The sequence below is a fragment of the Pseudoduganella ginsengisoli genome, from assembly GCF_009720865.1.
Lineage (GTDB): Bacteria > Pseudomonadota > Gammaproteobacteria > Burkholderiales > Burkholderiaceae_D > Rugamonas > Rugamonas ginsengisoli.
In genome coordinates, this window is sequence record NZ_WNLA01000005.1 from 228203 (window position 1) to 285873 (window position 57671).

Sequence of the window (57671 nt, forward strand, 5' to 3'; positions counted from 1 at the left end):
CATTGCTGCTGGCGCCTGGGCGCGCCATGCTGTGGATCCGGCTGCAATATGGCGATGAACTGGCCGTGCGCTTCGCCAAGCGCTGCTACCACGCGTATTTTGCCGAACGCGCACCGCTGGCCGATGCCGCTACCGTGTGCCGGCTGGCGGCGGAACTTGGCGTGGTGGAAGAGGCGCTGGCTGCTGCGCTGCTGTCGGACCAGGTGAAAGCGCTGTTCAAGGAGGAAACGCAGCAGGCGCTGGAACGGGGCGTGTTTGGCGTGCCGTTCGTCATTGCCGATGGCGAACCATTCTGGGGCTTTGACCGTTTCGGCCAATTGGAGGCGTGGCTGGCGGGGCGGGGCGCTTCGTGGCGCTACTGGGCGCGCAAGGCCCGTGGTCCCGTCGGCGCGAAGTGGAAAGCCGCCAAGCCGGACGTGGCGCTCGATGCCGCGGGCTGATGCCGCCTGTCGCGTGTATCTGCAGTTCGTGCCTTTGTTTTAACACTCCATCCGATTGTGCGCGCGCCAGGCCGCGTTGCCCGATACAGTGCAAGCTCCACCACTTTTTACTTGAGGCTTGCATGACTATCCCCCGCCGCCTTGGCGCCGCCAGCGCACTGCTGTTTTCATTGATGCTGGGCGCTGCCCATGCCGACGCCCCCGACCTGGAGAGCCGCCGCGCCGCCCTCAATGCACTGCTCAAGGAACAGTGGGACCACACGATGCGCGGCAGCCCGGAATGGGCGTCGCTGCTGGGAGACAAGCGCTTCAACGACCGCTGGCAAGACTTTTCGCAAGCGGCCATTGACGCGGATAATCAGGCGACGCTGGATTTCCTCAAGCGATTTGAAGCCATCGATACCACAGGTTTTCCCCTGCAGGAAAAGCTGAACCGCGATTTGATGGTGCGCGAATTGCGCAACAATGTGGAAAGCATGCCGTTCCGCGACTGGGAAATGCCGCTGGCGCAAAATTCCGGCGTGCACCTGGACATCCCGCAAATTGTGTCGGCGCTGCCGTTTGAAACCGTCAAGGATTACGAAGACTATATCGTCCGCCTGCACAAGTTGCCCAAGCTGTTCGCGGAAACCCGCATCCAGATGGACAAAGGCGTGAAGGATGGCTTGATGCCGCCTAAATTCCTGATTCCGAAAATCGCCAAGCAGTGTGAAGATGTGGCGGCCATGAAACCGTCCGCCTCGCCATTTGCCGAACCACTGAAAAAATTCCCCAATGATTTCTCTGCGGCGGATAAAGCGCGCCTGACGAAGGAAATCCTGGCCGCCGTGCAAAAAGATGTGGTCCCCGCATACAAGCAACTGGGTGCGTACGTCAAGACGCAATACCTGCCGCACGGCCGCAAGGATGTGGGCATGTGGTCGCTGCCGAATGGCGAAGCGCGCTACAGCATCAAGGCGAAGCATGCCACCACCACGGACATGAGCCCGGAAGAAATCCACCAGCTGGGCTTGTCCGAAGTGGCCCGCATTGAAGGACAAATGCTGCAAGTGGCGCAAAAGCTGGGCTACAAGGATTTGAAGTCGTTCAACAAGGCAGTGGAAGCCAACCCTGCGCTGCACCCGAAATCGCGCCAGGAAATCATCGACCTGTACCAGAAATATACGGACCAGATGTATGCGCAATTGCCGCAGCAATTCGGCATCTTGCCGAAGGCGAAAGTGGAAATCAAACGGGTCGAGGAATTCCGCGAAAAAGGCGCTTCAGGCGCCGCGTATATGGGCGGCTCGCCGGATGGCAAGCGTCCGGGCCGCGTGATGGTCAATACCGGCGACTTTGCCAAGCGTTCCACCGTCAGCATTGAAACCACGGCCTTGCATGAAGGCGTGCCGGGCCACCACATGCAGATTTCCATCGCGCAGGAAATCGACGGCTTGCCGATGTTCCGCCAGCAGGGCAATTACACGGCGTATGCGGAAGGCTGGGCGCTGTATTCCGAACGCCTGGGTGAGGAACTGGGCTTCTTCAAGGATCCTTATAGCTACTACGGCCATTTGCAGGATGAAATGCTGCGCGCGATCCGTTTGGTGGTGGATACGGGCTTGCACTACAAGAAGTGGACACGCCAGCAAGTGGTAGATTTCTTCCACGACCATTCCGGCATTGAAGAAGTCGAAGTGCAGAGCGAGACGGACCGCTACATCGTGTGGCCTGGCCAGGCGCTGGGCTACAAGATCGGCCAGCTGAAAATCCTGTCGCTGCGCGACTATGCGAAGCAGGAACTGGGTCCGCGCTTTGACATCCGCAAGTTCCACGACCAGGTGCTGGGCGCGGGCGCGTTGCCGATGGATGTGCTGGAAGCGCAGATCAAGGGCTGGGTGGCGGCCGAGAAGGGCAACGCCACGGCGCAGCAATAAAAAAAATGCCGCCGTCCGGGGAGGGCGGCGGCATCGGCCATTACGCTTTTTTCTTCTTCGGCGCCAGCGCCGGCAGCAGCGGCACCAGATACCTGCCCGTCACGCTGTCCGGGTTGCCCGCCACCTCTTCCGGCGAGCCGGTGGCAATAATCTGTCCGCCACCGGCGCCCCCTTCCGGCCCCAGGTCGACTATCCAGTCCGCCGTCTTGATCACATCGAGGTTGTGCTCGATGATGGCCAGCGTATTGCCCTGGTCGCGCAGGCGGTGGATGACTTTCAACAGCAAGTCGATATCGTGGAAGTGCAGGCCCGTGGTCGGTTCATCGAGGATGTACAAGGTGCGGCCCGTATCGCGCTTCGACAGTTCCAGCGACAGTTTCACGCGCTGCGCCTCACCACCTGATAACGTGGTCGCGCTTTGCCCCAGCTTGATGTAGCCCAGGCCCACGTCCAGCAGGGTTTGCAATTTGCGGGCAATCAGCGGCACGGGCTTGAAGAATTCGTGCGCATCTTCCACCGTCATGTCCAGCACTTCCGTGATGTTTTTGCCCTTGTATTGCACTTCCAGCGTTTCACGGTTGTAGCGCTTGCCGTGGCACACGTCGCACGGCACATAGACGTCCGGCAAGAAGTGCATTTCCACCTTGATCACGCCGTCGCCCTGGCACGCTTCGCAGCGGCCGCCTTTGACGTTGAACGAGAAACGCCCGGCGCTGTAGCCGCGCTCTTTCGCGGTCGGCACGGTGGCGAACAAATCACGGATCGGCGTGAACAGGCCGGTATAAGTCGCCGGGTTCGAGCGTGGCGTACGGCCGATCGGCGCCTGGTCGACCGAGATGACTTTGTCGAAGTGTTCCAGGCCGCTGATGGATTCATGTGGCGACGGTTCCGTCTGCGAACCATACAGGTGGCGCGACAGGGCCGGATACAGCGTATCGTTGATCAGCGATGATTTGCCGGAACCGGACACGCCGGTGATACACGTCATCAAGCCGACCGGCAATTGCAAGGTCACGTTTTTCAGGTTGTTGCCGGTCGCGCCCGTGATCACCAGCTGGCGCTCTTCATCGAACTGGTGGCGCTTCTTCGGCACTTCGATTTTCTTCGCGCCGGACAGGTATTGCGACGTCAGCGAATCCTTGTTCTTCAAGATGTCTTTCAGCGGACCGGCGGCAATCACGTCGCCGCCATGCACGCCCGCGCCTTTGCCCATGTCGACAATGTAGTCGGCCGTGCGGATCGCATCTTCATCGTGTTCCACCACCAGCACGGAATTGCCGATGTCGCGCAAGTGTTTCAAGGTATCGATCAGGCGGTCGTTGTCGCGCTGGTGCAAGCCGATCGATGGTTCATCGAGCACATACATCACGCCAGTCAGGCCGGAACCGATTTGCGACGCCAGGCGGATACGCTGCGCTTCGCCTCCGGATAAGGTATCGGCGCTGCGGTCCAGCGACAAATAATCGAGGCCGACGTTATTCAGGAACGTCAACCGCGACACGATTTCCTTGATGACGCGGTCGGCGATTTCCTTCTTCGCGCCAGACAGTTCCAAGCCTTCAAAATAATCGAGGCAATCGCGCAGCGGCTTGCGGGCAATTTCATAAATCGCGCGCTCATGGTCGCCCATGCCGACTTTGACGAAACGCGCTTCCACGCGCAGGCGCGCACCGGCGCACGACGGGCATTCTTTTTCGTTGATGAACTTGGCCAATTCTTCCTTGACGGCCATGGAATCCGTTTCACGGTAGCGGCGCGACAGGTTGTTGACCACGCCTTCAAACGTATGTTCCTTGACCACGGCGCGGCCGCGTTCATTGATATAAGTGAATGGAATCGATTGTTTGCCGGAGCCTTGCAAGATCACGTCGCGCGCAGTTTTCGGCAATTGCTCGAAGGGCGTATCGAGGTCGAATTCGTAATACGCAGCCAGCGCCGTCAACATCTGGAAATAAAACTGGTTGCGGCGGTCCCAGCCTTTGATGGCGCCGGACGCCAGCGACAAGTTCGGGAACGCGACTATGCGTTTCGGGTCAAAGAATTCAATGTGGCCCAGGCCGTCGCACTCGGGGCACGCGCCCATCGGGTTGTTGAACGAGAACAAACGCGGTTCCAGTTCTTGCAGCGAATAGCCGCACACGTTGCACGCGAATTTGTTCGAGTACACGTGTTCCTTGGCCGTATCCATTTCATACGCGACGGCGCGGCCATCGGCCAGGCGCAGCGCCGTCTCAAAGCTTTCCGCCAGGCGCTGCTTGATGTCGGCATTGACTTTGACGCGGTCAATGACGACGTCGATCGTGTGCTTTTCCGTCTTCTTCAGCTTTGGCAAATCATCGGCGTCATAAATCTTCGCGTCATGCGTGCCGCTCTGGATGCGGAAGCGCACGAAACCCTGCGCCTGCATTTGCTCGAACAAGTCCACATGTTCGCCCTTGCGGTTGGCCACCACAGGCGCGAGGATCATCAGCTTGGTCCCTTCCGGCATGGCCAGCACGGCATCGACCATTTGCGACACGGATTGCGCGGCCAGCGCATTTTCCGGGTGGTCCGGGCAATACGGCGTACCGACGCGCGCATACAGCAGGCGCAGGTAATCGTGGATTTCCGTCACGGTGCCGACCGTGGAACGGGGATTGTGCGACGTGGCCTTTTGTTCAATGGAAATCGCCGGCGACAAGCCTTCGATCAAGTCCACGTCCGGTTTTTCCATCAATTGCAGGAATTGGCGCGCATAAGCCGACAGCGATTCCACGTAGCGTCGCTGGCCTTCCGCATACAGCGTGTCGAACGCCAGCGACGATTTGCCGGAACCGGACAAACCGGTGATCACGATCAGCTTGTTGCGGGGCAGGTCGAGGTTGATGTTTTTCAGGTTGTGCGTGCGAGCGCCGCGGACGCGGATGTATTCCATGGGGATGTATGCCTTTCGGGTCAGCCCGATACTATAGCTGGATATAAAGACTTGCGCCGGGCATGAGATGAATCAAACCCGGCGCTTGGCACTGTACATAATACCAGTATTTGGCGGCGCAGTTCCAGCAAATTCAATGAGTTGATGCTGGCCGGTAACTCAGGTAACCCATCACCGCATCAATGATGGCCACTTCGATATCGGATGTGGCAAAGGGCGGCGCGTCGATCACAGCCGCGTGCACCATGGATTGCATGATGCGCAAGATCACCCACGTGGCCAGGTCCAGGTCGCGCGGCACGATGTCGGCGCGCCAGTCGTCCAGCAGCGTGCGCACGCGTTTGAAAATGCTGAGGTCGGTTTCGTTTTCCGACTGCGGCGCGTCGAAATACGGGAATTGCTGTTCCAGCATCTTGTGCAGCGCCGGTTCCAGTAAATGGGCAGCCAGCAGCGCGCGCACCATGGCGCCGATATGTCCCGCCAACGTCGGCTCAACGGGTTGGGCCAGCACGGTTTCGATGGCCTGCTGCACTTGCTCGGCGTGGCGCTGGTGCAGGGCGGCAATCAGCGCATCCTTGTGCGGGAAGTATTGATACAGCGAACCGACGCTGATGCCGGCTTTTTCCGCGATCAAATTCGTGTTGGTGCCGGCATAGCCATGCTGGGCAAAAACGCGAGCCGTGGCTTCCAGAATCACGTCAACCGTGTTGCGCGAACGCGCTTGCTGCGGGGCTTTGCGGGGGCGGGGGATGTCGGTCATGGCGGTTTCGGAATGCGAGTTTTCGAAGGGGGATGGCGATTTTACAATTTAATTGTGAGCAATTGCTCGCTTTTGAACTGCCAACTTTGAAAGAATTCCCATGAATGCTCCCCGAGACTTCGCTACATCGGCGCCGCCACAGGCCATCAATGTAGTGCAAACATTATTTCCCATCGTGCTGGCCGTGTTTGCCAGTTTTCTTGCCATCGGCATGGCATTGCCGGTGTTGCCGCTGCACGTGCATGGCCAGCTAGGGTTCAGCACGTTCGTGGTTGGCGTGATTGCCGGCGCCCAATTTGTCGCCGCGCTGCTGAGCCGGGCTTGGGCTGGCGGCTTGGCTGATACGCGCGGCGCCAAACGCGCCGTGGTGACTGGTTGCGTCATGGCGATCGCGTCGGCGCTGGTGTATCTGGCGTCGCTGCCGCTCGCCGGCCAACCGCAGGCGTCCGTGGCCGTGCTGCTGTTGGGGCGGGTCTTGCTGGGCTGCGCGGAAAGTTTGATTGCCACTGGCGCGCTGAGCTGGGGTGTCGGCCTGGCCGGACCGCACAATGCGGGCAAAGTCATGGCGTGGGTAGGCATTGCCATGTATGGCGCGTACGGCGCCGGTGCACCGGCCGGGATGGCGTTGTACCAACAGTATGGTTTCCAGGGTGTCGCATGGGCCGCCATGCTGGCGCCGGTTTGCGCGCTGCTGTTGCTGGCCCGTTGCCAGGGCGTGCCGCCAGCCGCCATGCGCCGCATGCCGTTCTATAAAGTATTGGGTGCAGTGTGGTGGCCGGGGCTGGGGCTGGCGTTTTCCAGCGTGGGATTTGGCGTCATCACAGCCTTTATTTCCCTGCTGTTTGCCGCGAAAGACTGGGGCAGCCCGTCGCTGGTGTTTCCGGCGTTTGGTGCGGCGTTTATTGGTGCGCGCCTGCTGTTCGGGCATTTACCGGACCGGATTGGCGGCGCGCAAGTCGCGCTGGTGTGCGTGCTGGTCGAAGTGGTGGGGCTGCTGTGCATTTGGCAAGCGCCGGCGCCACAGCTGGTGTATGTGGGCGCGGCGTTGACCGGCTTTGGCTATTCGCTGGCTTTTCCCGGTTTTGGCGTGGAAGCTGTCAAACGGGCGCCGCCGCAAAGCCGTGGCTCGGCCATGGGCGCCTACGTGGCTTTCCTGGATATGTCGCTGGGCCTGACCAGCCCGCTGGCCGGTGCGCTGGCTGCCCAGCGGGGCATCGATGCGGTGTATCTGGCAGGCTGTATTGCCGTTGCCTGTGCCGTGGTGATTGCGCTGCGTTTGCTGCAAGCGGCGCGTGCCTGATGCATGATGATTAACAAGGCGTGGTTGTTCTAAGGGCAGGCAAATTCAGTTAAACTCTTGGGTTTTGGGGCACCCCAGACCAACATCCAGGAGTTTATAAATGGCATCAGTCAACAAAGTCATCATCGTCGGCAATCTGGGCCGTGATCCGGAAATCCGCTACATGCCCAGCGGTGATGCGATTGCCAACATCGCCGTGGCGACGTCGTACAAGTCGAAAGACCGCAACACCGGCGAGCAAAAAGAGCAGACCGAATGGCACCGCATTTCGTTCTTCGGCCGCCTGGCTGAAATCGTCGGCCAATACCTGAAAAAGGGTTCGTCGGTGTACGTGGAAGGCCGCCTGCAAACCCGTAAATACACGGACAAAGATGGCGTAGAGAAATACGCAACTGACATCATCGCTGAAAACATGCAAATGCTGGGCGGCCGTTCCGGCGGCATGGGCGGTGGCGATTCGATGGATGACGGCGGCTATGATGCGCCGGTATCCCGTCCGGCGCCACGTCCACAGCCACAGCAGGCAGCACCGGCGCCGCGTCCGGCAGCCCGTCCGGCGCCGAACTTCTCGGATATGGATGACGATATTCCGTTCTAAGCTGTTGTGGCTTAACCAGAAACCCGCCTTTTCTCTCAGAAAGGCGGGTTTTTTGTTGTATGTCCATTGATGCAAATGAAAACGGCCCACCGAAGTGGGCCGTCTTGTAACATCATTTGTCTTATGGGGGAGGCTCACGCCCGCAAGTCCACAAGCTCACGAGCAAAGTATAGCACGTGATTGATCAAACTCGATTAAGCAAGGGGCGGCGACGCATGGCAAGTGGGCTGACGACCGCACAAATTAGTGCGATAACAACGACGTTATCCGTCACGCGCATAGCGACTTTCGAGGCAGCGGCGGGATTCTCGGCGGGAGCCGATGTACTGGAGAAATACAGTTGGCATGCGCTGACGTCCGCAGCTTTTTTTGCATCCCTTCACATTTGCGAAGTTGCTATACGCAATGGCGTAGCTTCCGCTCTTGAGGCGACATACGGCCCTGACTGGCCATGGAATCCTACATTTGAGCATAGTCTTCCTAATCCCCATGGTCCGAACTTCAAGCCTAAGGATGAGCTGCTGAGGGCGCGTGCCAAAATGGCACCAGGAGCAACCGGGAAGGTTATCGCGGAACTTAAGTTTGCGTTCTGGTGCCACATGTTCACCAGCCGTCATCAAGTCCGTGTGTGGGATGCCAATATTCACAACATGTTTCCCAATCTGCCTACCGCTTATACGCCATCGCAAGCCCGGCAGGCGATTCACAACGAGTTGGACTCGTTGAGAAAATTTCGAAACAGGATTGCTCATCATGAGCCGATTCTTGCCGATCCGCTGCCGCAGAGACAAAAGAGCATACAGATGCTAGTGAGTTGGCGTTGTGCTGAAGTTTCTGCCTGGCACTCTAAATGGGAAATCGTTACGCCGACTATGGCTGCCAAGCCATAAGCGATTTGTGCGCTGCAAACCAGCCAATAAAACCCCTGAAAGCCCCGTGCTTCAGGGGTTTTGTGTTTTTAGAGGCGATCCTCTAATCGCAGTGCAACATCTTTAATTTATATCAATTTGTGCCACAATGAATTCACGATCTTGCTGAAGAGCATTAATAATAATCGTGTTTGACTCTGTGTCCTCCGCGCTTCAAGCGCACCTTCTGCCCCGCCAGGCTGCCCACGCGACTGGCTTGCGCAAACCGGCTGATGCCATCCCCCATGCACCGAATTTGCCTGTCACGGCGCCACCAGGCCGCTGACGACGCTCATCCCCGCGCGCCCATGGGCGCCGCCGTGACGCATCCATTTTTCCAGTCTTTCCCACAACCGAAAGGTATGTATGTCTAGCCCGCTTGCAGGTCTTGTCGTGATTGCTGCTGTGTTGTTGGCTGTATTGCTGTTGTTGCTGGTCTCTGGTGTCGTCAAGTACATTCCCAACGACCGTATCGGCGTCGTTGAAAAACTGTGGAGCTCGTCAGGCTCCGTGCAAAGTGGCTTGCTAGCCTTACATGGCGAAGCGGGCCTGCAACCTGAACTCCGCCGTGGCGGTTTCCACTTCTTTGCGCCGTTCCAATACCGCGTCCATATCCATCCCATGGTGTCCGTCACGCAAGGCACCATCGGCTACGTGTTTGCGCGCGACGGCATCGATTTGCCCGCCGGACAAACGCTGGCTGATAACTCCCGCATTGCCGATTTCCGTGACGTGCGCGCTTTCCTCAGCAACGGCGGCCAGAAAGGCCCGCAGCGGATGATTTTGCGCGAAGGTACGCACATCATTAATCCCGCGCTGTTTGTCGTGATGACGGAAGAAGCAACGTATTCGATGTCGCTCGATGCGAAGGAAAAAGTCTATTACGAACAAATGCGCGGGCTGCTCGATGAGCGTGGCGGTTTCACGCCGGTCGTGATCAAGGAAACCACGGGCTCGCATGATTCCGACCAACTGGCGGTCGTGACGGTGCAAGATGGTCCCGGCCTCGTCAAAGATGAATTGCTGGCGCCGGATGTGGGCGATACGCACAACGCATTCCAGGAACCTGAAAAATTCCTCGCGGCGGGTGGCCGCCGTGGCCGCCAGGAACGCGTGCTGGTGGAAGGCACGTATTTCATCAACCGCTTGTTTGCGACAGTGGAATTCATCAAGAAGACCGTGATTCCGGTCGGCTACGTGGGTGTGGTCGTGTCGTACACGGGCCATAAAGGCACGGACTTGTCCGGCACGGAATATACGCATGGCGAACTGGTGGAAAGCGGTTGCCGTGGCGTGTGGCGCGACCCGCTGATGCCAGGCAAATACGCCTTCAACACGTATGCGGGCAAGATCGAGCTGGTGCCGACGACGAACTTTGTCTTGATGTGGAAGTCGGGTGAAAGCGGCTCGAACTTCGACAAGAACTTGCGCGAAATTACCTTGATCACCAAGGATGCGTTTGAACCGCAATTGCCGCTGTCAGTCGTCGTGCACATTGATTACCGCAAGGCGCCCATGGTGGTGCAGCGCTTCGGCAATGTCGCGCAACTGGTGGAACAGACCTTGGACCCCATGGTGTCGTCGTACTTCAAGAACGTGTCGCAAACCAAGACGTTCATTGAACTGATCCAGTCGCGCAGTGAATTGCAGGCCAATGCGTCGGATGACATGCGCCAGCGTTTCCAGGCGTATTCGCTGGAATTCCAGGAAGTCTTGATAGGCACGCCAAAGCCGCAGGAAGGCGACAACAAGATTGAAAACATCATGGCCCAGTTGCGCGACCGCCAGATCGCACGGGAACAGGTGGAAACATTTGCGCAAAAGCAGATTGCCGCCGACAAGGAACGCGAACTGAATGAAGCCGAACAGCGCGCCGCCAAACAAAAGGAATTGACGGGGTCGCTGGTGGATATCTCCATCAAGGAAAACCAGGGCGCGGCCAGTGTCAAGGCGGCAGAGAAACGCCGCCAGGAAATCGAAGCGCTGGCGCAGGCGGAACGCTTCAAGCAAGAGATGGAAGGTTCTGGCCGCGCTTCAGCCATCCGTTCCGTCGGTGAAGCGGAAGCGGCGGCGATCCAGGCCAAATCGGAAGCCATGCAAGGCGAGGGCGCGGACAAGCAATTGATGCAAACCGTGATGCTGCGCCTGGCGGAGGCGTTCGAAGCAGCCAAAGTGCCGCTGGTGCCGCAAGTGCAGATGGGTGGCGCCGACAACAATGCCTTCAGCACCTTGCTGGGCTTGATGAGCGCGATCAAGGCGCGCGAGTTGACGGCCGTGGTGGAGACGGAGCCGCATGGCTGATGGTGGAGCGGGCTGGTGCACAAGCGCCAGCCCTGCTATGGCGTCACGCCGCCGCCGCCAGCTTCAGCGTCTGCCGCTCGCCATCGCGGGCCAGCGCTGCGCTGGCGTTGAAAATCAAGACGTCCGCTGTGGCGCCTTCCTCCGGGTGGATCGCACTGCCGGCGCGGATCGGCAAGATGACTTTGTTGCCGGCGCCGGTGGCGTGGCCTTCATCGGCGATGGCCTGGCAAATGCGCAAGATCTGGCTGTCGACCACGGACTGGCGTACAGCCATGCCGAGTATGATGGCGAATTCATCTGCTCCCATGCGGCCGATAAAGTCGCCTTCGCGGCACTCGCCTTCAATGCGGCGTGTAATGCGCTTGAGGACGCCGTCGAAATTTTCCATGATGTTCGCGTCGCGCAAGCCCTCGACGCGGATCATGGCAATCGCCAGCTTGCCCCGGCTGCGCTCGGCTGCCGCGATTTTCAACCGCAACTGTTCATAGAAATACGAGCGGTTGGCCGCACCGGTCGTCGTGTCTTGCGTCAGGCGCCGCTGCAGCACATCGGCGCCTTCGCGGGCCGACTGCTGCATCAGGACCGCTGCCATGCCGGCCAGCGCCGTCACGATTTCCAGTTCCGCATGGATAAATGTACGGGGTTCGCGCCACAGCAGCTTCATGACGGCGATGGCGGCGCCATTGGCCATCAGCGGCACGATAATCATGGAGCGCAAGCCGACCCGGCGGCATGCTTCGCGGTTGACGCGCTCGTCCACTTCACTGTCGGTGCACAGCGCGGCGCAGCGGTTGGTCAGGCAATAGCCGGACAAGCTGTTGGCAACCGGCATGCGCAAACCCAGCTGGGCCACGGCAATGCCGGACGCGGAGCGGTAGACGATTTCATCGCCTTCCAATAATTCGACGACAGCGCCATCCGCGTCCGCCAATTGCGCGGCAACGCCGGACGCTTCATCCATCACGGCGCTGAGGTTGTGGGCCAGGCTGGCCAGCCGGACTTGTGCGCGGATGATTTCAACCAGTTTTGACGATGGAATGTTTTCCATGCTTTGTATTTCCCCGTATTGCAACTCGTTATTCGAGATTGTATTTCGCCAGTATCTTTTTGCTGACGCCTTCGGCTGCCATCGCATCGGCTGCCCGTTTAAATAGGAGCGCATCATCGGCCGTGAAATCCAGCGAACCGGCCAGCCACGCCGTCGTCGTGCGCACGGGCGCGCTGGTGTCGAATGCCGTCTCCGCACCACGGCTTTGCAGCGATGCGCGGATGATATTGCGTTCGCCAAATGATGCATCAGCCATGCCGCCCACCAGGAAGCGGTGCACTTCGTCGATGGATTTGGCTTCGACAAAGTGGTGGTAGCCCAGTTCGCGCAGCATCAAGATTTGTGCGGCGCCGCGCAGCATGGCGATCCGCCTGTCTTTCATTTTGTCCGGCTGGCTGATATCGAAGCGCTTGCCGCGCGGCGCGACAAAAACATAGTGCTCGTCATACAGGGGCGCCAGCCAGCGGAACTGGGATTCCCGTTCCGGCACGCGGGTCAACGGATAAATTGCCGTGGCCGGCATGGTGGTGGCTAAAAACAGGGCGCGCCGCCAGGGGACGTAGGCCGTGTCCGGCGCCAGGCCCGCCCGTTTGCAAATTTCCGCCACCAGTTCTTGCAGCGCCCCCGGCCGCTCGGTGTGGTTTTCCTGCACCAGTGGCGGCAAGTGCGTGGTGACAAGCCGCATGGCGGCCAGCGGGGCCGCGCCCGCTTTCGCCAAGACCGCGCTGAGGGCGGCATAGGTCAATAAGTTTCTACGCTTCATGTGTGGCGAGCGTAGCACTTTCCGCTACCGGATGCTTGTTCGATGCAACCCGTTGCATTAAGTTATTGCTATATAGAACACAGGGAGGCACGGGTGGCGCGCTTGTTCATCTGGTTTGCTGTGGCGCTGGCGTGCCAGGCTGCCGTGGCGGCTGACCTGACCGTAGGTTTCAATACCGACCGGCCTCCGTACGTGTACCTGGACGCCGCCGGCAATGTGGCCGGCATCGAAGTGGACATGGCGCGCGCCCTACTGGCCCGTCTTGGCTATGGCATGAAAAGCGAAGTGATGTCGAAATCGCGCATGCTGCCCGCCTTGAAGGGCGGCCAGGCCGACATCGTCATGTCCGTGCATGGCACAGACGAGCCCGGCGTGTATTACTCGGACGGTGTCGTCGAGTATGTGAATATTGCCGTCAGCCGCAAGGCGGACCGGATCCGGCTGGCCACCGATACCGATCTCGACCAGTACCGTTTCATCATCTGGCAAAACGGCTGGGCTGACTTGGGGCCGGCGTTTGCAGCGCGATACCGGCCCGATGCGCAGGGCCGTTTCCGCGACAATTATTTCCAGAGCAGCACCCAGGACGCCCAAGCCCGCGTATTCTGGGCGCGCCGGGTCGACGTCATCGTGGTGGACCGCTACGTGTTCAATTGGTACCGGCGCCAGCTGGCCGCCACCATGAAAACCGACGACGAAGTCGAATATCACGACATTTTCCCGAACACCACGGTGTTTGCCGCCGCCTTTGCCGACCGCGACGTGCGCGACCGTTTTAATGCGGCGCTCAAAGCCATGCGGGCCGACGGCGGCTACCAGGACATCGTCAACCGCTACCGGTGACCTGGTCCGCGCATGCCCGATAAACCCTGAATAAGGGCGGAAAGGGCAGTCTGCTTGTCATCTCGCCGTGATATTTCCTACTTAAAATTAGTGATGGCTGTCTGTCTAGTCACTTAGAAAATGACAGCTTGTCACTTGCATGTTTACCTAGTTGCAAGCCCGAGACAAAGCACGCAGATTCCATAAAAAGGTTCTCCTGAGCAAAATTTCCCAGGGGGACCTAAGTTATACTCGTAATTGCGTCCCGTAAACTTTATTCGCCGAAAAGTTTACTTAACGAAAGGGCTTAGGCGGTCGCTTTGTACTTGGCGCACCGTCGAAACGTGGGCGGGAACCGTGAATGTGTATATAAAAACACAATATAAGTTTCTCACTCGCATCTCCTTTTGTTTACTAAAGTAAACCGCCGTATTGTCGTTAAGAATGAAAAGCGGAGTCTTCGGCGACTGGTTTAAGCAGTTGGGATCCAGAATTCAGCAAGACCTTTAATCATCGATAGGGAATGGAGCGAAGCAGCTCCAATTCGTGTCCACCCAGAGTTGTGTAGTACCCCTAGGAGAATGAAATGAGCATCGTCACCAGCTTGACTACGTTGCAGATTGCTAATTTATCGACTTTGCAGATTGCCGGTCTTGCTACCGCCGATATCGCCGGTCTGAACACCGACCAGTTCGGTGCGCTGACCACGGATCAAATGGGGGTCTTCACCTCTGCGCAAGTTCCTGCTTTTACGACAAACCAGCTGGCCAACGGCCTGTCGACGCTGCAGGCTGCCGCCATGACGTCGACCCAGCTGAGCGCGATGAGCAGCGCGCAGGCTTCGGCACTGAGTTCTGATGCGATTGCCGCGTTTGAAACGTCGGACATCGTCGGCTTCAAGACCACGGCGATTGCCGCGCTGAAGTCGTCGCAATTGGCCGCCATGTCGACCGACCAGGTGGGCGCGCTGGGCACGAACCAGGTGGCTGCACTGACCACGACGCAACTGTCCACCGGCTTTACCACCAACCAGATCGTCGCGCTGACGTCGGCCCAGGCCGCCGTGCTGAGCTCGCAGCAAGTTGCTTCGCTGAGCTCCGATTCCATCGCCGCGATGCAGACGGATGACTTCTCCGCACTGAAAACGTCCGCCATTGCCGGCCTGAAAACGGTCCAGCTGACGGCGCTGACCACGGACCAGATTGTTTCGCTGAATACGCAGCAAATTTCCGCCCTGGGCAGCAGCCAGGTGGGCGCACTGGCCACCAACGTGCTGGCCGCCATGGAAACCAGCGACGTCGCCGCACTGAAGAGCAGCGCCATCGCCGGCCTGAGCTCCGACCAAGTTTCCGCCCTGACCACCGACCAGGTTGGCGCGCTGACGAGCAGCCAGATCAGCGGCATGACCACCAGCCAGCTGGCCAACGGCTTGCAGACCAACCAGGTTGCCGCCCTGAATTCCAGCCAACTGGGCGCACTGTCCACCACGCAATTCGGTGCACTGGGTTCCGACGCGATTGCCGCCATTGAAACCGCTGACCTGGCCGGCCTGAAGTCTACGCAAATCGCCGCACTGAAAACCATCCAGGCTGCCGGCCTGACCACCGACCAGATCGCTAACCTGAGCACCAGCCAGGTTGCCGCACTGACCACCAACGTACTGGCCAATGCCCTGAGCACCAACCAGATCGTTGCACTGAATACCGCCCAGGCTGCCGCACTGAGCTCCTCGCAAGTGTCCGCGCTGTCGTCCGACTCGCTGGCCGCGATGGAAACGGATGACTTCTCGTCCCTGAAAACCGCCGCGATTGCCGGCTTGAAGACGGCGCAGCTGTCGGCCCTGAACACCAATCAGGTCGTGTCGATGACGACCTCGCAAGTTGCCGCACTGGGCAGCGCGCAAATGGCTGGCTTCAACACCGCCGCCATCGCTGCAATGGAAACCAACGACCTGGCAGCACTGAAGACCGCCGCCATGTCCGGCCTGACGACCGACCAGGTCAATGCCCTGACCACGGACCAGATCGGCGCGCTGACGTCGTCGCAAGTGGGCAGCCTGACCACCAACCAGCTGGCCAACGGCATGTCGACCTTGCAAGTGCAAGCGCTGACGTCGACCCAGATGGGCGCCATGTCCACCACGCAGTTCGCAGCGCTGTCGTCCGACCAGATCGGCGCGATTGAAACGTCCGACATCGTGGGCCTGAAGACCACGGTGATCGCTGCACTGAAGACGGTGCAGATCGCCGGCCTGAACACCGACCAGATCGGTGCACTGACCACCAGCCAAGTCACCGCGCTGACCACCAACGTACTGGCCAACGGCTTCGCCACCAACCAGATCGCTGCCCTGAACAGCGCGCAAGCTGCCGTGCTGAGCTCGCAGCAAGTGGCGAACTTGACGTCGGACCAGATCGCCGCGATGGAAACCGACGACTTCTCCGCGTTGAAGACGTCTGCGATTGCCGGCCTGAAAACCGCGCAACTGTCGGCCCTGAACACCAACCAGGTCGTATCGATGACGACCTCGCAAGTTGCCGCACTGGGCAGCGCGCAAATGGCTGGCTTCAACACCGCCGCCATCGCCGCGATGGAAACCAATGACGTGGCCGCGCTGAAAACCGCTGCCATGTCCGGCCTGACGACCGACCAGGTCAATGCGCTGACCACCGACCAGATCGGCGCACTGACGTCGTCGCAAGTGGGCGGCCTGACCACGAACCAGTTGGCCAACGGCTTGTCGACCTTGCAAGTGCAAGCGCTGACGTCGACCCAGCTGGGCGCACTGTCGACCATGCAATTCTCGTCGCTGACTTCCGACGCGATTGCCGCGATTGAAACGTCCGACATCGTCGGCCTGAAGACCACCGTGATCGCCGCCATGAAGACGGTGCAGATCGCCGGCCTGACGACCGACCAGATCGGCGCCCTGGGCACCAACCAGGTGGCGGCACTGACCACCAACGCGCTGGCCAACGGCTTCAACACGGCCCAGATCGTTGCGCTGAACAGCGCCCAGGCTGCTGTACTGAGCTCGCAGCAAGTGGCGAACCTGACTTCGGATCAGATCGCTGCAATGGAAACGGATGACTTCTCGGCCCTGAAGACGTCGGCGATTGCCGGCCTGAAGACGGCCCAGCTGTCGGCACTGAATACCAACCAGGTTCAGTCGATGACGACGTCGCAGGTTGCCGCACTGGGCAGCGCCCAGATGGCTGGCTTCAGCACTGCCGCGATTGCCGCGATGGAAACCCAAGACCTGGCCGCACTGAAGACCGCTGCGATTGCCGGCCTGACCTCTGACCAGGTTGCCGCAGTCACGACCGACCAGATCGGCAACATGACGTCGTCGCAGATTGCCGCCATGACCACCAGCCAGATCGCCAACGGCTTGACCACTGCACAAGTGGTGGCCATGACGTCGTCCCAGCTGGCCGGCCTGAGCACGACGCAGTTCAATGCACTGACGTCCGATGCGATTGCCGCGATTGAAACAGCGGACATCGTCGGTCTGAAGACCACCGTGATTGCCGCACTGAAGACGGTGCAGGTTGCCGGCCTGACGACCGACCAGATCGGCGCGCTGAGCACCAGCCAGGCTGCCGCACTGTCCACCAACGCGCTGGCCAATGGCTTCAATACGGCCCAGATCGTTGCGCTGAATACGGCACAGGCTTCGGTGCTGAGCTCGCAGCAAGTGGGCGCGCTGGGCTCTGACCAGATCGCTGCGCTGGAAAGCGATGACCTGGCTGTGCTGAAAACGTCGGCGATTGCCGGCCTGAAGACGGCGCAACTGTCGGCCCTGAACACTGCGCAAGTGGTGGCGCTGGGCACCAACCAGGTGGCTGCGCTGTCGAGCGCCCAGATGGCTGGCTTCAACACGGCTGCGATTGCCGCGATGGAAACCCAGGACCTGGCTGCACTGAAGACGGCGGCGATTGCCGGCCTGACTTCCGACCAGGTGGCTGCCATCACGACCGACCAGATCGGCAACATGACGTCGTCGCAGATTGCTGCGCTGACCACCAGCCAGATCGCCAACGGCTTGACCACCGCACAAGTGGTGGCCATGACGTCGACCCAGCTGGCCGGCTTGAACACGACGCAGTTCGCTTCGCTGACCTCTGACCAGATCGCCGCGATTGAAACGTCCGACATCATCGGCCTGAAGACCACCGTGATCGCCGCCATGAAGACGCTGCAGATCGCCGGCCTGACGACCGACCAGATCGGCGCGCTGGGCACCAACCAGGCTGCTGCACTGTCCACCAACGCACTGGCCAACGGCTTCAACACGGCCCAGATCGTTGCGCTGAACACGGCGCAAGCTGCGGTCCTGAGCTCGCAGCAAGTCGGTGCGCTGACGTCCGACCAGTTCGCTGCGATGGAAAGCGATGACATTGCAGTGCTGAAGACTTCGGCGATTGCCGGCCTGAAGACGGCGCAATTGTCGGCCCTGAACACGGCGCAAGTGGTGGCATTCAGCACCAGCCAGATGGCTGCGCTGGGCAGCAGCCAGATGGCCGGCTTCAGCACCGCCGCGATTGCTGCGCTGGAAACCCAGGACTTGGCTGCACTGAAGACGGCTGCGATTGCCGGCCTGACTTCCGACCAGGTTGCCGCCATCACGACCGACCAGATCGGCAACATGACGTCGTCGCAGATGTCTGCCTTGACCACCAGCCAGATCGCCAACGGCCTGACTACCGCGCAAGTGGTGGCCATGACGTCGACCCAGCTGGCCGGCCTGAATACGATGCAGTTCAACGCGCTGACGTCCACTGCGATTGCCGCGATTGAAACGGCCGACATCATCGGCCTGAAGACCACCGTGATCGCTGCACTGAAGACGGTGCAGATCGCCGGCCTGACGACCGACCAGATCGGCGCGCTGGGCACCAACCAGGCTGCTGCGCTGACCACCAACGCACTGGCGAACGGCTTTAACACCGCCCAGATCGTTGCCCTGAACACGGCGCAAGCCGCGGTCCTGAGCTCGCAGCAAGTGGGCGCGCTGACTTCCGACCAGTTCGCTGCGATGGAAAGCGACGACATTGCAGTGCTGAAGACTTCGGCGATTGCCGGTCTGAAGACGGCTCAGCTGTCGGCCCTGAACACGGCACAAGTGGTGGCATTCGGCACCAACCAGATGGCGGCACTGGGCAGCGCGCAAATGGCTGGCTTCAACACTGCCGCGATTGCTGCGATGGAAACCAACGACTTGGCAGCGCTGCGCTCGGCTGCGGTGGTTGGCCTGACGTCCGACCAGATTGCCGCGATCACGACGGATCAGATCAGTGCGCTGGGCTCCAACCAGGTTGTGGCGCTGACCACCAACCAGCTGGCGAACGGCCTGACCACGGCGCAAATCGTCAACCTGACGTCGAGCCAGCTGGCAGCCCTGTCGACCACGCAGTTCGGTTCGCTGAGCTCCGACCAGATCGCTGCAATTGAAACCACGGACATCAGCGCGCTGAAGACCACGGTGATTGCCGCACTGAAGACTGCGCAGATTGCCGGCCTGACGAGCGTCCAGATCGATGCGCTGGGCACCAACCAGGTTGCTGCGCTGACCACCAACGCACTGGCCAACGGCTTCAACACGGCCCAGATCGTTGCTCTGAACAGCGCCCAAGCTGCAGTGCTGAGCTCCTCGCAAGTGTCCGCGCTGTCGTCCGACTCGATCGCTGCGATGGAAACGGATGACTTCTCGGCCCTGAAGACGTCGGCGATTGCCGGCCTGAAGACGAGCCAGCTGCAAGCGCTGAATACCAACCAGATGGTGTCGCTGACCACCAGCCAGGCGGCTGCGCTGACCAGCGCCCAGATGGGCGGCTTCACCACCGCGGCGATTGCTGCGATGGAAACCAGCGACCTGGCGGCACTGAAGACCGCGGCGATTGGCGGCCTGACCACGGATCACGTGGCCGCGCTGACCACCGACCAGCTGGTCGGCATGTCGACCACGCAGTTCGCCGCGCTGAACAGCAGCCAGATCAAGGCGCTGAACACGCTGCAGATCTCGCAGCTGGAAACGCAAGACATGGCAGCACTGAAGACCGCAACGATCCGTGCGCTGACTACCACCCAGGTGGCAGGCATCACGACGCTGCAGATCTCGACCCTGGCCAGCACGCAAGTGTGCGCGCTGACCTCGGATCAGATCCAGGCGATGACCACGGATCAGATCGGCGCCTTCCACAGCCCGTTCTACACTCCGATCGTGCTGGATCTGGGCAACGATGGCATCGACACCCTGGCCTTCAGCTCTGGCGTCCAGTTCGACATGACTGGTTCTGGCAGCAAGGCAGGCACGGGCTGGGTGGGCGGCGGCGACGGCTTGCTGGCGCTGGACCGCAACGGCAACGGCGCCATCGACGATGGCTCCGAACTGTTCGGCTCTGGCACCACGCTGGCGAACGGCCAGAAAGCCGGCAACGGTTACCAGGCCCTGGCTGAGCTGGATACCAACGGCGACGGCGCCATCACCAGTGCGGATGCCGCGTTCGGCAACCTGCGTGTGTGGGTGGATGGCAACGCTGACGGTATTAGCGATGCGGGCGAGCTGAAGTCGCTGGCTGACCTGAACATCAGCAAGCTGAACCTGAACGGCAAGTCGGATGTGTCGCTGAACAACGGCAATATCGTGGGTATGACGTCCACCTACGAAACGGCTGATGGCCAGAGCCACGCGGCAGCCGACGTCTGGTTCGCCGGCAGCAGCGTGACGCCGGGTGCAGCTGACCTGCGCGGCAACGTCAGCGGTCTGGTGCAGTCGATGACGTCCTTCGGCAGCGCGGCGCCAGTCGCAAGCGGTTCGCTGACCCTGGATGCCAACGCCAGCGTCAACAGCAGCGTAGCGACGCTGGCAGCAGCGATCAGCCAGTTCGACGCGACCAAGCTGAACGGCGCGGCAGACTTGGCGGCCACCGACAGCGACCTGCGTCTGAAGGCCCTGTCCAGCAGCTCCGGCCTGGGCGGCATCCTGGCTTCGAAGTAATCGGGTAGCGAGCGGGAGCGATCTCGCTTTGCCCTGACAAAACGGCAAGACTGCGGTCTTGCCGTTTTTTTTTGTTTAAAATATTTTCCTGACGGCATCTTGTTTTTTATATAAAATCAAGCTTCCGTCCCTGCCATTAATGCCTGCGAGATAGCATGTTCACGCTTTCAATGATGACCAACGCCCAGTTGGCTGCTTTGCCCACTTCCATCATGGCGGGCCTGGACAGTACACAACTGGCGACATTGTCGATTACCCAGCTGGGCCTGTTTTCTGCTGCACAAGTCGGCGCGATCTCCACCGCAGCCTTTAGTACGATGAACACACAACAGGTGGCGGCGTTGACGGCGACGCAACTGGGCAGTGTGCAATCGATGCAAGTGGCGGTCTTGACGTCGCAGCAAGCGGCAGTGCTGAGCGCCACGCAGGCGGCGGCGTTGCCCGCTGCGGCGGTGGGCGGACTGGCGCCGGCGGGCCTGGCGGGGCTGAGCAATACCGCATTGGCCGTGTTTTCCGCGAATGCGTTGGCGGCGCTGCGGACTTCGGCCATTGTTGCGCTGCGCAGCGACCAGGTAGCGGCCATCGATGACACGCTGGTGTCGGCATTGACGACGGCGCAGGCCGCTGCGCTGGGCAGTGCGCAAATTGCCGGACTGGATGCGGCGGCCGTTGGCGCGATGGACGCCGTGGACATTGCCGCGTTGCGTCCAGCTATCGTGGCCTTGCTCAGCAATGCGCAAATTGCCGCACTCGATACGACGCGGTTTGCTGCGCTCACCACGGCGCAGACAGCCGCACTGAATACGGCGCAACTGGCGCAGGGCGTGACGTCGAACCAGGTGGCGGCGTGGAGTACCGCGCAAGCCGCCGTACTGGGCAGTGCGCAATTGTCGGCTTTGTCCGTGACATCGCTGGCGGCGCTGCCGACCAAGCTGATTGCCGCCTTGAAGCCCGCCACGCTGGCGGGACTGACGACGGCGCAGGCCGGCGGCTTGTCGGCATCGCAAGTGGCGGCCCTGACGACGGCGCAAGCGGCTTCGCTGGATAGTTCTTCGGTGCGCGCACTGGGCGCCACCGGCGTAGCGGCGCTGGAAAGCATCGACCTGGCGGCGCTGAAAACCAATGCCATTGCAGGCTTGACGTCGGCGCAGGTGGCGGCGCTGGGCACGGCGCAAATCCGCGCCATGAAGACGTCGCAAATCGCGGCGCTGGGTACCTTGCAACTGTCGGAAGGCTTTGACATTACGCAGGCCGGGGCGCTGACATCGGCGCAATTTGCCGCGCTGAGCGCTGCGCAATTCGCTGCCATGCCGGACGACCTGTACACCGTGCTGGATACGGCCGACGTGCGGGCGCTGGCCGTGGCCGCGATCGGCAAACTGTCATCGGCAGACTTGTCGCACTGGAGTACGGCGCAATTGCAGGCGCTGAATTCAGCGCAGCTGGGCGGCCTGGCTTCCACAGCCGTGGCCGGCTTGTCATCCGCTCAAGTGGCGGGCTTGGGCACGCTGCAAGTGTCGCGGCTGTCGGCTGCGGCGCTGGGCATGCTGTCGAGCGCCGCGCTGGATGGTTTGAGCAGCCAGCAAATTGCCGCTATCAGCCCTGCCACGCTGATTGCCGTGCCGACTGCGCAACTGGCGCACCTCGATACCGCGCAAATCGTGGCGCTGACCACCGTGCAAGTGGCGGCATTCAAGGCCGCCACGATGGCCGCGTGGAATACCGAACAACTGGCCGCGTTTGAAACGCGCGACCTGGCGGCCATGCCGGCCGCAACATTTGTCGGCATGTCGACAGCGCAGCTGGCATCGCTCAGCACGGCCGCCATGCGCGCCATGACGCCAAGCCAGGCTGCCGCATTGACGACCTTGCAGTTGAAAAACGGCCTCACCACCGATCAGGTGGCGGCGTGGACAACGGCGCAACTGGCGTCGCTGTCCGCCAATCAAGTGATGGTGTTGCCGGGTTCGGCGCTGGTCAGCATCGCCGGCCTGAAACCGTCCGGCATTGCTGCATTGAATTCTGAACAAGTGAGCGATTTGTCGACGCTGCAGCTGTCGATGCTCAATAGTGCGCAAATCGCTGCGCTGACGACGGCAGCGCTGGCTGGATTGTCCACGGCGCAATTGCGTTCGCTGTCTGCGCTGCAGGCCAGCGCGCTGAGCGCCGCGCAATTGAATAACTTGCCGGAAGACGTGTTGCCGGGCCTGGGCAGCGAAGAAATCGCCGCCCTGAAGCCCATCGTGCTGAACGGCTTGAAAACTTCCGTGCTGGAAGCGCTGGATACTGCGCAAATCACGTGGCTGACCACGTTGCAAGCCGCAGCGCTGGGCAGCAGCCAACTGGCGGCGCTGGGCGCGGCAGGGCTGGCCGTGATGGAAACGGCGGACGTGGCGGCGCTGGCTGCGGCCACCTTGTCCAAGCTGGATGTGTCGCTGCTGCAAGCGCTGCCAAGCGCCTCGCTGCGCGCCATGACGACGCAGCAATTAGTGGCATTGACGACAGCCCAGCTGGCAGGCTTGTCCACCAGCCAGCTTGCCGCGCTCAGCTCGCTGCAACTGGTGGCGCTGAGTTCTTCGCAATTTGCCGCCTTGCCGGGCAGTCCGGCAGATTTCCTCGGGACGGCAGCGCTGGCCGGCTTGAAACCCGCGCTGCTGGCTGGCTTGTCGTCGGCAGAATTGGCCGCGTTTGGCACGCACCAGATTGCCGCGTTGGGTTCGGCGCAATTGGCGGCCCTGTCCAGCGCCGGCCTGGCCGGCTTATCGACGGACCACATCCGCGCATTGACCAGCACGCAATTGGGCATGTTGCCGCCGGCTGTGCTGGGCAATTTGCCCACTGCGGACATTGCCGCGCTCGATACCCGTCAATTGGGATTCTTGCCCACCACCGCCATTGCAAGCCTGACATCGGTGCAATTGGCCGCATTTGGCACCGAACAAATCGTTGCGCTGACGACGGCGCAGGCGGCAGCGCTGACGTCGCGCCAGATTGCTGCGCTGGATTCGTCAGATCTGGCAGTACTGGAAACGTCTGATTTCATGGCATTGAAAGCCAGTGTGCTGGGCGCGCTGACGTCGATGCAACTGGCCGGGCTGGGCACCACGCACGTGCGCGCCATGTCCAGCACGCAGTTGGCGGCGCTGAGCACGGCGCAATGGGCGACCGGCTTTACCACCACCCAGCTGGCAGCGCTGACGCCGGCGCAACTGGCCGCATTGAACACGGCGCAATTTGGCGCGTTGCCGGGCGGCCCGCTGGCTTATCTCAGCACGGCAGCGATCCTGGAATTGAAAGCGTCGATGCTGGGCACGCTGGCATCGCAGCAAGTGGCGCAACTCGCATCGAACCAGTTAATGGCCTTGCGCAGCGACCAGATTGCTGCATTGTCCGTGGCCGGCATTGCCGGGCTGGACGATGCACAAGCCGCGTATTTGAACTCCTTGCAAGTGGGCGCGCTGAGTTCCCGCCAGGCGGGCGCCTTGTCGTCCAATGCGTTGTCGGGGATGGATCCCACGCAAATTGCGTGGCTCAAGCCGCTGGCGGTGGCGGGCCTGTCGTCGCAGCAGCTGGGATGGCTGAGCGAAGGCCAGCTGGCTTACCTGACCACGGCGCAAGCGGCGGCACTGACCAGCGCGCAAGTGGCGGCATTGAGCACTACGGCATTGCTGGCGCTGGAAACCAATGATGTCGCCGCGTTGAAAGCCAATGCGATTGCAGCGCTGACGACAGCGCAATTGCGCGCACTGGACGACGAAGCGCTGTTGGCGCTGACGTCGCTGCAATTGATGGCATTGACGACGTCGCAACTGGCCAATGGCGGCCTCAGCACGGCACAACTGGTGGCGTTGACGACGGCCCAGTTGGCGGCGTTCAGCAGCAGCCAGTTTGCTGCGCTGCAGACGGCGCCGGCTTCGTTCCTGGATGGCAGCACGATTGCCGGGTTGAAGACGTCGATTTTGGGCAGCTGGAATTCCAAGCAAGTGGCGGCGCTGACGTCGGAACAATTTGCTGGTCTGACATCGGCGCAAGTGCTGGCGTTTTCGTCGGCCGGGCTGGCGGGGTTGTCCACGGATGCGATCGCCGGATTGCAAACTGTGCAGGCTGCCGCGCTTGGATCGCAGCAATTGCGGGCGCTATCGACGGCAGCGCTGGCGGCGCTGACGCCAGAAATATTGGCGAAGTTGAAGCCGGGTGCACTGTCCGGCTGGAACTCCAGCCATGTCGGGGCTCTGACGACAGACCAGATTCTTGCGCTGACAACAGCGCAGGCAGCTGCATTCGATGCCACCCAAGCGGCCGCGTTGCGAACCGATGCCTTGGCGGCGCTGGAGTGGGAAGATTTGAAGGCATTGCGGACGGCAGCCGTTGCTGTCCTGAGCACCGCACAAATGGCTGCGCTGAACGAGTTGCAGGTTGCGGCAATGACGTCTGCACAGTTCGCCGCCCTGTCGACCAGCCAGTTGGCATTGGGATTGGCGACGGAAGATTTTGTCTTCTTGAACTCGCAGCAATTGGCTGCCCTCGACAGCCGGCAATTCAATGCATTGCCAACCGCTGACCTGGCGGTATTGCCATACGTGTTGGAAGGCATCAAGCCGGCAGTCATCGCTGCCTGGACAACGCGGCAAATTGCTGCGCTGAACTTCTTGCACTTCATGGGGTTGAAGTCGGAGCAAATTGCTTCGCTGTCGACGTCGGCCATGACGGCCCTCGATAGTACCGACATCATCAGTCTCACCAGCAATCAGGTCGGCGCACTGTCGGCAGCACAGTTGAACGCGTTGTCAACGGATACAATGCTGGCTATCTTCGACAACAACTACCCAGCCCTGAGTACCGCTGCCATCGCTGGTTTGAAAGGGGAGCATGTAGCAAACTGGGACAGCTTCCGCGTGTGGGAACTGTCAACCCGGGAAATTGCGGCACTGACGTCGCAGCAAATGGCTGCCTTGTCGACGGATGGCATCCTTGGGCTGGAAACGCAAGACGTGGCCGTGTTGCGTACGTCAGCGATAGCCGCACTGACGACTTTGCAAATCGAAGCGTTGCCGTTCTATCTGGTCAGCCAGTTGACTGCGGCGCAAATCGCTGCAATGAACACAGCCCAGTTCGCGCATTTGACTTCGGACCAAACCGCCTTTTTGACGTCTGCGCAGTTCGCCACATTGAATACGGCGCAATTAGCGGCATTGAGCACGGATGCGCTGCCGAACCTTAGTCTGTCTGCGCTGAAAGGATTGAAGACCAGCGCGATCAGCGCATTGAAATCCGCGCAAATCGCTCAACTGAGCGCGTCGCAACTGGCAGAACTTTCCGCTCTGCAATTCGGTGCATTGTCGCCGAATGCAATCGCCGGCTTGAACAGTTCGCAAACATATTTGCTGACAACGGCGCAAATCGGCGCCTTGTCGTCGGCGCAAGTGGCTGCATTGCCGTCAGGGGCATTGACGTGGACCGATATGCTGGCATCGTTGCGCAGTAGCGCTATCGCGGGGCTCAAGACAGCGCAAATAGCTGAGCTGGGAACGTATCAAGTGATGCTGCTGACTTCGCAGCAAGCTGCTGCGTTGACGTCGGCGCAGTTGGCAGCGCTGACCACGGACGCGTTGCCGTCAATTGAAACCCAGGACTGGCGCGCGCTGGCGCCAAGCGCACTGGCCGGCCTGACTACTGCCCAATGGGATGTACTGCCCTCCGACACCCTGGCGCAAATCACCACCGCGCAAGTGGCAGGGCTGTCGACCAAGCAACTGAGCACATCCTTCGGCACCAGACAAATCGCCGCGCTGCAATCCGTACAAATTGCCGCGCTCAGCAGTGCGCAATTCCGTGCATTGCCGAGCACGGCAATTTCCGCCATGAGCACGGCGTCGCTGCTGGGCTTGCGCACCAATATGCTGGCGGCGCTGACGGCGACTCAGCTGGCCGGCATGACGACTGACCAGGTGGCCGCGCTGGCCTCGTGGCAAATTCAAGCCTTGAGCGCGGATGCATGGTCCGGTTTGAATACGGACCAGATCCACGCGCTGACAGTGACCCAGGCACAGGCATTGAAGTTCAAGCACTTGTTTGCGCTGGCTGCGGCCGGCACCTTGAGTGCGCTGGACACGCAGGATGTGGCAGCGCTGGCGACCAGTGAATTGACGCAACTGGCGCCTATGCACCTGAGCCTGCTGACGGAAGACCAGATCACAGCCATGACGACGGCGCAGTTCCGCGCGCTCAGTACCGTGGCGCTGACCGGCTTCAGTTCCGCGCAGATCGCCGCGATTGAAACGCGCGACCTGGCCGTGCTGCCGCTGGCGAACATCAAACTGCTCGATGAAGAGCAGATGCAGGGCCTGACGACCCTGCAAATTTCCGCGCTGCGGTCAGACCAGGTGTGCGTCCTGAACCCGCGCCAGGTGCTGGCGCTGACGGATGAGCAAATCAATGCGTTCACGCAGCCGTTCTATACGCCGGTCGTGCTGGACCTGGATGGCAACGGCCTCGATACCTTGAGTGTGGACGCCGGCGTGCACTTCGACATGCAAGCCACTGGCAGCAAAGTGGCCACCGGCTGGGTCGGCGGCGGCGACGGTTTGCTGGCGCTGGACCGCGATGGCGATGGCGCCATTACCAGCGGAGCGGAATTGTTCGGTTCCAGCACGCCATTGAGCCAGGGTGGCCAGGCTGCCAATGGCTATCAGGCATTGGCAGAGCTCGACAGTAATGGCGATGGCGCCTTGAGCGCGGCCGATAGCGCATGGCAACAGTTGCGCGTGTGGACGGACAACAACGGTGACGGCGTCAGCGATGCATCGGAATTGCATACGTTGGCGTCGCTGAAGATTGCCCGCATCAGCCTCGCTGCCCAAGTCGCTTTGGCATCCAATAACGGCAACATCGTTGGCCTGATGTCATCGTACTTGCTGGAAGACGGCGCCCGGCGCGATACGGCCGACGTGTGGTTTGCCGGCAGTGCGCAAAATGCGGCAGGCAGCCTCACCACAGGCGTAGCCAGCCTGGCGCGGGCGTTGGCCGAGTATGCGCAAGCGTTGCCGGCCCCCGGCACGGCGGCGCAAGCGGATGCGGAAGCGCTGCGCCTGAAAGCGCTGCATGGCGAATCGGCAAGCGGCTGGCTGGCCGCGCCGAAGTAGGTCCCTAGCTCAGCCGTATCGTGTTAAAGCGGCAGGACACCCGGTTCTGCCGCTTTAATCGGCGCTTTGAAACCATTCCTGCGCCTACTTCTCTGGGGTAGAATCCAAAGGCGCCTGCATCTTGCAACGATGCAACTGCACTTCCCTAATGCTCAAGCGAATCGATGCACGATAAATTCCCCCATACTGCCATCCAATGCCTGACGGCGATCGCGCAGCACCATGGCTTGCAGATCAATCCGGAACGGCTGATCGACGAATACGCGCTGGGCGCGGAAGAACCGCGCGACACCTTGTTGCTGCGCATAGCCAATGACATCGGCCTGAAGGCCAAAGCAGGGCACTTGACGTGGGATGGCCTCACGGCGCAGGACGGGGTGTTCCCCCTGATGGCGCGCCTGCAGGACGGCAATATGGTGATCGTAGTCGGCGTCAAGCGCGATGGCGAATCAACGTTGGCTGCCGTGCTGAACCCTGTGAACAGCCAGGCCGGCATTGTGCTGGTGCCGCAGGCTGACTTTTGCGCCCGCTGGCAAGGCGACGTGCTGTTCCTCAAGCGCCAGCACAAATTGAATGACCCGAACCAGCCGTTTGGCTTGCGCTGGTTTATCCCGGAAATCCTCAAGCAAAAAGCCGCGTACCGCGACATCTTCATTGCCGCCGTCGCCATGCATTTGCTGGCCATGTCATCGCCGATTTTCTTCCAGCTGGTGATCGACAAGGTGTTGACGCACCAGAGCGTGACGACGCTGTGGGTGCTGGCGGCCGGCATAGTACTGGCGCTGGTGTTTGACGCCACGTTTGGTTTCCTGCGGCAGATGCTGACCCTGGCCGCGTCCAACAAGATCGACATGCGGTTGACGCGGCGCGTGTTTGGCCATTTGCTGTCGCTGCCGATTGACTACTTTGAAAGCCACACGGCCGGCGTCATCACGCGCCACATGCAGCAACTGGAAAAAATCCGCAACTTCCTGACGGGCCGCCTGTTCTTCACGGGCCTGGACTTGATTGCACTGGTGATTTTCCTGCCTATCCTGTTCAGCTATTCCGCCAAACTGGCGCTGATCGTGCTGGCGTTTACCGGCGTGATTGCCGCCATCGTGGCTGCCATGGTGCCCGCTTACCAGCGCCGCCTGAATGCGCTGTATGCGGCCGAAGGCCAGCGCCAGGGCATGCTGGTGGAAACCATCCACGGCATGCGTACCGTGAAAGCACTGGCTATTGAACCGGCGCAGCGCCGCAGCTGGGACCAGCGTTCCGCCGAAGCCATCACGATGCACTTCCGCGTCGGCCAGATTTCCATCACGGGTAACGCGATTACCGACTTCCTTGGCAAGCTGATGCCGGTCGTGATCATCGTGCTGGGTGCGCAAGACGTGTTTGACAATACCTTGTCGGTGGGTGCGCTGATTGCATTCCAGATGCTGTCGCAGCGCGTGACGCAGCCGCTGATTGCGCTGGTGGGCCTGGTCAATGAATACCAGGAAACCGCGTTGTCCGTAAAAATGCTGGGCGAGGTGATGAACCGCGCACCGGAAGGCCGCGCCGGCGCCGGCGGCTTGCGCCCGATCTTGAACGGTGAAATCCGTTTTGACGACGTGACGTTCCGCTATCCGGGCTCGCCCAATACCGCGCTGGACCGCACGACGTTTACGATCCAGCCCGGCACCGTGGTCGGCATTGTCGGCCGTTCCGGTTCCGGCAAGACCACGCTGACCAAGGTCATTCAAGGCTTGTATAACGTGCAGGAAGGCATCGTGCGCTTTGACGGTATCGATGCCCGTGAAATTGAATTGCCGCACTTGCGCCGCCAGATTGGCGTCGTATTGCAGGAAAACTTCCTGTTCCGCGGCACCGTGCGGGAAAACTTGATTGTCACCAAGCCGGACGCCACGTTTGAAGAAATCGCCGAAGCGGCGGCTGCCGCGGGCGCCGATGAATTTATTGAGCGCTTGCCGAACGGTTATGACACCTTGCTGGAAGAAAACGCCACCAACTTGTCGGGCGGCCAGAAACAGCGGCTGTCGATTGCCCGTTCGCTGCTGGCCAAGCCGCGCATCCTGATCCTGGACGAAGCCGCGTCGGCGCTGGACCCGGAGAGTGAAGCCATCTTCATCAAGAATTTGTCGCGCATTGCCGTTGGGCGTACTGTCGTCATGATTTCGCACCGCCTGTCCACCCTGGTGAATGCGGACGCCATCCTTGTCATGCAGCGCGGCCGCCTGGTGGACGCGGGCCGTCACCAGGAATTGCTGACGCGCAGCGATACGTACCAGCATTTGTGGAACCAGCAGACCAGCCACTTGTAATCCATGGAACCAAAAAAATCCCGCAGTCCACAGGACCAAACCGAGATCGACTTCTTGCCGGACGCGGATGCCATCGAGCGCAATCCGCTGCCCCGCTATGTGCGGCTGACCTTGCACGTGATGGCGTTTGCCTTTTTCACGTTCATCGTGTGGGCCAGCATTTCCAAAGTGGAAAAAGTCGTCGTGGCCCATGGCCGTCTCGTAAATCCGCAACCAAATATTGTTGTATCCCCGCTGGATACCGCCATCGTGAAGACCATCGACGTGCGCCCCGGCCAGGTCGTGAAAAAAGGCGATGTGCTGGCGACCCTGGATCCGACCTTTACGCAAGCCGATGAAACCCAGTTGCGCAACCGGCTGAAAAGCCTGGATACGCAAACCGCCAGCCTGCGCGCGGAATTGTCCGGCAAAGCCGTGGAAAGCCATGGCACGGGCGATGCGGACCAGCAATTGCAGGCGCAATTGGCAAGTGAGCGCCAGGCCAACTATGAAGCGCAAAAGCTGCGCATGGAACAAAATGTCGCGCGCTTGAAGGCGGCCATAGAAACCAACCAGCGCGACCAGGTGGTGCTGGCGCAGCGCCATAAATCGCTGGCGGAAATCGAAGCCATGCAGGAAAAGCTGGTGGCGGAAAACTTCGGCGCCAAGATGCAATTGCTGGAAGCGCGCGACCGCCGCCTGGAAGTGGAACGGTCGATGGTCATGGGCCGCAACAAGGATGCGGAAATGCAGCGTGAACTGGCGGGGGCGCAAGCGGAACTGGCTGCGTTTACCCGCAACTGGCGCCAGCGCGCGATGGAAGATTTACTGGCGGCCACGCGTGACCGCGACGGCATCAATGAACAATTGGCGAAAGCGGATTTGCGCAACAAGCTGGTGCAGCTGACGGCGCCGGCCGATGCCGTGGTGCTGGAAATCGGCAAGAATGTGTCGCCGGGCGGCGTGGCGCGCGGCACCGAAGCCATGTTCACGCTGGTGCCGCTCAATGCCAAGCTGGAAGCAGAAGTGCAAGTGGATTCGCTGGACGTGGGCGCCATCAAGAAAGGCGATGTGACGCACTTGAAGCTGGACGCGTTCCCGTACCAGAAGCACGGCATGCTCGATGGCAAAGTCACCACCATCAGTGAAGATTCGTTCAAGCGCGACCAGGTGCGTCCGGGCGAGGGTACCAATGCCTATTATTTGGCCACCATCGAATGGGGACCGGACAGCAAATTGCGCAAGCTGGAAGGGGGCGCCCGCCTGTTGCCGGGTATGACGGTCACGGGGGAAATTGTGGTCGGCAAGCGTTCCGTCATGTCATACCTGCTGTGGCCGCTGACCAAGGCGCTGGACGAATCGCTGCGGGAACCTTAATCCTTCAATTTGGCGCTGACCAGCTCTGCCAGCGCCAGCGACGACGTCAACCCCGGCGACTCGATGCCAAACAAATTCACGAGGCCGGGGATGCCGTGCACCGATGCATCATCGATGCGGAAATCGGCTGCCGCATGGCCGGGACCGTCCAGTTTAGGGCGGATGCCCGCGTAATCGGCGCGCAGCGCATGGTCCGGCAACGCCGGCCAATATCTACGGATTTCCGCATAAAAACTGTCCGCGCGCGCCACATCGACGGCGTAATCCGGCGACTCGACCCATTCCACGTCGGGGCCGAAGCGGGCGCGGCCTGCCAGGTCCAAAGTCAGGTGCACGCCCAGCCCGGCCTGCTCGGGGACGGGATAAATCAAGTGTGAAAACGGCGCCCGTACGCTGCACGAAAAGTAATTTCCCTTGGCATAGTAAGCACGCGGCTGGAAACGGGCATCCAAACCCTGTAGCGTGGCCGCAACAGCCGGCGCATGAATTCCAGCGCAATTTATCACGGAGCGGGCTTGCCAGGTTTCCCCCTGCACGTGGATAAACAAACCATCCTGGCCGACCCGCCCCCCTTCCAGCGGCGCCTGCAATACCAGCGTCGCGCCGGCCTGTTCCGCATCGCCCAGCAAGCCCAGCATCAAGCCATGGCTGTCGATAATGCCCGTCGATGGCGACAGCAGGGCGCCCGTGCAGCGCAAGCCCGGTTCCATCGCTTGCGCTTCGTCCTGGCTCAGCACGCGCAAGTCATGCACGCCGTTGGCGGCGGCTTTGCCGCGGATTTGCTCCAGCTGCGCCAGCTGGCTGCTATCAGTGGCGACAATCAATTTGCCGCAGCGGCGGTGTGCGATACCGCGTTCCGCACAATACGCATACAGCGCTTCCTTGCCTTGCACGCAAAGGCGCGCTTTCAAGGACCCGGCCGGGTAGTAAATGCCCGCGTGAATGACTTCGCTGTTGCGCGAACTGGTGCCGCTGCCGATGCAGTTTTCTGCTTCCACAATCACCACATCGCGGCCTGCCAGCGCCAGCGCACGCGCCACTGCCAGACCGACCACGCCTGCACCTATCACCACGCAATCAAGTTGCTCCACTATCACTGCCTCTTTTCAATCTCAGGAATAGGCAGTGTAACCGCTGCCTGATTAAGATTGACGGCACTGGGAAAGAGAAATAAGATCGGTTCGGCTTAGAGGCTACAAGGCCCCAGATACTTTGCGTTAAATCTGGCCGTTGTCATTTACCCGTCAGCAGAATTCAACATGCAGCAAATAATCGCTACCTACGTCGGCAAACTGACTCAAGCCCTCCAACTCGACGCCATGCAGCAAGTGCCTGTGTTGGCGGAAGCCATGCGCGAAGCATGGCGTACCGGAAATTCCATTTATTTCTGCGGCAACGGCGGCAGCGCCGGCAACGCCATCCACCTGGCGAATGATTTCCTGTACGGCGTTGGCAAAAAGCACGGCGTCGGCATGCGGGTGGAATCGCTGAGCGCCAATGCGGCCGTGCTGACGTGCCTCGGCAATGACCTTGGCTATGACCAGATTTACTCGGAGCAGTTGCGCGCCAAAGGCCGCGCCGGTGACGTGCTGATTATCTTGTCCGGCAGCGGCAATTCCCCGAACGTGGTGAAGGCGCTGGAAACCGGCAATGCCATGGGCATGCACACGTTTGCCGTGCTGGGCTATTCCGGCGGCAAATGCAAGGACCTGGCGCGCCATCCACTGCACTTTGCCATCGACGATATGCAAATTGCCGAAGACTTGCAGCTGGTGGTTGGCCACATGTGCATGCAATACCTGTGTGACAATCCGCCGGCTGCTGCGCAGCCTGCCTGATTTCCGACATCCGGGCCGGCCTTGCCGGCCTTCGTTCAATTCGATTAGCCCATCAACATGCCTCATCGCTATCTCGTTATCGGCAGCAATTCCTTTTCCGGCGCCAGCTTTGTTAATTACTTGCTGGACCGTGGACACAATGTGATCGGCGTCAGCCGCTCCGAAGAACCGCACGATGTGCTGTTGCCGTACAAATGGCACGCGCATCCGGGCCAGTTCCAGTTCCACGCAATTAACCTGAATACGCAGCTGCCCGAGCTGATGAAGCTGATCGATGACCAGCAGCCGGAATACATCGTGAACTTTGCCGCGCAAGGCATGGTCGCGCAAAGCTGGATCACGCCGGCCGACTGGTACCAGACCAACGTGGTGGGCCAGGTGTTGCTGCATGATGAATTGCGCAAGCTGAAATACCTGAAGAAATACGTGCACGTGACGACGCCGGAAGTGTATGGCAGCACGGATGGCTGGATTCCTGAAAGCTTCCACTTCGCGCCCAGCACGCCGTATGCGGTATCGCGCGCCGCGTGCGATTTGCACTTGATGAGCTTCTTCAAGGCGTACAACTTCCCCGTCTGCTTCACCCGCGCGGCCAACGTGTATGGCCCGGGCCAGCAACTGTACCGCATCATGCCGCGCGCCATGCTGTATGCGCGCCTGGGCAAGAAAATGCAATTGCATGGCGGCGGCCATTCGGTGCGCTCGTTCATCCATATCGATGACGTGGCGGAAGCGACCTTGCGCATCGCGGAAAACGGCGTGGCGGGCGACAGCTACCACATCTCGACCTATGACACGGTATCGATCCGCCAACTGGTGGAACAAGTGTGCGACGCCACTGGCGTGGCCTTTGCCGACCTGGTGGAAGTCACGGAAGACCGCCTCGGCAAAGACCAGGCTTACCTGCTCGACAGCGCAAAAATCCGTAAAGAACTGGGCTGGAACCACACCATCAACCTCGCTGACGGCCTCAAGCAAACGCTGGATTGGGTCGATACCAATCTGGAGACGCTGAAAACCCTGCCAGCGGATTACATTCACAAGCGCTAAGGATCACCTATGAAACTCTTGATTACCGGCGGTTGCGGCTATGTCGGCACCGTATTGACCGAACAGCTGCTGAAAGACGGCCACACCATTACCGTGGTTGATACGCAATGGTTTGGCAACCACTTGCAGCCGCATCCTCAGCTGACGATCCTGAAGCAGGATACCCGCGACGTGAACAGCATTCCGCTCGACGGCGTGGACACCGTGATCCATCTGGCCAATATTGCCAACGATCCGGGCGTGGAAATGAACCCGACCTTGTCGTGGGAAGTCAATGTGCTGGCCACCCAGCAGCTGGCTGACCGCGCCGTGCGCGCCGGCGTCAAGCAATTCATCTTTGCCAGCTCGGGCAGCGTGTATGGCGTCAAGGATGACCCGCAAGTGACGGAAGACCTGGAACTGGTGCCGATCACTGCATACAACAAGACCAAGATGGTGGCCGAGCGCGTACTGCTCTCCTATGCGGACAAGATGCGCATCCACTGCGTGCGTCCGGCTACCGTGTGCGGCTGGTCGCCGCGCATGCGCCTGGACGTGTCGGTCAACATGCTGACCATGCAAGCGCTGAAGAATGGCAAGATGACGGTATTCGGCGGCGACCAGACCCGCCCGAACATCCACATTGGCGACATGGTCAATGTGTACCGCCACTTCCTGGCCCATCCGGAAATCGACAATGGCTGCTACAACGCGGGCTTTGAAAACATTTCCATCATGGATATCGCGCAGCGTGTGGCCGCCAAGGTGCCGGCCGATATCGTCGTTTCCGCGTCGAACGACCCGCGTTCGTACCGCCAGAATTCCGACAAGCTGCTGGCCACCGGCTTCAAGCAGCAATATTCGGTGGCGCAAGCCATTGAAGACGTGTCGGCCAAGTTCAAGTCCGGCGAACTGGTCGACAAGGATGAGTACTACACGGTGCGCTGGATGAAGCACCTGAACCTGCAGGCGTAATTGATGACAACCACTTCCGTACAACTGGCGGCCCAGTTCCGGGCCACGGCCATTGAAATGTCGCACCGTGCCGGCGCGGCCCACCTGGCGTCCGCGCTGTCGTGCATCGACATGGTGTCGGTGCTGTACCACTCGGTGCTGAAAGTCGATCCGGCCAATCCGCAGTGGGCCGACCGCGACCGTTTCATCCTGTCCAAGGGCCACGCAGCCACGGCGCTGTATGCGGCGCTGGCATGGAAAGGTTTTATCAAGCCGGAAGACTTGCTGACCTACGGTAAAAAGGGTTCGCTGCTGGAAGAACACCCGACGCCGCGCCTGGCCGGCGTGGAAACCGCGACGGGCTCGCTGGGCCACGGCCTGGCATGCGGCAATGGCATGGCGCTCGCTGCCCGCATCCAGCAAAAGGATTACCGCACGTTTGTCTTGATGAGCGATGGCGAATGCAATGAGGGTTCCGTGTGGGAATCCGCGCTGTTCGCTTCCGCCAACAAGCTGGGCAACCTGACGGCCTTCGTCGACTTCAACAAGTGGCAAGCCACGGGCCGTTCGCGCGAAGTGCTGGGCCTGGACCCGCTGGCGGAAAAATTCCGCTCATTTGGCTGGCACGTGCATGAAATCGATGGCCACGACCACGCCGCGATTCTCGCTGCCGTGCAAGACACGAAAACCGACCAGCCCACCATGATTGTCGCCCACACCGTCAAAGGTAAAGGCGTGTCGTTCATGGAAGATGACAATAACTGGCACTACCGCATTCCGACCGAAGAAGAAGTTCAAAAGTCCAAAGCGGAACTGGGTGTATAAAACATGAGAAATGCTTTTGCTAAAGCCGTCACGGAACTGGGTGACGAATATCCTGAACTGGTGATGCTGGCCGGCGACATCGGCAACCGCCTGTTCGACAAATTCAAAGACAAGCATCCGAACCGCTTCTACAACTGCGGCGTGGCGGAAGCCAACATGACGGGCTTGGCTTCCGGGCTGGCCGCGTCGGGCTTGCGTCCCATCACGTACACGATTACGCCGTTCAATACGACGCGTGTGCTGGAGCAGATCCGCCTCGACATTTGCTACCCGAACTTGCCTGTGATCGTGGTCGGCACGGGCGCCGGCCTGTCGTATGCGAACCTGGGCGCAACCCACCATTCGATGGAAGATATCGCGATCCTGCGCTCGCTGCCGAATATGCACGTGGTGTGCCCGGCCGACCCGGTTGAAGTCAAAGGCGCCGTGCGCGATGCACTGCGCCTGGGCCGCCCAACGTATATCCGTTTGGGCAAGAAAGGCGAACCGAATGTACACGATGTGGAACCAGCGTTCACGATCGGCAAGGGTATCGTCATGCGTCCGGGTACCGATGTCACCATCCTGTCGGTTGGCAACATGATTGCACCGGCGCTGGAAACTGCGCAACGCCTCAGTGAAAAAGGCATTTCCGCCGAAGTGGTCAGCATGCACACGGTCAAGCCACTCGATGATGAGCTGTTGGGCAAAGCTTTCGCGACCAAGAAACTCGTCGTGGTGGTGGAAGAACATGCGTTCACGGCTGGCGCGGGCAGCGCTGTGCTGGAGTGGGGCTACACCAAGCGTGTGGACCTCAGCAAAGTGCTGATCGTTGCTGGTCCAGACCGTTTCCTGTCCGGTTGCGGCGAACAGGAAGAAGCCCGTGAAATGCTGGGCATGGATGCGGAAGCCATTACGCACCAGATCCTCGAACGGTTGGGCTGATCCATGCGGCTAGGACTGGACTTTGACAATACGCTGATCAGCTACGATCAGTTGTTCCGCCAGGCAGCGCTGGATTTACAGCTGATTCCGGAAGAGACGCCGCCGCAAAAAAACGCGGTGCGCGACTATTTGCGCAGCATCGACCAGGAAGACGAATGGACCAAGCTGCAAGGCGCGGTCTACGGTGGCCGGATCCTGGAAGCGGCGCCGTATCCCGGCATGCGCGATACCTTGCGCGCGCTGGCGGGGCATAACATTCCCATGTGCATCGTCAGCCACAAAACCCGCTGGCCTTACCTGGGCGAGAAATGGGACTTGCACGCGGCCGCCCGCAGCTGGCTGGCCCAGCAGGGTTTCCATGCGGACGATGGCCTCGCATGGAAACAGGAGCAAGTGTTTTTCGAGCTGACCAAGGATGAAAAAATCGCCCGCATCGTCGCGCAGCAATGCACGCACTATGTCGATGATTTGCCGGAAATCCTGGCCATGCTGCCGGACACCGTCGAGAAAATCCTGTTCTCGCCGGATGGCAATACCCAAGCCCAGCCTGGCTGGACTGTCATGACGTCGTGGGACCAGCTCCCGGGCATTTTGAAGCTGGTATGACGGGACTCAGCGCCGCCGTGACGGCATTTTGTGCGCGGCACGGCGCCAGCGAACCATTGCAAGCGGTGGCGCTGCGCGCCGGGCGTAACAGCGAAGTGCTGCGTATTACCGATCACCGCGGTAACAGCACGATCCTCAAGCAATATTTTTCCCACCAGGCCGACACGCGCGACCGCCTCGGCACGGAATACGGTTTTCTGGATTTTTGTTCGCGCCACGGTGTCACGGCTGTGCCGCGTACGCTAGGCATGGATAAGGCGCTCAATTGCGCGCTGTACGCATTGCTGCCGGGCCAGCGTCCCGTTGAACTGACGGATGATCACATGGCGCAGGCGGCCGCGTTTATTGCGTCGCTGAACACCTTGCGCGATGCGGAGGGGGCGGACCGCCTGCCGTTCGCATCGGATGCGTGCACGGCCGTGCAAACCCACCTGGACCTGGCGCAACGCCGCATAGACGGCTTGCTGGCGTGCGCCCCGGCCAATGGCAGCAGCGTCAGCGCCATCGAGCGCGACGCGCACGCATTTGTGCGCAACACCCTGGCGCCCGCGTGGGAGCGGCGCGATGCGGCAGCGCGCGCCGCGCTGGCCGCCGAGGGCGATTTGTCGGCGCCACTGCCGCGCACGGCGCTGATCCTGTCGCCATCCGATTTTGGTTTCCACAACACATTGCAACACGACGACCGGCTGGCGTTCGTGGACTTTGAATACGCAGGCTGGGATGACCCGGCCAAGCTGATCTGCGACTTCCAGTGCCAACCGGAAGTGCCTGTCAGCGCCGCCCATGGCACACTGTTCCAGCGAACTGTGCTGGCTGCGCTGCGGGATGACGGCGCCATTGCCCGCCGCATTGCCGCCGTGTTGCCGCTGCACCGCATCAAGTGGTGCGGCATCCTGCTGAATGAATTACGCGCGCAAGACCGCCAGCGCCGCCTGCATGCGGGCATCGCTGCCGATGGCTTGCTGGAAATCCAGCTGGCCAAGGCGCGCACTTATTTTGAGACTCACCTAGTATAGAGAGATAGAAAGCAAACATGGCTTACATCGACTTCCTTTCCGTCGTCCATAAAAGCACCAAGCGCGACTATCTGGCGCGCGTGAACGACACTGACTATCCGAAGGCGAAAGCAGCCGCGCTGGCCAAGCAGTGGGGCTTCGATTACTGGGATGGCGACCGCAAAATCTGCTACGGCGGCTACAAATACATGCCGGGCCGCTGGGCGCCCGTGGCGCAGGCCATGATCGACCATTACGGTCTGAAAGCCGGCGACAAGGTGCTGGACGTGGGTTGCGGCAAGGGCTTCCTGCTGTATGAAATGTCGCTGCTGGTGCCGGGCCTGGAAATCCACGGCCTCGATATTTCCCAGTACGCGCTGGACAATGCCAAGGAAGAAATCCGCGACCGCCTGATCCTGGGCAACGCCAACAGCCTGCCCTTCCCGGACAAGCATTTTGACCTGGTGTTTTCCATCACCACGCTGCACAACTTGCACAACTACGACCTCGACAAGGCGTTGCGTGAAATGGAGCGTGTCGGCAAACATAAATACCTGTGCGTGGAGTCGTACCGCAACGAAGAAGAAAAAGCCAACCTGCTGTACTGGCAAGTCACGTGCGAAGCGTTTTGCACGCCGGAAGAGTGGGAATGGTGGTTCAAGCAAACCGGCTACACCGGCGACCATTCGCTGATTTACTTCGAGTGAGGCAACCATGACGACTATGCCAAAAACCATGAAAGCCGCCATTCTGGTGCAACAGAAAGCGCCGCTGGCCATCGCGGAAATCACGATGCCGGACAAGCTGGACGTGGGCCAGGTGCTGGTCAAAGTCCATTACAGCGGCATCTGCGGTTCGCAGATCGGTGAAATCGACGGCGCCAAGGGCGAAGACAAGTACATCCCGCACTTGCTGGGCCACGAAGCATCCGGCACCGTGATGGATATCGGTCCGGGCGTGCGCCACGTGAAAGCCGGCGACAAGGTGGTGCTGCACTGGCGCAAAGGCAACGGCATTGAAGCGCCGACTGCCAACTACACGCTGGACGGCAAGAAAATCAATGCGGGCCAAGTCACCACGTTCAGCGAATACACGATCGTGTCGGAAAACCGTGTGACGGCGATTCCCGCCGACAGCGACCTGGAAGTGGCGGCCCTGTTCGGCTGCGCCGTGACGACGGGTTTCGGCGTGGTGGAAAACAATGCCAAAGTCAAAATTGGCGAAGCTGTCGTTGTGTTCGGCGCGGGCGGCATCGGCTTGAACATCGTGCAGGCTGCCGCGCTGGTGTCGGCCTATCCGATCATTGCCGTGGACCTGCATGACAGTAAGCTGGCGCTGGCCAAGGAAATGGGCGCGACGCACCTGATCAACAGCAGCACGACGGATGCGCGCCAGGCCATCATCGACTTGCTGGGACCGAATGGCGTCGATGCGTTCATCGACAACACGGGCCAGCCGAAGATCATTGAAATGGGTTACGAACTGACGAAGCCGCAAGGCCGCGTGACCTTGGTGGGCGTGCCGAAGAAAGGCAACAACATCAATATTTATTCGCTGCCGCTGCACTTTGGCAAAGGCTTGAGTGGTTCGACGGGCGGCGAAGCCATCCCGCAAACGGATATCCCGCGCTACCACCAGCTGTACCGCACGGGCCGCATCCAGTTGAAAAACCTGATCACGCACCGCTTTACGCTGGATCAGATCAATGAAGCCATTGACGGTATGCGCGCCGGCACCTTTGCCGGCCGCTGCATGGTCGTCATGGATCAGTGATGGCGCACGTGGGCACTTGCCGCTTATGCAGCGCCCCGCTGGCGCCGGACACGGCGCTGGCAGTGGGCGACGTTCCGCCCTGTAACCGTTTCAGCGACGGGCCGGATGCACCGCGCCTGCCGCTGGCCATGGTGGAATGCGCGCAGTGCCAGCTGGTGCAATTGCTGCAATTGCCGCCGCTCGATGCGCTCGTGCCGCGCCACGCGTGGATCCGCTATAACGAACCGTCCGCGCACTTGCCGGACGTGGCGCAGCACGTGCGCGCACTGATGCCGGATGCGCCCGGCGTGCTGGGCCTGGGCCCGTTTGAAGGACCGCTGTTGCAGCACATGACGGAGTGGGGCGGCGCGCGGCACACGCCGGATTTGGCGGCGCAATCTGCAGCGCAGCCCGGCCGCTATCCGTACCTGGAAACGTGGCAGCACGTATTACGCCATGACGTGCTGGCATCGTGCGGCAAGGCTGACCTGGTCACGTGCCGCTACCTGCTGGAACACAGCCACGACCCGGTGGCCATGTTGCAGGCACTGGCCGGGGCATTAAAGCCGGGCGGCGTGCTGCTGGTGGAAGTGCCGGACAGCAGCAAATTCTTGACGGTGTGCGACTACAGTTTTATCTGGGAAGAGCACGTGTGCTACTTCACAGAAGCAACGCTGCGTGCGCTGGCCGCACGCGCCGGCCTGGCTGTGCGCCAGTGCCTGCGCTATCCCGGTACGCAGGAAGATGCGCTGGTGCTGCTGTTGCAGGCGGGCGCCCCCGGGCAAGCCGCACCGTCGGGCCTGGGCCCGTCTGCACTGTTTGCCCGCTACCGCGCCGCGTGGCCCGGCCAGCGCACCCATTACCAGCAATGGCTTGGCGATATGCATGCGCAAGGCCGCCGCGTGGCGATTTTTGGCGCGGGCCATCAAGCCATCATGTTCATCCACGCGCTGGGTTTGGCGCAACTGGTGGATATCGTTCTGGACGATGCACCGGACAAGGCAGGCTGCCGCATTCCCGGTACGGCTATTCCCATCGTGCCGTCCAGCGTACTGCAGGCACAGGACGATATCGGCCTGTGCCTGCTGGCGCTGAGCGCCGGTGCGCAGCAAAGCGTGCGCGCGCGTTTTGACGGCTGGCTGCAGCAAGGCGGCGTCATGCAATCAATTTATCCGGAGCCTGGCCATGCAGTTGATTAAACAGTCGAATGAAGTATATGTGGCGCCCGGCCCGGTTGCCGCCATCGGCGCAGCGGAAATCGCGTTGCTGAAAGAAGCCGTTGACGCCAGCCCCCGTGGCCGCGTACGCATCAATTTGCACGCGGACGGCAGCGCGCCGCTGCATGAAATGTTCATCGCCATCAAGCCGGGATCGTATATCCGTCCGCACAAGCATCCGGCCAAAAGTGAATCGTTCCACCTCGTGCATGGCGCGGTGGACGTGGTCGTGTTCGATGATGCGGGCAATGTCACGCAAGTGGTGAAACTGGGCCAGCCCGATGGCGGCGATGGCCGGCGCGCGTTTTATTACCGCATGTCGGAACCGCTGTTCCACACGCTGATCATCCGTTCCGATGTGCTGATCGTGCATGAAACCACGAACGGGCCATTTGACCGCAGCGCCACGATCTTTGCGGGCTTTGCGCCGGAAGAAAATGCCCCTGCTGCCGAGATTGCCAGCTGGCAGGCAGCGCTGGTGGATCGTGTACAGGAGCAGGCATGAGTGCGCAAGAACAAGTGGTGATTGTCGGCGGCACCAAAGGGCTGGGCCGCTTGCTGGCCGAGCGTTTTATCGCGCAGGGCCATGCGGTGACCGTGCTGTCGCGCACCAAGCCGGACGGCGGCCTGGCCTACCGCCACATAGCCGTGGACTTGGAAGCGCTGGTTGACGCGGCGCCCGTGGTCGAGCAAGTCGTGCAAGCCGGCGGCAAAGTGCGCTACCTCGTGTTTTGCCAGCGCTACCGGGGTACGGGCGATGCGTGGCAAGGTGAAATGCAAGTGACGCTGAATGCCACGCGCCTGTTGATCAATGGCTTTGCCGACCAGTTTTGCGATAGCGGCGACCGCGCCATAGCCGTCGTCAGTTCCGTCTATGCGCAATTTGTCGGCGGTTCGCAGCCGGACAGCTACCACGTGGCCAAAGCCGGCCTCAACCAGCTGGTCAAATTCCACGCGTGGGGCATGGGACGCCGCAATGTACGCATCAACGCCATCATGCCGCTCAGTTACCTGAAAGATGAATCGCGCCGTTTCGTGGAAAGCAACCAGCCGCTGATGCAGCTGTACCACGATTTCGTGCCGTTGAAACGCATCGGTGAAGCCGCCGATTCCGCCAACCTGGTGGAATTCCTGTGCAGTGACAAGGCCGCTTTCATCAATGGCCAAAGCATTTTTGTCGATGGCGGCGTCTCCGTCGTGTGGCCGGAAGAATTGGCGCGCACGATGGCGGGATTTAATTGACGCAGTGAATTGATGCAGCAGTTTGTTGTTACAGAGAAAAACATTTTTGACTACGGCGCTCTTTGTTTAGAATGCCAAGATTGAATCACCAGAGGAGAGAGTCCATGTCCGAATCCGATCCCGCAGCTCCTGGCGAGTTGGCCACGGCGCCGGTAGCGCCACCGGCAGCCGACCCGTTTGCTGAATTGCATGCGGGTTTTGACGACATGTTCAATAACACCGTGCGGATTCCCGGCCAGGATGCGTGGATCATCCTGTGCGGCTACAACATTGGTGAAACGTCGGAATTTTGCGCGCTGGCCGACGCCTTCGTGCAGCAGCATGGCCACGGCATTATCTTGCTGGTGCGTCCGGCCCACGTGGCGGTGGCGCGCATGTATGGCCACCGCTTCCTGAAAGTGCTGGTGCTGCAAGACGACATCATGCAGGCAGTGTTGCGCAGCAATTACATTCCGCAAGACCGCTTTGAAATCAACAAGCCGATGAGCGCGTGCTGGATCGACCGCGGCTTCCGCCATTCGGATGGCGTGAAATACCTGGGCAGCCATTACCCGGGCCGTGGCGGCATCAGTGAAACCGACATGCAGCGCTTCGTGCTGCGCCTGCCGTGGAATGCCAAGCTTGAGGCGCCGCGCATCCGCGTGGACTGGGAACGGGCCGCCATGCAGCAGGCGCTGGACCTGGGCTTGCGGATGGGCCGCTCGGTCCTGCTGTGCCCGATCAACAATTCCGCCAAGCGTTTCCCGCAAATCTTTTGGGATACCGTGGCCGCACGCCTGATCGAGCGCGGCTACATGGTGTTCACCAACATGGGCGGCTTGAATGAATTCAATGGCATTGCCAATATGCCGATTCCCGGCACCACGGCCGTGTCGCTGCCGATTGAACAGGTGATCCCGTTTGCCCACCTGGCCGGACGGATGATTACCGGCGGCAATGGCATGTCTTTCTTGACCATGCTGGGCAGCTGGAAAACGTTCCGCATAACGCAAATTTTGCCGACCACCAAGGACGCGAGCTTTACCACGTCGTCGATGGGGGCACGTTCCAAGCACCCGAGCCGCGAAGCGTCGCTGATCAGCGCCTTCCAATACCTGTCGCCGGAATTGTGCATCGACGCGCCGTTGTCGGAATTCCTGCTGCCGTTTGATGAGTCGGACGATGAAATGGTGCGGCTGGCGCGCGTGGTGGCCGATGAAGATACCAGCGACCCGTCGTATATCGAGCGCCGTGAATGCAATGGCAAGCGTTATATCGATGAACATGCAGGGTGGCTGCGCGAGCTGACCACCGCCCCGGAACAAGCACCAGGAGGTTGACTATGAAAAACTACAAGCATCGCGACGATTGCCGCCTGTGCGGTTCCACGCAATTTGAACTGGTGTTGCCGATCAAGCCCTCGCCGATCGGCGACGCGTTTGTCAAAGCGGATCAATTGAATGAGCCGCAGGAACTGTTCCCGCTCGACACGTATATCTGCCTCGATTGCGGCCACGTGCAAAACCTCGACATTGTCGATCCGGACATCCTGTTCCGCAATTACACGTACCGCACGTCGTCGTCGCTGGGCCTGGTGCAACACTTCCAGGAATATGCGAAAGCCGTCGTGGAAAAGCTGGCTATCCAGCCGGGCGCGCTGGTGGTGGAAATCGGCAGCAATGATGGTTCGCTGTTGAAAGCGTACAAGGCGCTGGGCTTGCGCGTGCAAGGCGTGGACCCGGCCAAGAATATCGCGGCAGGCGCCACGGCCGAAGGCGTGCCGACCCATCCCGACTTCTTCTCGTCGGCCGTGGCGAAGGAATTGCGCGCGGAATTGGGCCCGGCCCAGCTGATGTGCGCCAACAATGTATTTGCCCACGCGGACCAGATCGGCGACATCGTGGCCGGCATCCGCACGCTACTGGCCCCGGATGGCGCATTCGTGTTTGAAGTGTCGTACATCCCGGACATGGTGGACCATTTCGTGTTCGACACGATTTACCACGAACACGTTTCGCACCATTCCTTGCTGCCGCTGGAGCGCTTCTTCCGCCTGCACGACATGACCTTGTTCGATGTCGAGCGTGTGGCCACCAAGGGCGGTTCGATCCGCGCCTTTGCGCAGCCGCTGTCGACGGGCCAGCGTCCGCGCAGCGAGCGCCTGCAAGCCATGTTTGCGGAAGAAGAACGCCGCGGTATTACGCAGCCGGAAATCTACCGCCAGTTTTACAAGGACATCGAAGTACGCAAGCGCGCCGTGCTGGACGTCGTGGACCGCGCCATTGCGGAAGGCAAGACCGTGGCGGGTTATGGTGCGTCGACGACCGCCACCACCTTGCTGTACCACTTCGAGCTGGAATCGCGCCTGAAATACATCGTGGACGATAACCCGATCAAGTGGGACACGTTCAGCCCCGGCGCGCATTTGCCTGTGCATCCATCGACCGAACTGGTGACCCGCAAGCCCGACCTGGTGGTGATCTTGGCGTGGATGTACGTCAAGCCGATCACGGCCAAGCATGGTCCGTACATGGAGCAGGGCGGGCAATTCCTCGTACCGCTGCCAGCCTTGCAATTGATCCCTGCGGCGAAGTGAGCGGCGCGGCCATGCGCTTTCATCAAATCAATTCCGGCACGGAGCAAGTGCTGTCGACGGCGCCGTTTGTACGGCTGGCCGCCGGCGCCGCACTGGTCGGCTGCGACATCGTGGACAACGTCACGATCGACAAGCATTCCTGTGTCAGCAAGTCCGAGCTGGGCCGCTACTTCGGCCTCGGCTGTTTTTCGTACGTGACCAACGCGAAAATCGGCCGCTATTGCACGTTTGGCGCCCGCGTTTCCGTCGGCGCTTTCAGCCACCCGACCAACTGGCTGTCGATCCACGAATTCCAGTACCGCGATTGCAGCCAGATTTATGGCGACACCGTGCTTGGCGGCGGCGTCAATATCGCGCCGCCCAACGCGCCTACCCTTATCGGCAACGATGTGTGGATCGGCGATAACGCCAGCGTGCGCACCGGCGTCACCATTGGCACCGGGGCCATTATCGGCATGGGCGCCGTCGTCGTGGCCGACGTGCCGCCGTATGCGATTGTCGGCGGCAACCCGGCGCGCGTGATCCGCTACCGCTTTGACGACGCCGTGATTGCCGAATTGCTGGCCTTGCAATGGTGGCAGCTGGATCTGGCGGACATGAAAGGCATTGATTTTTCCAACGTGGCTGGCGCGATCGCTGAATTACGCCAGCGCCTCGGCGCACGGCAGCAGCCTGGCGCTGCCGCACCTTGAACCATCACGAATAACACCATGTCAGAAAAGACCGTTCTCGTTACAGGCAACTTCAATGTCTTGCACCCGGGCCACTTGCGTTTGCTGCGCTTTGCCAGCGAATGCGGTACGCGCCTGATCGTGGCCGTGGCGTCGGACCGGATTGCCGGCAAGGCCGCCCACGTGCCGGAAGCGTTGCGGCTGGAAAGCGTGCAAAGCATTGCGCAAGTCAATGAATCGTTCATTATGGATGAGCCGGCGGCGGAACTGGTGGCGCGCCTGCGGCCCGATATCGTGGTCAAGGGCAAGGAACATGAGACGGCGGACAATCCGGAATTGCCTGTCCTGGAAAGCTATGGCGGCCGCCTGCTGTTCAGTTCCGGTGAAAGCTGGTTTTCATCGTCGGACTTGCTGAACAAGGAAATCGAACCGGCGAATTTCAACCCGATCGGCTTGCCTCATGATTATTTGGGCCGCCACAACATCAGCCTGGCGCGCTTGCGCGAACTGGTGAGAAAGTTCTCCACCTGCAAAGTGTGCGTGGTGGGCGATTTGATCATCGATGAATACATCACGTGCGAACCGCTGGGCATGTCGCGCGAAGACCCGACCATCGTTGTCAGCCCCATCGATACCACGCGCTTCGTCGGCGGCGCCGGGATCGTGGCGGCGCACGCGGCGGGCATGGGTGCGAAAGCGGAATTCGTGTCGCTGACGGGCGCCGACGCCGTGCGCCAGTATGCGCTCGATGAATTGCAGCGCATGAACGTCAATGCGCACATGCTGACGGACGATAGCCGCCCAACCACGCTGAAGCAGCGCTACCGCTGCCATGGCAAGAGCATGCTGCGCGTCAGCCATTTGCGCCAGGACGCGATTTCCACGCAATTGCAGGAAGACCTGGTGGCGCTGATGGAGCAAGCCATGGAAGGCGCCAACGTGCTGGTGTTTTCCGACTTTAACTATGGCTTGCTGCCGCAGCCGGTGGTGGACCGCATCACGGCCATGGCGAAAGCCAAAGGCATCTTGCTGGCGGCCGACAGCCAGTCGTCGTCGCAAGTGGGCGATATTTCGCGCTTCCACGGCATGGATTTGATTACGCCGACGGAGCACGAAGCGCGTCTGGGCGCCCGTAACATGGATGCGGGCCTCGTCGTGCTGGCTGAACAGTTGCGCGGCATGGCCGATGCCCGCAACGTGCTGTTGAAAATGGGCGGCGACGGCATGCTGGTGCATATCGGCGACGTGCCGGGCACGCCATGGGTCACGGACCGCATCAGTGCGCTGAACGTGGCGCCGCGCGACGTGGCGGGCGCCGGCGACAGCCTGTTGATTGCCAGCGCGCTGGCGCTGGCGTCCGGCGCCGACATCTGGGAAGCCGCTTGCCTGGGCTCGCTGGCGGCTGCCGTGCAAGTGGGCCGTGTCGGCAACGTGCCGATCCAGACGGAAGAATTGCTGAAGGAGTTGACGGCATGAGGGCGCTGTTGCTGGCCGCCGGCCTGGGTACGCGTTTGCGTCCGCTGACCGATACCGTGCCGAAATGCCTGGTGCCGATCAAGGGCCAGCCGTTGCTGGATATCTGGCTGGAGCGGTTGACGGCAGCCGGCATCAGCCGCTGCCTCGTCAATACGCATTACCTGGCGCCGCAAGTGCATGCTTACCTGGCGGGCAGCCGTTTTGCGTCGCAAGTGGACATCGCGGAAGAAAAAGAATTGCTGGGCACGGCCGGGACCCTGATGGCCAACTTGCCGTTTTTCCAGGGGGGCGACGCCATGCTGATCCATGCCGACAATTACTGCCTGGCGGATTTCACAGCGTTTTTACACGCGCATGCCAGCCGTCCGGTGCACTGCCTGATGACGATGATGACGTTCCGCACGGCCACGCCGCAAACGTGCGGCATTGTCGAGCTGGATGACGCCGGGGTCGTCGTGGGCTTCCATGAAAAAGTGGCCAACCCGCCGGGCAATTTGGCCAATGGCGCGATTTATATCTTGTCAGCGGAATTGCTGGCCATGATGGCGAAGGACATGCCGCACGTGACGGACTTCAGCACGGAAGTCATGCACCATTTGGTGGGCAAGATTTACACGCACGAAACCACCGCCACGTTCCTCGATATCGGCACGCCGGAAACCTACGCGCAAGCGAACGCGTCATAACAACGGCGTAGGGCGGATTAGCGCAGCGTAATCCGCCACGCGTGCGTGGCCTGCACACTTGGCGGATTACGCGCTGTGCGCTAATCCGCCCTACAGTTCTACACCTCTTAGTCCTTGAACAGCCACTGCGTGTGGTCGGCCAGTTCCAGCAGCTTCGGGCGGAAGGACGCGACAGTTTCGCGCACCTTCTGCACCAGCTCGATGCGCGTGTCATAAGCGCGCTGCAGTTCCGCTTCCGATTCATCGAAGGCAAAGCCGCCAATGCCGAATTCCGTGGCCTCCATGTCCGCCTTGGTCCACTCCCAGCCGTGATAGCTGATGTGCTTGACGATGACGACGGCGCCGCACAGCACGGCTTCCGTGTTGGTGCAGCTGACGGCATCGTACGTGTACAGGTAGCGGGTCTGGCGCAAGTGGGCGGCCAATTCTTCGCGCGTCGGCGGCCACTTGTACGTGATCGGCACCACGTTGGGCGGGCGGTTCGGCCAGTGTTCCGGATTCTTACCCATCCACACCATATCCTGCGTGCGCTCCGGCGTATTGTTCGCGTTGAACAAGCTTAAATCCACCGGCAGCAGCAGCAGGGTCGGCACTTCCTTGGTTTTATCCATCGGGAAGGCGCGCGTGTAATAGAAGCGGTAATAGTCGTCGGCTGGCGCCACGTTTTCGCGGCCCAGCACGTAATACACGAGGCGCTTGCAATTGAGTGGGTTGCCGTCGAGGTCGTCCGGTGCAATGAAGATGGCTTCGTTATTGATGGCTTCCCAGTTTTCACGCGCCTGGTTGTTGATGACGGGCGTATTCCACAGCGGATTGATGACCGGCGTGCCGGGCGGGCTGATGTTGGAAGTAATCAGGATCGACGCGTCAAAGCCCAGCATATTGAGTTCATGGCACAGCTGGTGCATGACGCGCACCCCCGCGCTGACGCAATAGCTGGGGGTCAGGATCACATACGGTCTGGTCTTCATTGCTTGTTCCGGTTGGGATGGGTTAACAGCAGCGCCGTGGCCTGGGACACCAATGCTTGTATGCCTGGCAAGTCAAAATTACCATCGCGAATTTCCCCGCGCATGGTGCCCAGGTACCACAGGCACGTGGTCAGCTTGCTGGACAATTGTTCCTCGGCCGTGTGGCGGTCATCGAAGTACAAATTGTTTTCCAGCGCATCGCAATACAGTTGCAGCCAGTCCAGGTTGGCGCGGATGGCCTGGCCATTGCCGCGCTGGTCCTGGCCGCCGTGCAGGCGGAAGTAGCTCAATGCTTCCGGCAGGTACACGGCATCATGTTCTTTCAAAATCGACAGCCACGTCGCCACATCCGACAGCACCGTGTACGGACGGCCGCAGAACGTGCCGAAGTAGCGGTCCAGCGCGGCCTTGCGCACCAGCACCGTCGTGGGTTCGCCAATCAGGTTGCGGCCGCCCGTCAACAGCAAATGGCCAAACTGGCGGCCGCTGATGCGGGCTTCCGTTTCAAACAGGCGTTCCGTGCCGGAAATCGGCGCCATGTGGTTGCCATTGGCATCGATCAATTGGCGGAACGACGTGACGAGGCCGATCTTTTCATCCGTCAGCATGAACGACATCATGCGCATGATTTTGTCTGGATGGTAGAGGTCGTCGTCCATCAGGTAATTGATGTAATCGCCGCGCGAATGCTTGAAGCAATTCATGCCGTTTTCCGCCGGACCATAACCAGGCACGCGGTAATAGCGGATTTGCGGATGCTTGGCCACGTACGGGGCAAAGCGGGCGCGCGTCAACTCGTCATCGCTATTGTCGCTGATGATGATTTCCGTATTCGGATACGTTTGCGCCAGCGCGCTCTTCAGCGCCAGTTCCGCATAATCGGGACGGTTGTGCGTCGGGATCAGGATCGATACCAGCGGCAAGCCGCTTGGTGTCGTCGTGCGGTCCGGCGTGGCGGCAATTTGTAAGTACCGTTCTTCCAGGTCGCGCACGAAGCGCTCGCTGTCGAACAGCGGCGTCGTCAGGCGGTTGTCGTCGAGCTTCTTGTGCAACTCGGCAGTGTAGGCGCGGTCATTGCCCAGCTTGATGGCCAGCGCTTCATAGTCGGCCATCGTGAACGTCACCAGTTCCGGCAACCCGACCGCGCGCAGCAGGCTGCCTGCCATGCGGGACGAGAACGTTTTACCGGCGCACGTCAGCACCGGCAAACCGGCCCACAGTGCATCGCTGGCCGTGGTGCCGCCGCCGAATGGGTTGGTGTCGAGGAACAGGTCGGCCACCTGGAAGCGGGCCAGGTAGTCGGCCGGCGCCACGCGCTTGGCAAACAGCAGGCGGTCGGGATCGACGCCGCGCTGCTTGGCTTCGCGCTGCAAGTTCGAACGCACGATGTCGCCATCGGCCACCAGCCATAGCACGGAATGCGGCACGTCGCGCATGATGCGCATCCAGCTGTCGAACACTTCCGGCGTGATCTTGAACGTATTGTTGAATGCGCAGAACACATACGCATCTTCCGGCAAGCCGCACGATGCCCGCGTGGGCTTGACGCCGATCTGGCGCTGGCGGTCATTGATCTGGAACGTGTGCGGCATGTGCAGCGGCTTTTCAGTGAAGAAAGGCTCCAGCTCGGGCGGCATCACGAACGGGTCAGAAATCACGTAATCGATTTCCGGCAGGGCAGTCGGGCCTGGCAGGCCCAGCCACGTGATTTGCACGGGGGCAGGGCGGTGCGACAGGATATTGTGGCGCGCATTCAACGTCAGGCCGTGCAAGTCTACGAGGATGTCGATTTCACACGCGCGTATCAGTTGCGCCGCTTCCAGGTCGGACAGCGCACCGATGCGGATATGGTGGTCCATGCCGGCAATCACGCGGGCGCGCAGCGGCGAACCATCTTCGTGGCTCCAGCAAAAACCAAACACTTCAAATTTGCTGCGGTCGTGCAAGCCGTACAGTTCCGCCGTCAGGATCGACACGGCGTGCGAGCAAAAGTCCGACGACAGGTAGCCGATGCGCAAGCGCTCGTGCTTGTAGCCGGCCGTGGCCATCGGCGCCACGCCTTTCAATACTTTTTCTTCCACGTAGCGCTGCGACGCGCCCACTTGCTCGATGGGCTCCGGCGACGCGCTCAGCATGGCCAGCGCGGACGTGCCATCGAGCAGCTTGCGTTCGGAAATGCCGATGCGGGTATCGAACACAGGCCAGTTGCACTGTTTTTGGCGCAAGTGCACCCAGTGCGTGATCACGTGGCGCTGGTCTGGTTCCAGCCGTAAGCTTTCCGCCAGCGCGGCTTCCGCTTCCGGCATGCGCTTGAGGATTTCCTGCAAACGGCCCAGGTTGTTCAGCGCCTGCACGCGCAGTGCGCGGGTTGGCGGCGTATTCGGCGGCGACAAATCCACGGCGCGGCGCCACAGTTCCAGCGACTCTTCCGGACGCTTCATGCGCTCCAGCAAGGTGCCCAGGTTCAGCAAGCCTTCGACGAATTGCGGGTTGTGTTCCAGCGCGGCGCGGTACGACGCTTCCGCTGCGGCCGGATCTTTTTCCGCCTGCAGCACAGCCAGGTTGAAATGCGCCGCATACGCGAGCGGCGACTTCGTATTGTCCAGCCACATGCGGTACAGCCCCTGCGCCTTGTCGTTCTGCTGGGCCGCAGATAAACGCTGCGCCACGTCGAACAATTCAACGATGCCGAGGATGCCGCCGCTGGCCAGGGTCAGCGCGGCGGCGTCGATACGCTCGATATCGTTGGCGGCAAACGCAGCCAGTAACTCTTGCTGCTGTTGCTGGGCGGCGGTAGGTTTGCTCATGGATGGTCCTTATTGTTCAGGCTTGTATATGGAGGGCGTATTGCCGGAAATCAATCCAGGTAGCGCATGGTAGCGCGCTGCAATTCATCTTCCAGCGCTGGCGACATCTGGTGCAGCGGGTTCGATTCCATCGTGCCGCTGGCCGTCACGCGGCTCATGATTTTCGGGAAATAGCTCTGTTCCGGGTCGATCGACACGATGAACGCGGCCGGGCCGTCCGTATCGAACAGTTGCGCGAAATCGTCGTGCTGGTCGAAATCCTTGCCGATGCGCAGCGCCGGCACGCCCCACGCCTTGAACAGTACTTCCCAGTCCGGCAAGCCGAGGCCGGACTTGATATCGCAACCGATATAGCTGCCGCCAAAGTAATTCTTTTGCGTCATGCGGATCGATGCATAGCCATTGTCGTCAAAGATGAACATTTTCAAGTTCAGCTTGTTGACGGCGGCCGTGCCGATTTCCTGCAAGTTTTGCGCGAAGCCGCCATCGCCTTCGACCAGGATCGTGCGGCGGTCCGGGTGCGCCAGCGCAGCGCCGATGGCGCCGGACAAGCCATAGCCCATCGATGCCAGCCCTTTGTTGGTGACGATGGTCTGGCCGCGCTGCTGCGCGAACGTTTGCATCATGACGGTAAACGCGCCGCCAGAGCTGCATGGCACCACCACGTCGTCGGGACGGCAGCGGCGCGACAGTTGCTCGACGAAGCGGTACGGCGAAATGTACGCTTCACCCGTCGTGTTTTGCTCGATCAGCGGCACGGCGGCTTTCACTTCGCGGCAATACGCGAGCCAGTCTTCGTGCTGGCCCAGGTCGTGCGCGCTCAAGTCTTTCAGCAGCGTGTTGACGTCCGCGTGGATCGGCCATGCCACTTCCGGGTGGCCTTTTTCCAGTTCCGCCAGGTCCACGTCCACGTGCACGACTTCACCGTTCGGCACGAATTGCTGCCAGTTGAAGCCGGTCTGCTGCATGCCCAGGCGGGTGCCGAACGCCAGCAGCAAATCGCTTTGCTGCAACAGCAGGTTCGCATAGCGCTGGCCCCACGTATTTGGGCGGCCAAAGTAATTCGGGTGGTCGGCTTCGATGCGGTCGGCGCCATTCCACGTGGTGGCGATCGGCATGCCCATTTTTTCAAACTGGTCGTGCAACGCTGTCGCCGTAGTGCGCGACACGCCGCCGCCCAGCAGCATCAGTGGACGCTGCGCAGCGCGGATTTTTTCCGCCAGGCGTTCAATCACGCCGGCATCGGCTTTCGGCAGCGCTGGCGGTGCAGGCGGCGTCACTTGTTCCAGTTCTGCACGGTCCACGGTGCGGCCCTGTATATCGAGCGGCAATTCCAGGAATACGGGGCCTTTGCGGCCATGGTTGGCATCCAGCACCAATTGCTCCATGCGGGCCCGCGTCACGGGTTCTTCCAGCAGCGCTGACACACTGCAGACGGGCTTGGCAATGGCGACACCGTCGATTTCCTGGATGCCGCGCTGGCGCAAGGTGCCACGGCTGAGGTCGGCGGTTTTCACCTGGCCGCCGATCACCAGCAATTCACGGCTTTCAAGGTACGCGCCGGCCAGCGCCGTCACCAGGTTGGTCATGCCGGGGCCGGCCGTCACCAGGGCAAACGCCTTGGAACCATCGGTGGACGATTCATTGAAATATTCAGCGGCCACGCCGGCTGCCACTTCATGGATCACGCTGACCATTTTGAAGTGCTTGGCGCTGGAGGCCAGCATGTGCATGATGTTGCCGCCTGCCACATAGAAGCAGTGCGTGTAGCCCATACTTTTGAGCCATTCGGCAATGAGGTCGCTGTATTTCATGATGTTCCTTTAGCGGGTTGGCGCAGGCAGCGGTATGGCCAGCTCTTGCGCAATATATTGTGCGGTGGCAGCGATTTGCCGGTCCAGGTCCAGCGGTGCTATGCCCAGCAGTTGCTCCAGTTTTGCAATGGCCGCGCGGTTACCGGCATACAAGTCCGGCGTCAATGCGGGATCGAGCGGGGCGCGCTGTGGCGCGGTATCGCGGCCCAGCACGGCCGCCACGCGGCGCGCCAGCGCATCGAGTTCCACGGTTTCATCGGATGCCGTATCGAAGCACACGGTGGCGGGTGCTTCGGCGCGCAGCAGCAAGCCCAGGCACAGTTCCAGCAAATCGCCGATGTAGTAATACGAGCGCAGCACAGGGCGGCGCGCATTGATGGTGATGGCGTCATCTTGCAGCAGGCGCGTGATGAACGACGCCAGCGCGTAGGCATCGAATTTATTGATGCACGGGCCGGCCAGGTTGAACACGCGCGGAATCACGACACGTACGCCATGGGCCGCGCAGGCCGCCTGGAACGCTTGTTCATCTTCATACTTGAGCCGGCCATACAGCACGGCGTTGGGATTGCGTGCAGCGGCCAGCGCAGGGTCTTCCAGCCCGCGCAGGTAATCGTAGACGGCGCCCGACGATGGCACCAGCGCGCCCTGCACGGCGCCGGAGGCAATCCAGCCCAGCACGGCATGGCGGATCGCTTCATTGCGCGCGACGTATTCGTCCGCGCTCATGCCTTGCACCTTGTCCATTGTGAGGAACGCATAATGGCAGACCAGCAAGCGCTGATTCGGTGGCGGCGTCCAGTCCAGCAGCGGTTCGATGGGCAACGTCACGCCATCCACGGCTATGCTGCCGGGACGGGAACCCAGTGCTGTCACGCGGCTGCTGAAGGCGTCGCCCAGTGCGGCGCGCAATGCGGCCAGGGTGGCGCGTCCGATCCAGCCATTGGCGCCCGTGACGACATAGTGCCACGGCGCGGCGCGCAGGCTGCCGGACAGTGCCGCCGACAGGGGCAGGGGAGACAGCGCCGCCATGGTCAAGCCGCGCCGCAGGTGGCAGCTTGCTGCAGTGCCGCTTCGAACGCCTGTTGCAGCATGGTGCGGCTGGCGTCGGTCTTCGGCAATTCCAGGCGGACCAGCTGGCCCTGCGCATCCGGCACGATGACAGCGTAATGGCTGGCGCTGTGCTTCTTGTCCGCTTCAAAGCGGCGCATCAGGTCGGCAACAAGCACTTGCGGAATCCAGCCCGGCAATTGCGGCAAGTTGGCCAGCAGGCGCGTCATGTACGCTTCCATTTGCTGCACGCGCTGCGGCGGTGTCGGGTAATGCTGGTTCAGGCGCGCAAAGTGCAGCGACGCCAGCACGCCGATGCCGACAGCAATCCCGTGCGGAATCACGAAGTCGCATGCGCTTTCAATCGCATGGCCAAACGTGTGGCCATAGTTCAGCAGCAGGCGCTCTTTCTTGTCGTGCTCATCGATTTCAATGAACCAGCGCTTGGTCATCAGCGACAGGCGGATCACGTCGCGCAATTGCTCGGGCGCGTCATGCGGCTGCGGATTCATGGCCAGGTAATCGTCAAACGCGCTGCCCGTGTGGGCAAAGCAAATCTTGACGGCTTCGCACAGGCCGGCCACGCGCTGTTCCGTGTTCAACGTGGCGGCGAATTTCATGTCGATCACCACGGTTTGCGGCGGGTAGAAATTGCCGACCAGGTTTTTATACGCGCCGACATTGATCGACGACTTGCCGCCGATGCAGGAATCCACCATGCCCAGCAACGTGGTCGGCACATAATCCCACTGCAGGCCGCGCATGTAGATGGACGTGACGAAGGTCGCGATATCCTGGATCACGCCGCCGCCGACTGCCAGCACGTGCGTCTTGCGGTTGGCGCCGAACTCGCGCATGGCAACGATGATGTCGCCCATGCGGTCCAGGCTCTTGGCCGCTTCCGTGGCTTCGATGCCGATGACTTTCAACCCCTGCGCCTGGTAGGCGGGGGCAAAGAATTGGTCGCACAGGACGATGGTGTCAGCACGGACAGCGTCGGTGCTGCCGATGCGCACGGCGTATTCGCCGGCGGACGAGGCAATCTTAAAGGAGTCGGACATGGCTGAAGCCCAGGTCAGCCGCAATGAACTGGCCGGTAATCCCGGTGTTTTGCGGCGAGCACAGGAAGAGGGCCAGGCGGCTGACATCTTCCAGTGCGGGGAGTTTATGGAAATACGTGGCGTTGCTGAGCTTTTCCAGCTGGGCCGGCGCGACGTTCTTGCGCGTCATCGGCGTGTCCAGTGCACCGGGCAGGATGGCGTTGATCAGCATGCCTTCCTTGGCCAGGTCGGCGCTGGCGGACAACACCAGGCCCTGCAATGCAGCCTTGGTCATGCAGTAGGACAGCTTGTCCTGGCGCGCCAGGTTTTGCCAGATCGAACTGATGACAGCCAGGCGGGCGCCAGGCGCCAGCAGCTTTTTGTCGAGCAGGAATTTCAGCGTGGACAGGATGTACAGGCAATTGGCCTGGTACAGGGCCAGGTGCTGGTCCAGATCCACGTTGTAGACATTGTCGGTACCGTTGGCGCCTTGCGCCCAGCAGACCGCGTGATACGGTCCGCCGGCCGTGAGGGCAGCCTCGCCTTCCGGCGTGGCGCTGAACGGGTCATACGCCAGCGGACGGATGTGATCCCAGGCCGGGTCGGTGGCGTCAACGCCACCGCTGCGGGACACGCCCGCGACTTCCCAGCCTTCCGCGGCAAACCGCGTCGCAATCGCGGAGCCGATGGCGCCGGTGGCGCCGAAAACCAGCGCGCGCACAGGCGCGCCCGCAATTGCGTCCACCATGCTTATTTGTTCAATACTTTCCAGCGTGCTTCCAGCATGTCGATACGTTTCGCATCTTCGCGCTCGATGAAGCCATAGTAGTCACGCTTGTTCTGCAGCCACAGCAGTTCAAAGTGCACAGCTTGCAGCAAGCCTTGCTCCATGTTGGGCGCGTTGGCAGCCTGGCCGTCGAAGATCACCTTGCGGGTTTCGAAACGGGTCAGGTGCACGGCAGCCATGCGGCGCAGTGCCGGCAGCGAATCCATCGATACACCGCCACCCACCACCAGGTCCAGCTTGTGCTGTTTGCATACGGCGGCGGTTTTCAGGATGTAATCGGTAACCTGGTCGGAATTGATGTCGTCGCGCGACAGGCCGTGCGACAGCGAGAAGTCCACGCGGCCAAACACGATGCCTTGCACACCATTCGCGGCGGCGGCAGCCTTGGCCATGTCTTCCAGGTGGCCGAAGGTGGACAGGGTTTCCAGGTTGAACAGGAAGTCGGTATCCGACTGTTCTTCAGCGGAATACACCTTGTTTTTCGCGTCGATGAATTTCGACAGCGCGTAGGGCGTTTCCACCATCGGTGCAATGATGTAATCAACGCCGATCTGGCGGCTTTCCAGCAAGTCGCGTACGGCTTCGCAGCCGCCGATCTTCAGGCCGACTTTCAGTTCAGCGTGGCGCGCGATGTCCAGCAAGCGCAGCAGCTCATCGATACGGGTGCCCTCGGCTTCGAATTCGGCCTTGACTGCCAGGTAACCGAATTCCTCTTTGCCACGTTTCAGAATATCCAGCATCTGACGTTCGCGTTTGTTCATTTTTCACTTCCTCCATCACTTGATTGAGATGCTGCCGTTAGAGCAGGGGCGTTGGCCATTATATGCTGCAGAGA

The 57671-nt window shown here is 60.8% G+C and carries 40 protein-coding genes (1 of these 40 cut by a window edge); 28 read left to right on the plus strand and 12 right to left on the minus strand.

All coding sequences use genetic code 11. The features are described from left to right. Together GM668_RS11050 and GM668_RS11055 are read left to right on the plus strand one after the other, a co-directional pair. Positions 1-440, plus strand: partial view of a 2-hydroxychromene-2-carboxylate isomerase gene (locus GM668_RS11050; RefSeq protein ID WP_155439001.1) — the 3' portion only. It extends 253 nt beyond the left edge of the window; 440 of the gene's 693 nt are visible here — the last part of the coding sequence; its start codon lies beyond the left edge, outside the window; it ends in the stop codon at positions 438-440. A gap of 122 nt (positions 441-562) precedes the next feature. Continuing rightward, positions 563-2356 carry a DUF885 domain-containing protein gene (locus GM668_RS11055; RefSeq protein ID WP_155439002.1) on the plus strand — a complete coding sequence of 598 codons (1794 nt, stop codon included), beginning with the start codon at positions 563-565 and terminating at the stop codon, positions 2354-2356. A gap of 40 nt (positions 2357-2396) precedes the next feature. Here GM668_RS11055 and uvrA read toward each other — a convergent pair whose 3' ends face one another. Next, a complete protein-coding gene (uvrA, locus tag GM668_RS11060; protein ID WP_155439003.1) occupies positions 2397-5270 on the minus strand; it encodes an excinuclease ABC subunit UvrA in 2874 nt (957 codons plus the stop codon). A gap of 133 nt (positions 5271-5403) precedes the next feature. Continuing rightward, the gene (locus GM668_RS11065) at positions 5404-6030 is read right to left on the minus strand and encodes a TetR/AcrR family transcriptional regulator (RefSeq protein ID WP_155439004.1); all 627 of its coding nucleotides are present in this window, start codon (positions 6028-6030) and stop codon (positions 5404-5406) included. 100 nt (positions 6031-6130) lie between these two features. On the opposite strand from GM668_RS11065, the gene GM668_RS11070 reads away from it, so the two are divergent. From GM668_RS11070 to GM668_RS11085, 4 genes are all read left to right on the plus strand, one after another. Next, entirely contained in the window at positions 6131-7330 is a 1200-nt protein-coding gene (locus GM668_RS11070; protein ID WP_155439005.1) for an arabinose transporter, read from the plus strand. A 100-nt stretch (positions 7331-7430) separates the two neighbouring features. Further along, a complete protein-coding gene (gene ssb, locus GM668_RS11075) occupies positions 7431-7928 on the plus strand; it encodes a single-stranded DNA-binding protein (protein ID WP_155439006.1) in 498 nt (165 codons plus the stop codon). Positions 7929-8143: 215 nt separating this feature from the next. Next, positions 8144-8818 (plus strand): hypothetical protein, encoded by a 675-nt coding sequence (locus tag GM668_RS11080; protein ID WP_155439007.1) that lies wholly within the window; start codon positions 8144-8146, stop codon positions 8816-8818. A 384-nt stretch (positions 8819-9202) separates the two neighbouring features. Beyond that, positions 9203-11137 (plus strand): SPFH domain-containing protein, encoded by a 1935-nt coding sequence (locus GM668_RS11085; protein WP_155439008.1) that lies wholly within the window; start codon positions 9203-9205, stop codon positions 11135-11137. A gap of 43 nt (positions 11138-11180) precedes the next feature. Here the strand turns inward: GM668_RS11085 and GM668_RS11090 are convergent, their stop codons facing one another. Then, the gene (locus GM668_RS11090; protein ID WP_170305594.1) at positions 11181-12185 is read right to left on the minus strand and encodes a sensor domain-containing diguanylate cyclase; all 1005 of its coding nucleotides are present in this window, start codon (positions 12183-12185) and stop codon (positions 11181-11183) included. A gap of 28 nt (positions 12186-12213) precedes the next feature. After that, the gene (locus tag GM668_RS11095) at positions 12214-12948 is read right to left on the minus strand and encodes a substrate-binding periplasmic protein (protein WP_155439010.1); all 735 of its coding nucleotides are present in this window, start codon (positions 12946-12948) and stop codon (positions 12214-12216) included. A gap of 93 nt (positions 12949-13041) precedes the next feature. Between GM668_RS11095 and GM668_RS11100 the strand changes: the two genes are divergently transcribed. The 5 genes from GM668_RS11100 to GM668_RS11120 all read left to right on the plus strand — a co-directional run bounded on the left by GM668_RS11100 (position 13042) and on the right by GM668_RS11120 (position 31577). Continuing rightward, complete coding sequence (locus GM668_RS11100) at positions 13042-13791, plus strand: substrate-binding periplasmic protein (protein WP_170305595.1); 750 nt, start codon at positions 13042-13044, stop codon at positions 13789-13791. Between the two features lie 565 nt (positions 13792-14356). After that, positions 14357-20770 (plus strand): beta strand repeat-containing protein, encoded by a 6414-nt coding sequence (locus GM668_RS11105; RefSeq protein ID WP_155439012.1) that lies wholly within the window; start codon positions 14357-14359, stop codon positions 20768-20770. A 155-nt stretch (positions 20771-20925) separates the two neighbouring features. Continuing rightward, positions 20926-27912, plus strand: coding sequence for an SPM autocatalytic domain-containing protein (locus tag GM668_RS11110; RefSeq protein WP_155439013.1), 6987 nt, complete (start codon positions 20926-20928; stop codon positions 27910-27912). Positions 27913-28076: 164 nt separating this feature from the next. Next, complete coding sequence (locus GM668_RS11115; protein ID WP_155439014.1) at positions 28077-30221, plus strand: peptidase domain-containing ABC transporter; 2145 nt, start codon at positions 28077-28079, stop codon at positions 30219-30221. A 3-nt stretch (positions 30222-30224) separates the two neighbouring features. Then, complete coding sequence (locus tag GM668_RS11120) at positions 30225-31577, plus strand: HlyD family type I secretion periplasmic adaptor subunit (protein ID WP_155439015.1); 1353 nt, start codon at positions 30225-30227, stop codon at positions 31575-31577. On the opposite strand, the gene GM668_RS11125 is transcribed toward GM668_RS11120, so the two are convergent. Continuing rightward, positions 31574-32668: an NAD(P)/FAD-dependent oxidoreductase gene (locus tag GM668_RS11125; protein WP_170305596.1), complete on the minus strand. Its 1095-nt coding sequence runs from the start codon at positions 32666-32668 to the stop codon at positions 31574-31576. The genes GM668_RS11120 and GM668_RS11125 overlap by 4 nt on opposite strands. Before the next feature lie 168 nt (positions 32669-32836). Here GM668_RS11125 and GM668_RS11130 point away from each other — a divergent pair, with 168 nt between their 5' ends. The 17 genes from GM668_RS11130 to GM668_RS11210 all read left to right on the plus strand — a co-directional run bounded on the left by GM668_RS11130 (position 32837) and on the right by GM668_RS11210 (position 48367). After that, the gene (locus GM668_RS11130) at positions 32837-33415 is read left to right on the plus strand and encodes an SIS domain-containing protein (protein WP_155439016.1); all 579 of its coding nucleotides are present in this window, start codon (positions 32837-32839) and stop codon (positions 33413-33415) included. Between the two features lie 57 nt (positions 33416-33472). Next, on the plus strand, positions 33473-34465 hold the full coding sequence (locus GM668_RS11135) for an NAD-dependent epimerase/dehydratase family protein (RefSeq protein WP_155439017.1): 993 nt from the start codon (positions 33473-33475) through the stop codon (positions 34463-34465). A 9-nt stretch (positions 34466-34474) separates the two neighbouring features. Then, on the plus strand, positions 34475-35419 hold the full coding sequence (locus GM668_RS11140; protein WP_155439018.1) for an NAD-dependent epimerase/dehydratase family protein: 945 nt from the start codon (positions 34475-34477) through the stop codon (positions 35417-35419). A gap of 3 nt (positions 35420-35422) precedes the next feature. Further along, positions 35423-36223, plus strand: a complete 801-nt coding sequence (locus tag GM668_RS11145; protein ID WP_155439019.1) for a transketolase — start codon at positions 35423-35425, stop codon at positions 36221-36223. A gap of 3 nt (positions 36224-36226) precedes the next feature. Then, complete coding sequence (locus tag GM668_RS11150; protein WP_155439020.1) at positions 36227-37147, plus strand: transketolase family protein; 921 nt, start codon at positions 36227-36229, stop codon at positions 37145-37147. A 3-nt stretch (positions 37148-37150) separates the two neighbouring features. Beyond that, positions 37151-37753, plus strand: coding sequence for an HAD family hydrolase (locus GM668_RS11155; protein WP_155439021.1), 603 nt, complete (start codon positions 37151-37153; stop codon positions 37751-37753). Further along, on the plus strand, positions 37750-38769 hold the full coding sequence (locus tag GM668_RS11160) for a phosphotransferase (RefSeq protein ID WP_155439022.1): 1020 nt from the start codon (positions 37750-37752) through the stop codon (positions 38767-38769). Before GM668_RS11155 ends, GM668_RS11160 begins: the two co-directional genes overlap by 4 nt. Before the next feature lie 17 nt (positions 38770-38786). Further along, positions 38787-39455 (plus strand): class I SAM-dependent methyltransferase, encoded by a 669-nt coding sequence (locus GM668_RS11165; RefSeq protein ID WP_155439023.1) that lies wholly within the window; start codon positions 38787-38789, stop codon positions 39453-39455. 7 nt (positions 39456-39462) lie between these two features. Continuing rightward, on the plus strand, positions 39463-40521 hold the full coding sequence (locus GM668_RS11170) for a zinc-binding dehydrogenase (RefSeq protein ID WP_229499176.1): 1059 nt from the start codon (positions 39463-39465) through the stop codon (positions 40519-40521). Next, the gene (locus GM668_RS11175; RefSeq protein WP_155439024.1) at positions 40521-41699 is read left to right on the plus strand and encodes a class I SAM-dependent methyltransferase; all 1179 of its coding nucleotides are present in this window, start codon (positions 40521-40523) and stop codon (positions 41697-41699) included. Before GM668_RS11170 ends, GM668_RS11175 begins: the two co-directional genes overlap by 1 nt. Further along, entirely contained in the window at positions 41686-42222 is a 537-nt protein-coding gene (locus GM668_RS11180) for a WbuC family cupin fold metalloprotein (protein WP_155439025.1), read from the plus strand. Before GM668_RS11175 ends, GM668_RS11180 begins: the two co-directional genes overlap by 14 nt. Continuing rightward, positions 42219-42959, plus strand: coding sequence for an SDR family NAD(P)-dependent oxidoreductase (locus tag GM668_RS11185; protein WP_155439026.1), 741 nt, complete (start codon positions 42219-42221; stop codon positions 42957-42959). Before GM668_RS11180 ends, GM668_RS11185 begins: the two co-directional genes overlap by 4 nt. A 104-nt stretch (positions 42960-43063) precedes the next feature. Then, positions 43064-44278, plus strand: coding sequence for a hypothetical protein (locus GM668_RS11190; protein ID WP_155439027.1), 1215 nt, complete (start codon positions 43064-43066; stop codon positions 44276-44278). Positions 44279-44280: 2 nt separating this feature from the next. Further along, complete coding sequence (locus GM668_RS11195) at positions 44281-45534, plus strand: class I SAM-dependent methyltransferase (protein WP_155439028.1); 1254 nt, start codon at positions 44281-44283, stop codon at positions 45532-45534. Between the two features lie 11 nt (positions 45535-45545). After that, entirely contained in the window at positions 45546-46226 is a 681-nt protein-coding gene (locus GM668_RS11200; RefSeq protein ID WP_155439029.1) for a CatB-related O-acetyltransferase, read from the plus strand. A gap of 18 nt (positions 46227-46244) precedes the next feature. Beyond that, the gene (locus GM668_RS11205; RefSeq protein ID WP_155439030.1) at positions 46245-47681 is read left to right on the plus strand and encodes a PfkB family carbohydrate kinase; all 1437 of its coding nucleotides are present in this window, start codon (positions 46245-46247) and stop codon (positions 47679-47681) included. Then, positions 47678-48367, plus strand: coding sequence for a nucleotidyltransferase family protein (locus GM668_RS11210; RefSeq protein ID WP_155439031.1), 690 nt, complete (start codon positions 47678-47680; stop codon positions 48365-48367). Before GM668_RS11205 ends, GM668_RS11210 begins: the two co-directional genes overlap by 4 nt. A 107-nt stretch (positions 48368-48474) precedes the next feature. On the opposite strand, the gene GM668_RS11215 is transcribed toward GM668_RS11210, so the two are convergent. The 7 genes from GM668_RS11215 to GM668_RS11245 are packed head-to-tail and all read right to left on the minus strand — an operon-like array spanning position 48475 to position 57597. Continuing rightward, positions 48475-49338 carry a hypothetical protein gene (locus tag GM668_RS11215; protein ID WP_155439032.1) on the minus strand — a complete coding sequence of 288 codons (864 nt, stop codon included), beginning with the start codon at positions 49336-49338 and terminating at the stop codon, positions 48475-48477. After that, positions 49335-52145, minus strand: coding sequence for an O-linked N-acetylglucosamine transferase family protein (locus tag GM668_RS11220; RefSeq protein ID WP_155439033.1), 2811 nt, complete (start codon positions 52143-52145; stop codon positions 49335-49337). Before GM668_RS11220 ends, GM668_RS11215 begins: the two co-directional genes overlap by 4 nt. Positions 52146-52195: 50 nt before the next feature. Further along, the gene (locus GM668_RS11225) at positions 52196-53959 is read right to left on the minus strand and encodes a thiamine pyrophosphate-binding protein (RefSeq protein ID WP_155439034.1); all 1764 of its coding nucleotides are present in this window, start codon (positions 53957-53959) and stop codon (positions 52196-52198) included. Positions 53960-53968: 9 nt separating this feature from the next. After that, positions 53969-54991, minus strand: coding sequence for an NAD-dependent epimerase/dehydratase family protein (locus tag GM668_RS11230; protein WP_155439035.1), 1023 nt, complete (start codon positions 54989-54991; stop codon positions 53969-53971). Between the two features lie 2 nt (positions 54992-54993). After that, complete coding sequence (locus GM668_RS11235; RefSeq protein WP_170305597.1) at positions 54994-56070, minus strand: 3-dehydroquinate synthase; 1077 nt, start codon at positions 56068-56070, stop codon at positions 54994-54996. After that, positions 56054-56797, minus strand: coding sequence for an SDR family NAD(P)-dependent oxidoreductase (locus tag GM668_RS11240; RefSeq protein WP_155439037.1), 744 nt, complete (start codon positions 56795-56797; stop codon positions 56054-56056). Before GM668_RS11240 ends, GM668_RS11235 begins: the two co-directional genes overlap by 17 nt. 2 nt (positions 56798-56799) lie before the next feature. Continuing rightward, the gene (locus GM668_RS11245) at positions 56800-57597 is read right to left on the minus strand and encodes an aldolase/citrate lyase family protein (RefSeq protein WP_155439038.1); all 798 of its coding nucleotides are present in this window, start codon (positions 57595-57597) and stop codon (positions 56800-56802) included. Between the last annotated feature and the right edge of the window lie 74 nt (positions 57598-57671).

Coding starts and splice junctions, on each gene's coding strand:
- GM668_RS11055 (WP_155439002.1), top strand. CDS start 563: ATGACTATCCCCCGCCGCCTTGGCGCCGCCAGCGCACTGCTGTTTTCA.
- uvrA (WP_155439003.1), bottom strand. CDS start 5,270: ATGGAATACATCCGCGTCCGCGGCGCTCGCACGCACAACCTGAAAAAC.
- GM668_RS11065 (WP_155439004.1), bottom strand. CDS start 6,030: ATGACCGACATCCCCCGCCCCCGCAAAGCCCCGCAGCAAGCGCGTTCG.
- GM668_RS11070 (WP_155439005.1), top strand. CDS start 6,131: ATGAATGCTCCCCGAGACTTCGCTACATCGGCGCCGCCACAGGCCATC.
- ssb (WP_155439006.1), top strand. CDS start 7,431: ATGGCATCAGTCAACAAAGTCATCATCGTCGGCAATCTGGGCCGTGAT.
- GM668_RS11080 (WP_155439007.1), top strand. CDS start 8,144: ATGGCAAGTGGGCTGACGACCGCACAAATTAGTGCGATAACAACGACG.
- GM668_RS11085 (WP_155439008.1), top strand. CDS start 9,203: ATGTCTAGCCCGCTTGCAGGTCTTGTCGTGATTGCTGCTGTGTTGTTG.
- GM668_RS11090 (WP_170305594.1), bottom strand. CDS start 12,185: ATGGAAAACATTCCATCGTCAAAACTGGTTGAAATCATCCGCGCACAA.
- GM668_RS11095 (WP_155439010.1), bottom strand. CDS start 12,948: ATGAAGCGTAGAAACTTATTGACCTATGCCGCCCTCAGCGCGGTCTTG.
- GM668_RS11105 (WP_155439012.1), top strand. CDS start 14,357: ATGAGCATCGTCACCAGCTTGACTACGTTGCAGATTGCTAATTTATCG.
- GM668_RS11110 (WP_155439013.1), top strand. CDS start 20,926: ATGTTCACGCTTTCAATGATGACCAACGCCCAGTTGGCTGCTTTGCCC.
- GM668_RS11115 (WP_155439014.1), top strand. CDS start 28,077: ATGCACGATAAATTCCCCCATACTGCCATCCAATGCCTGACGGCGATC.
- GM668_RS11120 (WP_155439015.1), top strand. CDS start 30,225: ATGGAACCAAAAAAATCCCGCAGTCCACAGGACCAAACCGAGATCGAC.
- GM668_RS11130 (WP_155439016.1), top strand. CDS start 32,837: ATGCAGCAAATAATCGCTACCTACGTCGGCAAACTGACTCAAGCCCTC.
- GM668_RS11135 (WP_155439017.1), top strand. CDS start 33,473: ATGCCTCATCGCTATCTCGTTATCGGCAGCAATTCCTTTTCCGGCGCC.
- GM668_RS11140 (WP_155439018.1), top strand. CDS start 34,475: ATGAAACTCTTGATTACCGGCGGTTGCGGCTATGTCGGCACCGTATTG.
- GM668_RS11145 (WP_155439019.1), top strand. CDS start 35,423: ATGACAACCACTTCCGTACAACTGGCGGCCCAGTTCCGGGCCACGGCC.
- GM668_RS11150 (WP_155439020.1), top strand. CDS start 36,227: ATGAGAAATGCTTTTGCTAAAGCCGTCACGGAACTGGGTGACGAATAT.
- GM668_RS11155 (WP_155439021.1), top strand. CDS start 37,151: ATGCGGCTAGGACTGGACTTTGACAATACGCTGATCAGCTACGATCAG.
- GM668_RS11160 (WP_155439022.1), top strand. CDS start 37,750: ATGACGGGACTCAGCGCCGCCGTGACGGCATTTTGTGCGCGGCACGGC.
- GM668_RS11165 (WP_155439023.1), top strand. CDS start 38,787: ATGGCTTACATCGACTTCCTTTCCGTCGTCCATAAAAGCACCAAGCGC.
- GM668_RS11170 (WP_229499176.1), top strand. CDS start 39,463: ATGACGACTATGCCAAAAACCATGAAAGCCGCCATTCTGGTGCAACAG.
- GM668_RS11175 (WP_155439024.1), top strand. CDS start 40,521: ATGGCGCACGTGGGCACTTGCCGCTTATGCAGCGCCCCGCTGGCGCCG.
- GM668_RS11180 (WP_155439025.1), top strand. CDS start 41,686: ATGCAGTTGATTAAACAGTCGAATGAAGTATATGTGGCGCCCGGCCCG.
- GM668_RS11185 (WP_155439026.1), top strand. CDS start 42,219: ATGAGTGCGCAAGAACAAGTGGTGATTGTCGGCGGCACCAAAGGGCTG.
- GM668_RS11190 (WP_155439027.1), top strand. CDS start 43,064: ATGTCCGAATCCGATCCCGCAGCTCCTGGCGAGTTGGCCACGGCGCCG.
- GM668_RS11195 (WP_155439028.1), top strand. CDS start 44,281: ATGAAAAACTACAAGCATCGCGACGATTGCCGCCTGTGCGGTTCCACG.
- GM668_RS11200 (WP_155439029.1), top strand. CDS start 45,546: ATGCGCTTTCATCAAATCAATTCCGGCACGGAGCAAGTGCTGTCGACG.
- GM668_RS11205 (WP_155439030.1), top strand. CDS start 46,245: ATGTCAGAAAAGACCGTTCTCGTTACAGGCAACTTCAATGTCTTGCAC.
- GM668_RS11210 (WP_155439031.1), top strand. CDS start 47,678: ATGAGGGCGCTGTTGCTGGCCGCCGGCCTGGGTACGCGTTTGCGTCCG.
- GM668_RS11215 (WP_155439032.1), bottom strand. CDS start 49,338: ATGAAGACCAGACCGTATGTGATCCTGACCCCCAGCTATTGCGTCAGC.
- GM668_RS11220 (WP_155439033.1), bottom strand. CDS start 52,145: ATGAGCAAACCTACCGCCGCCCAGCAACAGCAGCAAGAGTTACTGGCT.
- GM668_RS11225 (WP_155439034.1), bottom strand. CDS start 53,959: ATGAAATACAGCGACCTCATTGCCGAATGGCTCAAAAGTATGGGCTAC.
- GM668_RS11230 (WP_155439035.1), bottom strand. CDS start 54,991: ATGGCGGCGCTGTCTCCCCTGCCCCTGTCGGCGGCACTGTCCGGCAGC.
- GM668_RS11235 (WP_170305597.1), bottom strand. CDS start 56,070: ATGTCCGACTCCTTTAAGATTGCCTCGTCCGCCGGCGAATACGCCGTG.
- GM668_RS11240 (WP_155439037.1), bottom strand. CDS start 56,797: ATGGTGGACGCAATTGCGGGCGCGCCTGTGCGCGCGCTGGTTTTCGGC.
- GM668_RS11245 (WP_155439038.1), bottom strand. CDS start 57,597: ATGAACAAACGCGAACGTCAGATGCTGGATATTCTGAAACGTGGCAAA.